This is a genomic window from Actinopolymorpha sp. B9G3 (assembly GCF_040120725.1).
Taxonomy (GTDB): Bacteria; Actinomycetota; Actinomycetes; order Propionibacteriales; family Actinopolymorphaceae; genus Thermasporomyces.
On sequence record NZ_JBEEAB010000004.1, the window covers coordinates 1 to 57,671 of the forward strand.

A 57,671-nucleotide genomic window follows, 5' to 3' on the forward strand; every position below is an offset into this window, starting at 1 on the left:
ACCTGATCACCAAGATCCGCCAATTCATCACCGGCTGGAACGACCGCTGCCACCCCTTCGTCTGGACCAAGACCGCCGACCAGATCCTCACCAAAACGAACCGTCAAAAGATCTCAACCACGGGGTAGTAGCGAGGGCTGGGCCGCCAACCGGGCTCAACTCACGGTCCGATTCGCTGACCTAGCGACCGGGATCACGACAACTTCGAGTTTCATATCCATCGGAAGCGCTTTCCCTTTCTCATCACCGGGGGCGGGCCGTCTCCTTCGGTTGGAAAGCGCTGGCGGCAAGGCTCGTCAAGGTGAGCAGCTGAGATCGCTATGGGGCGCCAGTCCTCATCGTAGTCAGGGTGATCGTCGTACAGCTCCGCGACAATTGCCACAACCAGGGCGTATGCACACCTTGCCTCCTGCCTGTTCACAGACGTTCGGTACAGGGTGACCAACTGGCGCCGGGCGTGGCATGTGCCGAGAGCCCGATCGAGATCGAGCTGGCTCAGACCTTTGTTGTAGTCGACCACAGCCCGCCGCTCGTGGTCAGCTACCCGCTTCAGCAGAAAGCCGTCGATGGTCTCCACGGTTCCTGAGCGTACGACTGACCGGGCTGCGCGCTTGGGTTCAAAGGGCCTGAGGCTGCTAGGCATCACGTCCGCCAATGCCGGGCCCTCGATGTCCGGCGACCGCCGAGGGCCCGGTCACACAGTGCCTTCCCAGAATCGTGGCTCCCGGGGTGCGACCAGCTGCTGCCGGAGCTCCACCCACGGCCTTCTCCGGCGGCCGACCGGGTGCTTCGCCGTCGCGGCGTCGAGATCCGCACCAACACCTCCGTCCGCGAGGCCCCAGACGCGAGCGTCAGGCTGTCCGACGGAGAATTCGTACCCACGCGATCATTGGTGTGGTTAGTAGGCGTCCGCCCGGGCCTCCTCATCGAACGACTCGGCCTGGCCATGAACAAAGGGGGGCTCATCGTTGACGAGTACCTCTCACTGCCTGACCACCACGGCGTCTTCGCCTGCGGAGACGCCGCAGCCTCCCCGGCCTCACCGAACAGATCCTCCGCCGCGGCGTCCACAAAAGCGTTGCAGCCCTGGAGAAAGAGGTGCGTGAGTGGATCAAAGTCTGGAACGAGGACCCCAAGCCGGCGTTCCACCTGGTTGATCCACGACGATCCGGTGGGGGATGGCCGGGGTCTTAGGTTATCTAATTGTTGTTTGTTCGAATCCCGTGATCGCGGTAGCCGGCCTCTGAGAGCGCGTCGCCAGCACGGCGCCGTAGGAGCTGGTTCCCTCGGCAGCGGCCCAGGACGCCGCCGAGGTCACCGCCACTGCGGCGTCCTATCCAGTCACGCGCGCCGCAGGCCGGCTGCGGTCGTCGGCAAGGTGGCCTGGTCGATCATGGCGCCGTTCGGGGCGGCGACGATGGCGTAGCTGTGGGTCGCGGCATGGGTGTAGACCCCGACCACGTTCCGGTAGGAGTCAGCCACGGTCGTTCGGCCCAGGGTGAGAAGTCACCACGAGGCAGGCCTGTAACGAGCCACGCCGCGGGACGGCAATCCCGCGGCGGACATGCTTCTGATTAAGCCCGGATGCACCCCGGCAACCGTTGCGCATCCGGGTTAAAACACCCGAAGAGATCCAGGACAGCGTAGGGAAGTAGCGCGCCAGCGAGGGCACCGAACCAGTGGCCGGCGTATTTGGCCGGGCCGGAGTAAGACCCGGAGGCAGACTTCCTTCTTACGGCCGCTGGCAGTCGGGTATGTCGTCGAGCAAGTCCTCCGGCACCGCCCATCCGGCGGCCTGCAACGCCGTCGCGTAGCGGATGCGGGCGACCCTCTCCCTGATCTGGCTGAGCCTGACGGTCCCCTGCAGGTCTACGTTCTGCGGACGTTGGAGCAGCGCGGCGACGGCTTTGCGGACATCAGACTCCGCGTGTTCTCTGGCCACCAGAGCCGCGTGAAGCTCACTCATCTCGAGGCAGTGGTCACTCGGGCGGCCGCACATCATTCGGGTGAGTGTCAATCCGCAGGCGTTGCAGATCAGCGCACGTCGCCTCCCAGGCGTTGCGTTGCGCGATGCCCGCATCAAAGCCCGCCAAGCCAGCAACCAGCATCCCCACCACCCGTCGAGCCGTTTCGACCAGCATCTGCTGCGCATCCGGCTGCAGCGTCGACCCGGACGTCGAAGCTGGCCAATCCTCCACTTCTTACCCCTGTTCCGAGTTGTGCCTGCGCCCGTACCGCTGACGGTCCTGTCCCATCCCCACGGGCGCCCCTTAATCGGACCTTCTGTGCCGGGCAGTTCGCGGCCCAGTACCAGGGACCGAGCTGGAGTGGGGCCACGGGAAACGTGCCGGCCCTGGAGTGCGGACCCAAGACCCATAGCAAGCCCGCCCAACGTCCTTGCCGGAGTCACTGCACGAGAACGCCGTGTGGCGATGACCAGTGATGTAATACGTTAACGGCCGTTTCGTCGAGCTGCAGCAACTCCCACCAGCTTGTCTAGGCATGAATGAAACTTCATGCTGGCGTGCCCGCGCTCGCCGATGCCATGGGTAGAGGCCCGCGACGCGGCTCGCCGCGGGGTTCCGCCTGGGCAACAGCGCGTCAGGAGGGAGGCAGGACACCAAGAAGCGACGGAGCGGCGTCGCCCCGGCGCATCGAGACGGTGGTGGGCTTGCTTCAGCCCGGTGGTGTGGTGTCTGGGGTCGACCCCGGATCAGTTGGGTCGGGTCCCGGCAGCGTCTTGGATCTCCGCAGCGTGCGGCAGTCTGGAGCGGGCACAGTGCGCGCCGCAGAAGAAGTGGCCGTCGACCTCGACGCCGTCCTTGGACAGGTGATGAGGCGGCGCCTCGGGCCGCCAGCGTGCTGAATCCGGACGGAGTACGCGCTCAACTTTTCCCGGCCAGGCGGCCATGTGCTGTTGCAGTACTACAACTCTGCGGCGGGGTCGGTGCGGCTTCGGGTGCGGGGCGCCTGCCGCAGGGTGGCGTCGTACCTGCCGACCTTGGGGGCGTTTCGAGGTGGTGGCCGCACCGAGTTGCTGGTGGTGGTCTGGCGGCTCGCGGACCACGACTGCCGGGGTTGGGATCTGTTCGACTTGTCCGACCGCCACCGGGAACGCGGCTGGCTGGTGCTGGCGTACCGCTACCCGAAGGGCACCATCGTGATGCGAATCGTCGTCCGGAATGGCGTCTCGCTCGATCTGGCGTCGTTGCTCCTCGACGACATCCGGGAGGCGGTGGGTTACTCGACCGGCTCGAGGTGCCGCCGCCGCGCGCGGATCGCGACACCGTGAGCTTCCTGACCGCGGAACGGCGGCGACCCGGACGGACCACTCGGGACGGACCAGCATACGGACCACCCGGACCGGGTGGTTTCGCTGTGGCGTTCCGCGGGGTTGCTCTCAGGCAGAGGTAGCGGTCTCGGCCGGGCGGCCTGGCAGCGCCTACGACGAGGAGGTGTGGTCGGTGTTCGGTCCGCTGTCGAGGTTGCTCCCGTCCTTACCGTCGTTGCGCTCCTTCCCGTCGCTGCCGCCGCTGCCCGCTCTGCCGGCACGCCGTAATCGGGACAGCCGCCGCTGGTGGGTGCGGCGCGGTCGCGCGCACATCGAAGTGCGCGGCCTGCACCGGATCGACGCCGAGGCTCTCGTCTCGGACCTCGAAACGGCGCTCCGGAAGGTGGCGGGAGTCGACTGGGCCGCCGTCAACGCGGTCCTCGGCCGGGTAGTGGTCGACCTCGCCGGCGGTGACGTACCGATAGAAGCCCTAGTCGCGACCATCGACGCCGTCGAGGACCGGCACCAGATGTCGGACGAGAGGTTCCTGGAGCGGCCCGAGCACCCCGGCGACGTCGAACCCCTGCAGCGTCAGCTGATCATGCTCGGCGCCGACCTGGCCGGTCTCAGCGTGAGCGTGGCAGGCAAGATCGCCCGGTCGGCGCGGCTGCCGCTCGAGATAGCGGCGCTCGTTCCGCTTGTCGAGCACACGCCTCGCCTGCGTAGCCAGGTCGAGTCACTGCTCGGCTGGACCTCTGCCGAAATGAGCCTCGCGCTCGTCAACGCGCTCGCGCAGGGACTTGCGCAGGGCCCGATCGGCCTGATCATCGACGCCGCGCACCGGATGGCACTGGTGGGTGAGGTCCAGGCTCGCCGCCGGGTCTGGAAGGAGCGCGAGGCCGAGCTCTGCTCGGGTCGGCAGCGCTGCGCGCCGATCCATCTGCCACCGCGCTCGGCGTCGTTGCCGCGCGGACCGGTGGAACGGTACGGCGACCATGCAGGCCTGGTCGGTCTGGCTGCCGGCGGTACGGCATTCGCCGCGACCGGCGACCTACGCCAGACGGCCGCATTCCTGGCCGCCAGCGCGCCCAAAGCGGCCCGGTTGACCCGCGAATGCTTCGCGGCCGAACTCACCCGCGTTCTCGGTGAGCGCGGGGTTCTCGTCGTCGACGGCGACGCGCTGCGCAGGCTCGACCGGATCGACACCGTGGTGATCGACGCTCGAGTCCTCCACACCGCCCAGTTCGTCGCGGGGCCGCTCGTCGCCCTGGACGGCGCGACCGAAACCGAAGGCCGGCTACGTCAAAGGGTCGGCGTCCTACTCGAACCGGAAGCACCACGGGTGCTACGGCGCAGTCGGGTCTGGGCACTCGGCCCGCTCGCCGCGGTCGCACCGGGCGTCCCGGCGGCGGCACAGACGGCAGCCCGGCGGGTACGCCGACCCGGTTCGGTCGTGCTCGGGCTCACCTGGCACGGCACCCTGCAGGCGATCCTCGCCGCCGAGCCCGGGGTGTCGCCGCTCGCGGGGGCCCTCCTCTCGGCCGCGCGGGCGGCAGGTGAGCTCCTCATCGCCGGCAACGGCGCCGGGGTGGTCAGGCGACTCTCTCCCGGGCGGATGATCTCGTCCGGAACCCGTCTGCCGGCGGAGATCCGGGAGCTCCAGGCCGAGGGACGGGTCGTGGCGCTGGTCTCGGACGGACCGGGAGCCGCGCTGGCCGCCGCGGACTGTGGCATCGGCATCCTGGCGGCTGACCGGACGCCTCCGTGGGGTGCGCATGTCCTCTGCGGCCCCGGCCTGGCCGAGGCCTGTTTCCTGCTCGACTCCATCGCCACCGCCGCGACGGTATCTCGGCGCGGTGTCCAGCTCGCCGCTTACGGATCCGTGACCGGTGCGCTGCTGGCGCTGGGTGGCCCGCGGGCGAGTGCGACCGAACGGGCCGTGCTCGGTGTCAACGGCGCGGCCGGCGTCGGCCTGGTATCAGGCATCTGGTCCGCCCGCGCCCTGGCCCGGCGACCGGCTCCGGTGGTGTCGGACACCGCAGGGCTTCTGACGGGGACCCCATAGGGCGCGGACGTTGGTACGGCCGAGGCTCTTGAGGGATTGGGGAACACGTCCACTGACGCTGAGGGCGAGCAGCTCCTCTCAAATCGGCCCCACAGTATGAGCCTGGAGAGGCGTAGCGCGAGGTCAGAGCGGGTCGTGCTGTTGGTCTGTAGAACCGTCGGCTCCGCCTATTCGCACGCGATCATTGCGCGTGCGTCCCAGAGGCGGCCAGGACACATCGCACGTCGGTTTCGACGGTCAGTGCAGACGTCTGAACAACATCAGCAAGGTTGTAACTCTGTCGATATGGCTGCGCGAGCCGATGTCCGTGCTCGCCACCAGATTCGAGGACCAACCCGGACGGGTCGATTCAGACGCCGGCCTACGACTCGAACCAGGCCGGCTGGTACACCGAAGGTCGGCGCCCGGAGGGGCCCAGCGATGATCGCGGACGCCCGTCGACTTGAAGTCCGGGCCAGACGTGTTCTGCTGGCTCCGCGAGTTCCGCGCCGGCGACGCCATCACCGTCACCGACCGGGCCGGCGCCAAGTACCGGTTCAGGGTTGTGCGGCTGGAACGGGTCGAACAAGGACGAGCTGCCGTACGACAAGATTCGGAAGGCGACCAACACGCGGGAGCTGCGGCTCGTCACCTGTGCCGGCACCTATGACCGGACGCCGCACCGCCGCATGGTGGTGGTTGTATCTTGATGTCCGTCAGTGGTGGAGCACTCCTGCCTCGGTGACCGGCTCGCTGGTGCGGGACCATTGCGCGATGGGGTGGCGGTCGTGGCCGGGGTTCGCGAATCTGATGACCCTGAAGCGGCCATCCACACGCGTCTCCGCCTGCCGCCGACGAGATCAGCGGCGACGGGAGGAGATCGGCTTCTCCTACTTCGTCTTCGGCGCCGACTTCGCCGAGGCGCTCGCGCCGGTCGTGGCTGAGCTGGCCGGACACTAGGCCTGTTGGGCGAGCCAACAGATAGCTGGACGGGCGGCAGCACGTCGGCGCCGGGCCGCAGCCCGCTCACCGGCCAAGACATCGCGTAGTAGATGATCGGTGATGACGACCGTGGCCACTCAGGTGGTGGCGAGCAAGTGACTTCGGCGGTGTCTTCGACGATGCATCTGTCCGCCGCGGATGGGGACCCCCGGAATCAAGGCATGCTCACGCTCACAACCGACGACGAATCCATCATCCTTTGGATCAGGCGACACGAGAACGCGACGAAGGCCATGGCCTGAGACTGAACATCGATGACCTGTCATCGGCATGGCAGCGCGGCTCTGATGGATCGGTCTACACGCCAGGACCGCATACGGGGCGACCGCGCAAAGAGCGCTCGGACGCTGGTCACAGTCGGCGAGCATCGCCGCGGTGCGACTCACCGGTTCTCGATCAGGTGACCGCCGATTCGGGTACGCGTTCAGCGGCCAACGGGCGCCTGGGCGCTGCGCGATACGTGCGACTCCGGCGGCGTGTCATATGCGGATCCCTTACCGGACGCGCTACGCGCCCTGATCGTCAGCCCTCCGGCCCGGCTGAAGACTGGAACCGGATCAGGTACCCATCCGGGTCCTGGACGAGAAATTGCACGACACCGGCCTCGGATTGGCCAGTCCGATACCACTTCGCTTCCGGCTCCATGAACAGCGGCCAGTCAGCCTCGCGCAGGGCCTCCACCAGCGGTTCGATCGAGGGGACGTACACCTGGAAGTTGACACCACGCCCAAGAGGTCGGTCCAAAGGTGCGGTGACCCAGTTGCGTCCGACGCCCTCCTGTTCAAGCATCACGTGCGCCATGCCCCGGGCGATGTAGGCAAACCCTTCATCGGGACGGTCGTACAGCACCGCGAACCCGCAAAGCCGGCACCAGAAGTCCAGACTTTCACCAAGAGAGCGGACCAGGAGTTCAGGGACAAGAACGGGATCTCGCACGGCGTGCGTAGCTGCCACGGGCTTCGATTGTGCCAGCACCCCTAACCATCGTCCGTTTGCCGAAGGGGTTTCGGACGGAAGGATTGCCGCGGGCGCTGATCAGGTGACGCGCCGGGCGATGTCGCGCTCGAGGTCGGGAAGCTGCTCGGCCCAATTCCTCTTGGCGAACCAGTCCCACAGCTCCAGGACGTGGTACAGATCATAGAGGGCTAGAAGCTCGTCGTCGACGCCGACACGAACACCGTAGCCGGCGCCGAAGGCGGCAAACCATGCGGACTTCGACCGGGTGCTGCGTGCAACGTCTAAGAGTGGATCGGCGACCACGGCCCTCTCGACGTCGACGACACCGCTGACCTGCCATCCGTGGCTGGTCTCGGTCACGTGAATGTTCCCGTCCACGTAGTCGTTGTGGCACAACACGCCACCTTGACTGGTTGTAAGTGCTGGATCGTGCTGTGCGACGAACCGTCGCATCGGGTCCCCAAGGTCGGCCGGACCACCGAGGGCGTCGAAATCCTGTAGCTGCTGCGCAAACATGCCGCGCATGTAGTCCGCGTTCGTGCCAGCCGCGATCAACTCGCCGCCGGAGATCTCGCCGCACTTGGCAAACCGGATCGTGTGGATGCGGCGCAGGATCTGCCCCATCTGACGGTAGATCGCCAGGCCTCTTCCTCGGCCAGCCTGTCGCGGACGTCCGCGAGCCGTATGCCATCGAGTCGTGTCATCAACAAGTAGGCCAGGGGCAGCACTGTGCCGGAGTCATCGCTGGCGACAACCTGTGGTGCCGGAACGCCGTCAACGCCGGCGAGCAACCCGTACACGTAAGCCTCGGTCCGCATGCGAGGCGACAGGTCCGCCGGATAGACCTTCAACACGAGAGGGTCAGCATCGCGGCGCCAGATCTCGTAGAGGGCACCCACCGCACCGGCACGGCAGCGGGGCAACCGCATCGACATCAGCTGTCTCCCCAGGTCTCGCTCAGCCGTGGATGGGGGTCCGGATGGCCCGTTCCATGCGCAGCCGGGCAGTGCAGGGTGCGTACATGTCTGGATTCGCGCACTGTCGGCGGACGGGTTTGGCTCCCAGCTCGGATGCTCCGGCGACCAGCGATCGACCTTCACGAGGCCAGGAGACAGAACGGATGGCCAGCTGGGTCGAGCACAACGACCAGCCGACTTGGGTCGCGGTCGTAGGGCTGGTACGGCGCGACCATCCCACCTGACTGGACCACAAGCGCGACCGCCGCCTCCATGTCGCTGACGCCGCACTCGAAGTGGATCATCTTCGTTCGCCCCGCCACGTTTTCTGGCCACACAGGTGGCACGTACCAGTCCTGGGCCTGAATGTTGATGAAAGTGCGGCGTGGATCGCAGAGCGAAGCCCAGTCCTCCTCGTGGTGGACCACCTCCGCCCCGAGCGCGGCAACGTAGAACGCGACCATGCTCTCAAACTGATCCGGTCCGCAGTCGATACAAACGCCACCGAACTCGATCACGTTGTCTGCGTGTACCTGTTCCACCGGGGTCGCTCCTCCCGAAGCCCGTAGCCGTGTGACTGGGCGCCATGATCCCGCTGCTTGACCTCCGCGAGCGGAAGAGCGCCATCAGATCTTGAGCCGCAGCACTTTCAAGACAACATCACCCGTACGCGCCGCTGCGGCTGCTGCTCTGCCATGAGCATTCTGAACGGTCCACGGATCGGCGATGTCACCGCGCTCCGTCCCCTCGACCGTCGAGCGCGCAACATCAACGAGATTGTGACGCATTCCGCAGTATGACGCACCGATTAGGACACCCTTTGGTCTGTTCGCGAAACTCAGTGGCCAGCCCGGATGCCCGTTTGCGAGGATCGCTCACCATGGCGATCTGGCGCGAGGACCACCGATGGTGATGGACTCGAGTGCCGAACAGCGTGAGAGATGGGACCGTATCGCGGCCGACTGGAGCCCGGATGAGGCAGTGGAGACCGCGGCGACCGCTCCCATGATTGACTTTCTCGCTGAGTTGGCGGGAGACGGTCCAGCCTTGGAGTTCGCTATCGGTACGGGGCGGATCGGGGTGCCGCTTGCTCGGCGCGGTGTTCCGGTCGCCGGTATCGATGTGTCGCCCGCGATGGTCGAGGTGCTCCATTCCGCGATGCCTGCCGCCGAGCTGCCCGTGACCGTGGGAAGCATGGCCACGGCCGACGCGCCCGGCCGCGACTACCAGCTCGTCTTCCTCATCGCCAACGCGATCACGTGCCTGCTGCACCAGGACGAGCAGATCGCCTGTTTCCAGAACGCTGCGCGGCATCTGCGGCCAGGCGGATACTTCGTGATCCAGGTCTGGGTTCCCCAGCTGCGTCAGCTCCCGCCAGGTCAGACCGTGGTACCCGCCACCGCCACGGACACCCAGCTCATCTTCGACAGCTACGACCTCGTAACCCAACGCCTACTGTGCCACCACTATGCCTTGGAGAACGGCGTGGTGGTCAGCCCAGGCACGAGTCACCACCGCTACGTCTGGCCCTCCGAGATGGATGTCATGGCCAAGCTGGCGGGCCTCGATCTGGTGAACCGCTACGCCGGATGGGACCAAGCAGAGTTCACCGGCGACAGCAACTCCAGCATCTCCATCTGGCAAAAACCAAACCGATCATGATGCCGATGCCCCGGCGGTCGACTCCCGGTCGTTAAGGATCCCCATACAACCCGGCCCCGGTCGGAACGCTGATCCTCTGTGCGTCATCGCGGTGTTCGGGCGCCGTTCCCCATACGGACATCGACGAGGGAGGTCGGCGTCCCTTGAGACGAGAGACCCGCACGTTCCGCGGCAGATGAGGGTGATTGGGCCTAGTGGTCACGGAGGTGGCGAGTCGGTCTTGTGGTCGGGCTTACGCGAATGCCGCCTGCAGGTCGCGGCGTGGTGAGTTCGGGTCAGTCGGGCCAGGCGGGCGCGCCGTCCACGAACGGCCATGTGATTCGTTCGGCGCGCAGGTCCTCCACCAGGCTCCGGACGTACGTCAGCTCGGCCGCCACCACCTGGCGCTGGTACTCGGATTCGACAGCGAACAGGCGCGGCAGGAACCTGGCGACGTGGGCGATCTCCCCGTCGAGCACGGTCAGTCGTTGCTCTAGCCGGCCGATGCGAGCGGTCAGCGCGGCGGTCGCATCCGAGGGAGAGAGGTTCGGCAGGTACGAGAGTGCGGCGGGGAACTCTGGGTACTCCGGCGCCGGTGTCGACAGCATGGTGCGCAGCCACTCGCTCATTGTCGTCCGGCCGGCGTCGGTGATCCGGTATGTGGTGCGTTCCGGTCGGTTCTCGGCGCGTTCGGTGGACGCGATCTCTACGAGGCCGTCGCGGACCAGCCGCTGGATGGTCTGGTAGACGCTGTTGCGCTGGCTCACGTTGACCACGTCGTCCTTGTGACGCTCCTTGATCAGCTGCTGCATCCGGTACGCGTGCATCGGCTCCTCGCTGAGCATCGACAGCATGGCCAGTGCAAGCACAGAGCGGCGCGGTGCGGACACCCATTGAGCGTAGCTGCTGCGAGGTCTATAGTCACAACATGACTAGTCCACTTATGGGTACTTCAGAGCTCCGCAATGAGATCCTCGACCGATCCGTTTCTCCGATGCGGTGGCTCGCACTCGGCGCCGTGGTCGGTCCGGCTCTCTTCACGGCGGCCTGGCTCGTCCTCGGCTCCGTGAGCAACGGCTACACCCTGTTCGACCACCGGTTCACCGATTACTCGCCGATCAGCCAGCCGATCAGCGGGCTGGGCATGGGCGCCACCGCCCCGTACATGAACGCGGCATTCATCCTCAGCGGTCTGATGCTGATCGCTGGCCTCATCGGCGTGTTCCGCACCACCAGCGCCGCGGAGTGGACCAACCTGCGCCGGACCGCCCTCATACTGCTGGCCTGCAGCGGCGTAGGTCAGGTGATGTGCGGCCTGTTCAACCTCGAAGCAATGATGCCGCACACGCTGGGTTTCCTCCTGGCGCTGGGCACCCCGATCGTCGGTTTCCTGATCGCTGGCCGCTACTTCCGCCGCGTCCCCGGCTGGCGGCGGTTCGGGACCTGGCTGCTGGTCGGCAGCCCGCTCACCCTGGCACTACTCGTCGCATTCTTCATCACGTTCCAACCCACCGCCGACGGCGCCGAACACGGCATCGCCGGCCTCGTGCAGCGAATCGGCGCGGTGCAGGTGCACGCGTGGTTCGTCACCATGGGATGGCTGGCGTACCGACGGCGCTAGACAGCGTCCCGAACGGGGTGGCGCGGCCACCGAGCGTGCAGCGCGGACGGGGCAGGCAACGCACTCATCTAGGCATGTCCGTGCGTTCACAACGTTCCCCCGACGGCCGGCGGGTGTCCGGTCGGGGATCGGCGGATTCTGGCGGTGGTCGCAACACGGCTGCCTTGTTGCGGTGTGAACGCCCCCGGGTCTGATGGAGGCTCTCAATCCATGGAGGATGAGAGTCATGGTTCTACCCAGGAAGTACCCCGACGAGCTGCGTGCGCGGGCGACCCGGATGGCGGTGGAGATGCCACGCCCCGTACTGAGACGCTATTCGGCAATCGGCCGAGTTCGCTGTTGTCCGATAGAGGAACCCGAGTCGGTCGGCCAGTGGCACGAGGGCGGCACGTTCCGATGATCAAGGTCGTCTCGTAGTACTCCCCTTCATCGGACGTGTTCACAGCCGTCCGGAATGGATCCGCGTCGGACAGGTCCGGGTCGAGTTGGTGTGAGGCACCAGATGAGTGGGTGCAGCTGGCTGATGTAGCGGCCGGCTTGGCCGTTGCCGACGCCGCGGTTTGGCAGAGAACCGTCGGCTCGGCCTTACCGTCGAGGGGTGCGTCATGGCTGCACTGCTGATCGGTGTCACGATCATCTGGCCAAATGAAACGACCTGGGCGTTTGCCCAGGTCAGAGCGGGTGCGCCGCCAGGGACTCGAACCCCGAACCCGCGGATTAAGAGTCCGCTGCTCTGCCAGTTGAGCTAGCGGCGCGTGAACCTCGGAGAGGATAGCAGCCCGACCCTCAGCCGCTCACATCGAGGACGGCCCTGGCGGCGTTGTGTCCGCCGATGCCGCTCACACCTCCGGCCCGCCGGGCTCCGGCGCCGCAGGTCAGCAGGCTGCGGACGTCCGTCTCCACCCCCCACCTACCGGACTCTTCGGGCGTCTCGGCCCAAGGCCAGGCAAGGTCGCCGTGGAAGATGTGGCCGCCCGGCATGCCCACATCGGCCTCGACGTCGAGCGGGCTCTTCACCTCCAGACAGGGCCGCCCGTCCACATCGCGGGCCAGGCAGTCCTCGATCGGCTCGGCGAGGTGGACGTTGAGCGCGGCGAGGCAGTTCCGCGCCGCCTGGTCGCGGGCACTGGCGTTGTCGTGGCCGAAGAGCCGGGCCGGGGTGTGCAGCGCGAACGCCGTCACGGTGTGCCACCCTCGGGCGGCCAACTCGGGGGAGAGGATCGACGGATCGGTCAGCGTGTGGCAGTACAGCTCGCTCGGCTGTGCGGTGGGCAACTGTCCCGCCACCGCATCGTCGTACGCCCGCTGCAGGTCGGCATAGCCCTCGCCCACGTGGAACGTTCCCGCGAACGCGTGTCGCGGGTCGGCGCCGGACCGCAGCCGTGGCAGCCGGGTCAGGAGCAGGTTGAGTTTGAGCTGGGCACCCTCAGGAGCCTCGGCCGGTGGCCGGCCCCGCAGCCGGTCGAGTGTGGCTGGCGCGACATTGGAGAGTACGAAGGACGCGGAGATCACGCGTTCCTCCCCGGCCACGACAGCCGCGACCTCGGCGCCGTCGTCGGAGGCGTCGACCCGGACCACCTCGACGCCAGTGCGAAGGTCGGCGCCGGCCGTGCGCGCCGCGGACTCCAGCGCGGCGGTCACCGCGCCCATCCCGCCGACCGGCACCTTCCATTCGCCGGTGCCGTTGCCGATGAGGTGGTACAGAAAGCATCGGTTCTGCAGCAGGGACGAGTCGTGGGCGTGGGTGAACGTGCCGATCAGCGCGTCGGTGAGGACCACGCCTCGGACGGCATCGTCGGCGAAGGACTCCTCGACCACCTCGCCGAGCGGCCGCTGGAGGAACCGCTCCCAGGCCTTCGTACCGACCAACTCTCGTACGTCTGCCGCCGACCGCAGTGGTTCCAGCATCGTGGGCGCGAGGCGGCGGGCCACCTCCGCGAGGTCGGCGTAGAAGCTCTGCCAGGCGTCGAACTCCTTGTCATCACCGGTGAGACGCCGGAACGAGTCGGCGGTCGCGGGACCAGGCTCGCGCTCGACCAGCAGGCCGGTGGGCGTGCCGTCACGGACGACCGGGGTGTACGACGCGACCGCGCGTGAGGCGAGACGTACGTCGAGCCCGAGATCGCTGGCGATCTGGTCCGGCAGCAGGCTGACCAGGTACGAGTAGCGCGACAGCCTGGCGTCGACGCCGGGGAAAGCTCGTTCGCTCACGGCGGCGCCGCCCAGGTGGTCCAGGCGTTCGAGGACCAGGACCGACCGGCCCGCCCGGGCAAGGTAGGCGGCGGCCACCAGGCCGTTGTGCCCGCCGCCGACCACGACGACATCGAAGTGCTCCACGGCCAGCAGCCTAGGCGGTGCCTGAGCGACGCGGTGTCGAGGCACCGTTCCATGATCATGAAGGAAAAGCGGACGATAAGCCCCAAAAACCCTCATGATCACGATCATGATCACGGGACGGAAGCGGGGCATCCGGGGCTGTTGGGGCTGACGGCCCAGGCCCCAGGCCCCAAGTTCAGGTGCTGCCGCCCAGGCCGGTGAGGACGAACGCGATCGCCACGCTCGCGGCCAGCGCGACGGCGCCGACGATCGCGAAGATCACGAAGACCGGCTCCGGCCCGTCGCCGCGAAGCAGCATCTTGCCGGGATCGGCGGGGTCGTACCGGACGACCACCTGTTGGCCCTGCTGCGCCCGCCGGGAGACAGTGCCGCGGAAGGACGGGACGTCCACCCATTGGCCGTCCGGCAGTACGTAGCGGACGACAGGGTGGTGGACGGCGATGCCGTCGCGGGTCCGACTCGTGGTCTCTCCCACGACGACGCCGGACGCCTCCACGCCGGAACGCTGGATCCGGACCACCCTGCGGACTCTGCCCCACCCGATCCCGCCGAAGACCAGCCCCACACCCAGCGGAGCAAGCACCGGCAGCAGTCCCACCACCGCCGCCCGACCCGACGCCGGCAGCACCGCGAGCGCCGCGGCCACCACCAGCGCGGTCACCCCGATCGCGAGGAAGATCCGGTAGATGCCGCGTTCGAAGCCCGCGACCACCGCGCGCTCCGGCGCCGCCGGGTCGTAGTGGACGACCACCGGCCGCCCCGGGATGTAGCTCGTGTGGGTCGCCTGCGCCGGAGGTCTCACCTGGACGACCTGGCCGGTCCGGGTGGTGAATCGCACGACCGGAGCGTGTACCAAGCCGCCGCTCGAGTCGGCCGACGAGGACTGGAAGCTCGCATCCTGCCCGACCACGACGCCGGTCGCCGTGACGCCCTGACGGCGCAACCGTTCCAGCGTGCGCAGTCGTACGAACGACACTCCCGCGAAGAGCACGCCGAGCACAAGGAGGACGAGGCTCGCGGCATACCAGGGCTTCATGGGTCCTCCGGCTGTGAAGGTGCTTGTCCTGCGTACATCCTCCTCACGAGGTCTTCCTCGGCACGCGGCCACTGTCTGCCAGGCTGCCAGCCGCTTGACCTGAACCGCGGTGGAGGTCCTAGGTTGACGGACGTGATCGACATCGCGGCGCTCGCGGCCAATCGGACCATCGACCTCACGACCTGGGGACGCCGGTCGGGTCGACCTGTGCGCATCGAAATCTGGTGGTTCCATGTGGACGGGCGGCTCGTCGTCACGGGTACACCGGGCCCTCGGCACTGGTACGCCAATGTGCTCGCGAACCCTGCGGTGATCGTCCACATCGAAGATCGGGATCTGCCTGGCACTGCGCGGCCGATCACTGATCGCCGACTGCGCCACCAGGTCTTCATCGACGTGCAGACCTCGTGGTATCTCAGCCAAGCCCCACTCGAGGAGCTTATTCAGAGTTCACCAATGATCGAAATCGAGCTTGGGTGACGCGACATCTTTGCTCTACTCCACGCGACAGGGCGGCCGATCCGGAGATCGGCCGCCCTGTCTGCTGGGGTGAGTGACGGGGATCGAACCCGCGACAACTGGGACCACAACCCGTCTGCGGAGGTGGGTCCAATCACCCTGGGACCGCCCGGTTGGGCTCCCTACGGCGCACCTAGCGGGCGGCGCCGGGGCGCCGTCCTCGTGCGGGCACGGCCGAGCGACGTTCGACTTTGCACCCAGGTCAGCAGATCACGCAGAACTTGAGCCCGTTGGGGTCTTCTAGGACGACGATGCCGTCACGGTGGGGCCACTCGACGCGCCTGGCCCCGAGCCCGAGGAGTCGAGCTACGTCAGCGTCGCGCTCCTCGGTGTCGCCGTCCGGTCCCAGCGTGTTGAGGTCGAAGTGCGTTTGATCATTGGCATTGAACGTCAGCCCTACGCCACCAGGACCTGATGGCTGGAATGCCACTGAGTTGGCGGTACGCCAAGCGAGCCGCAGATTGTCAGTGGGCTCAAGGGCCTTGCTCCAGAACTCGGCCGCCCGGTCGACGTCTGGCACGTTGAGTATGACTGTGCTGAGCCGGTACATCGTCACCACCACCTGATCAGTTGGAGGCGCGGCACTCTACGCCGACTCGGCACGGCCAGGCCACCACGAGCCGACCCTGCCGGGGTCCCGTCCTCCTCGTTCGCCAGTCTTCGGGCTCCACTACGTGCGTCAGGACGTGTGGTCCGCGACCAACCAGTTCGGCACGCCGAAGCCCCATCACAGGCGGGCACAGATACCTGCCGCGAAGGGTCGGTCTGACGCAAACCGGCAAGGCTGGAGAAGCGCGAACGCCCGGCCCTGAGTGGGTTCCCGCTCAAGATCACCCCCATCTTCGCCCCCAAAACCGGCCAGCAGGCTCCCCCTCAGCACCCCATAACACCGGAAAGCCCAGGTCATCATGGCTCTGACCTGGGCTTTCCTCTGGGGTGAGTGACGGGGATCGAACCCGCGACAACTGGGACCACAACCCAGTGCTCTACCAACTGAGCTACACCCACCACGGCCGTATGCACACCGATCAGCAGCACCGAACCGGGGTCCGTACGGACGACTGCCGCGAAGCAGCGCTTCGCGACCCGCCAAGTGTAGCCGGGCGCCCGCCGGCTCCCGCACCGAGATCAGGTGCCCTCGGCGCGTGTCTCCGGACCAGGAGAGTCCGGCCGCGCCGGGGTCGCCGTGGACGGCTCGTCCGGCGCCTCGGCGGGCACGGGTTCGGTCGCGGCGGACACCGGCGGCGCGGGCTGGGTACCGCCGGTCGGCTTGCCGAGGATCTCCTCGGCGATCGTCTTGGCCGCGGCGGAGTCGGGGCCAGGCGCTGGGACGAAGACCGCCGCGCGGTAGTAGCGCAGCTCGTCGATCGACTCGCGGATGTCGGCGAGCGCCCGGTGGTTTCCCGTCTTGTCGGGGCTGGCGAAGTAGACCCGCGGATACCAACGGCGGACAAGTTCCTTGATCGAGGAGACGTCGACGATCCGGTAGTGCAGATGGCTCTCCAGTGCCGGCATGTCCCGGGCGAGAAACGCCCGGTCGGTGGCGACCGTGTTGCCCGCGAGGGGAGCTTTGTTGGATTCCGGCGCGTACGTACGGACATAGGACAGGACGCGCTCCTCGGCCTCCGCGAGCGAGACCCCGCCCGCGAGCTCGTCGAGCAGGCCGGACGCTGTGTGCATCGTGCGTACGATGTCGCGCATCTGGTCGACCGCCTGCTGTGGCGGCTTGACCACCAGGTCGACACCCTCACCCAGTACGTTGAGGTTGCCGTCGGTGACCAGCGCGGCCACCTCGACGAGAGCGTCGGCCCGCAAGTCGAGCCCGGTCATCTCGCAGTCGATCCACACCAGACGGTCATACATAGCGCTCCACCCTATGCGGTGGCCCCGGCGTGTCGAGCCGGCAGTCAGGCCAGCGCGCAGTCAGGCCAGCGCGCAGTCAGGCCAGCGCGCAGTCAGGCCAGCGCGCAGTCAGGCCGACCGGCGGAAGCCGCGGCGGGCCCGGAGGTAGTCGGCCACCACGAAGTCGCCGAGCCGGTCGAGGTCGGGGGTGAAGACTCGGCCACCGTTGCGCCGGGCCACCGCGTCGACGAAGCGCGCCAGCCCCGGGTCCTCGCCGAGCATGAAGAAGTTCAGCGTCGCGCCGTAGCGGGTGACCGCGTCGACCTCGTTGATCGTCGCCCGCAGCGTCTCGTGCGTGGTCGGCCAGGAGAAGAACGGTTCGCCGTCAGCCAGCAGGTGCGCGGTGGGTTCGCCGTCGGTGACGACGAGGATGACGGGCTCGGCGTCGGGGTGCCGGCGTACGTGGCGGCCGGCGAGCATCAACGCATGCTGGAGGTTCGTGCCCTGGATCCAGTCCGGCTCGATCTCGGCGAGCTGGACGGGAGACAGCCGCCGCGCCACCCGGTCGAAGCCGATGATCTCCAGCGCGTCCTGCCGGAACCGCGTCGCGACGAGATGCGACAGCGCGAGCGCGGTCTGCTTCATCGGACCCCAGCGGCCCTCCTGGACCATGGAATACGACAGGTCGACGCAGAGCGCGACGGCCGCGGACGAACGGCGTTCGGTCTCGGCGATCGCGAAGTCCTCGACACTCAGGTGCACCGGTGGTCCCGAGCGGGTGCCGGCCGAACGCAGCACGGCGTTGTGGACCGTACGTGTCGCGTCGATGGGATGCTCGTCGCCGAACCGCCACTCGCGGCTGGTCCCGACCGGCTCGTCGGCGGCACCGGTGCGGTGGTCGTCGTGGTCGCCGCGGCCGGTGGACTCGAGCTGCTGGAACACCCGGCTGAGAGCGGCCTCACCGAGCCGGCGCAGCGCCTTCGGGGTGAGGCGCAGGCCGTCGGGTCCGCGGGCGACGTAGCCCTGGCGTTCCAGCTCCTGCTCAAGCTGCCGCAACGCCCGCATGTCGACCGTGGCTCCCGGGCCGAGCTGGCGTTCGAGCGCCTCGACGTCGACGTCGTCCAGGGTCGCACCGGGGTGTTCCTGGGCGAGCTGCTCGATCAGGGCCTCGACGTCGGCGAGGTCGGCGACGGCCTCGACCGCCTCGCCGTAACCAAGCGGTTCCTGCCCGCGCATCCTGGCGCGTGCGTCCCACTCGAGTCCGGGACGCAGGGCGCGAAGGTTGTCGCGGAGCTGTCCCAGCTGCGAGGCCAGGTTGGGATCACCCAGCGCTTCCTGCATGAGCCGGGCCAGTTCGTCGCGTTGCTGCGGCGACAGCGACCGCATCATGCGTTCGGCAGCGGCCGCCCGGCGGGCGAGCAGGTCGATGAGCTCGTCGGTGTTGCGCGGGTTCTCCGGGAAGAACTCGCCGTGCTTGTCCATGAACTCGGCGAACTTGTCGGTCGTGTCCTCGCCCCGCGCGTGCGCCGCGAGCAGGTGGTTGAGGTCGGCCAGCATGTCGCGGACGGCCTCGCTGACTGCCGGGTCCTGGCCGGAGAGCGCCTGCTTCATCCCGGCGAACTGGGCGTCGAGGACGTCCCTGCGCAGCATCTGCTGTATCTGTTCGTACGTCTGCCGCGCCTCGTCGGACTGCCAGTCGTACGACGAGAGCTCCCGCACCGCCCGCGCCGTGTCGTCGGGGAGTGTGTCGAGCTCCATCTCGTGCATCCGGGCGTCGTCACCCGGGTCACGGGCGAGGGTGTCCTTCTCGGCGGCGAGGGCCTGGTCGAGCATCTGGCGTACGCGGTCGAGGGTGCCAGCGAGGTCACCGCGTCGGCGTACCTCCTCGCGGCGCTGGCGCGCACGGGCGAGCAGGTCGTCGAGACCGCGTCGACCTTCCGGCCCACGGCGGAGCAGTTCGCGCAGCGCCTCGCGCAGGCTTGCGCCGGAGAGCACCTCGCGGCCGAGCTCGTCGAGCGCCTCGCGGACGTCGTACGGCGAGGTCAGCGGATCCGGCCCGCCGTCCCACGGCCCGTAACGGAACCTCCGGTCAGGCATCATCAAGCTCCATGCTCGATGGTCGCGTTCGGGTTCCTCGTTCGCTGCGCGGACGGCGTCGCTCGTACCTCGCTGGGCCGACCACTTCGCTCAGTCGTCACTTCACGCTCCATACACCGTCATGCCGTCGACGGTCTCCTTCGCAAGCCGGCGGGTGAGGTGCAGGCCCTCGAGGACGAACTCCACTGCCGACGCGACCTCACCCGGTGACGCGGCGTCGCCGAGTCCGAGCCGGTCCAGGACCTTCGCCAGGCCGGGGACGGTACCCATCTGGTCGAGCAGCTCGTCGCCACGGGTCAGCTCGCCGGTCTCGACCGTCGTACCCTCCTCGAACCGCGCCGTGAAGCCCGCGAGATCGAGGCCACGCAGCCGGTCGCGGAAGGTTTCGGCCGTGGCGACACGCAGCTGATGAGCGAAGATCTCGTGCTCGCGTCCCTCCTCACCCATCTCGAACTCCACCTTGCCGTGCAGGGTGGGGAGTACGCCGGGCAGGTCGCAGATCCGGGCGATCGCCGTGGACTCACCGGTGAGAGCCGAACGCCGCAACGCGGAAGCGGCGACGGTCTCGGCAGCGGTGATGGCGAAGCGTGCGGAGACACCCGACCGCTGGTCGATCGACGGAGACTCGCGCAGTCCGCGGGCGAGCCGCGCCACGACCTCGATCAGGTGCTCCGGAACCGGCGCGGCGAGGTGGGCCTCCTGGGCGATGAGGCCGATCTCCTCGTCCACCTCGAGCGGGTAGTGCGTACGGATCTCCGCGCCGAACCGGTCCTTCAAAGGCGTGATGATCCTGCCCCGGTTGGTGTAGTCCTCGGGGTTGGCCGACGCGACCAGCAGCAGGTCGAGCGGCAGCCGCAGCGTGTAGCCACGGACCTGGATGTCGCGCTCCTCCAGGACGTTGAAGAGCGCGACCTGGATCCGTTCGGCGAGGTCGGGCAGCTCGTTGAGGGCGAAGATGCCGCGGTTGGTGCGCGGGACGAGTCCGTAGTGGATCGTCTCCGGGTCACCGAGTGTGCGACCCTCCGCCACGCGTACCGGGTCGACGTCACCCACCAGGTCGCCGACGCTGGTGTCGGGCGTCGCCAGCTTTTCGCCGTACCTGTCCTCGCGGTGCTTCCAGGCCAACGGCAGGTCGTCACCGGCTTCCGCGGTGAGCCGGCGGCACCGGACACAGCTGGGGGAGTACGGATGGTCGTTGATCTCGCAGCCGTCGATCACCGGTGTCCACTCGTCGAGCAGGCCGACGAGCGTGCGCATCAGCCGGGTCTTGCCCTGGCCGCGTTCGCCGAGGAGCACGAGGTCGTGTCCGGCGAGCAGGGCCCGCTCCAGCTGCGGCAACACCGTGTCGTCGAACCCGACGATGCCGGGGAACGCATTGCTCCCGTCCGCGAGCGCGGCGGTGAGATTGGCGCGGATCTCTTCCTTGACAGTGCGCTGAACGTGGTCGGTGGCACGGAGTCCACCGAGCGTCGAGGGTCGAGTCACGCCATCGACCGTACGTCGGAGGAGGCGGTTTGGGGGAGCCTTGTCATGTAAACCATTTCCGGGCGCGGGAATTCGCGACCGTCGGAACGGGTCGGACAGGTGTGCGACCGCCGCTCTCGGCCACCGATGATCAGCAGCGTCAGGAGGTCCGGCCGTCGTACTGCGCCTGGCGTGGTGGTGGTGTCTGCCCCTGCTGGTGGTTCTGCCACTCCGGCGGGTGCGCGTTTCCCTGCTGGTGAGGTGCAGGTTGTGGGTCGGAGCCGGGCGGGCGCAGTGGTTGACCGTGGGGTGACCGTCCTGGTGGTGCGCCCGGCGACGGATCCCCTGCCGGGTGGTGAGTGCTGTGCGGTGGCACCGGGTGACCGCTGTGCGGTGGCGCCGGGTAGGCCGCCGGTGAGCCCCAGACGGGTCCGTTCGGTGGGACCTGCTGTGGCCCGGAGGACGAGTGCCCGGAGAACGAGCCCTGCGGCGCGCCGGGTCCCGGCGAAGCCTGTGGCGGCCCCGGCGGCCGGCCGGTGGGAGGGCCCTGGGGTTGGCCCCCTCGTGGGCCCCAGCCTGGACCGCCCTGGGGTTGGCCGGGAGGTGGGCCGATGGGAGGGCTCGGCGATTGGCCCAGTGGTTGGCTGGGAGGCGGGCCCCAGCCAAGCGTCCCCTTGGGCGTGGTGTGCCCGGCCGGTGAGGGACCTGGATGGGCGGGCGCTGGTGCGCCCCAAGCGTTGCTCTGGGGTGGTCCTTGCGAGAACCCCCAGCCGGGCGGCCGGACGGGTTGTCCGTAGTTCCACGTCACCGCCGATGACCCGGACGCCTGCTTGCGCTTGCTGATGATCAGCACAATCCCACCGATGAGCGCCGCGACGACCAGGGCGACGATCACGGCGACGACGAATGCGAGGGCCAACTCTGCTCCTGAAGGCACGACATGCCGGTGGAAAGGTACGCGGGGTGCCTCAAGTCGGACGTAGGAGTCTTTCTGCGACAAAACGGCAGCCACGCGGGCGCCACCCTACTCACCCGCGCCCGGCCGACGCCATGGGTCGCGAGGACAAGATTCGAGGACTGGGCCTACGGCTCGTCAGGCAGCGGGTGAGCGCGGATCTCGACGCGGTTCTTCCCCTGGCGTTTGGCGCGCAGCAACGCCTCGTCGGCGGCCGCCAGCAGTTGTGTCCGGGTGGCGCCGTGCCACGACTGGGCGAGCCCCGCCGTGATCCTGATCCGTCGCCCGGCGGGCAGGCAGTTCCACACCCGTTGTTCGATCCGCTGGCGCAGGCCGTCGATCAGGTCGTACGCCTGCCTGGCGGTGCGGTTGGGCAGCACGACCACGAACTCCTCGCCACCGAAGCGGGCGATGGCGTCGTCGGAGGACAGCGTGGACCGCATCTCCTGGGAGAGCTCACGCAGCAGATCGTCGCCCACGAGATGGGAAAGCTCGTCGTTCACGCTCTTGAAGTCGTCGATGTCGACGAATGCCACCGCGAGCGGTCGACCCGTCGCCGCCGACTCCACCAGGAGTTCGGGAAGCCGGATCTCGATCAGCCGGCGGTTGCCGAGGCCGGTCAGCGGATCACTGAGGTACGCCGCGGCCCGGCGACGCAGCTCGTCGCGGGTCCGTTCGGAGTCGAGGCGTTCGGAGAACGACTGCATCCGCGCCCGACGTTCCTCCCAGCGGTCGTGCACGAGGCGCCAGGTCAGCTGGGCGAACGCGTCGACGGTGGGTGTCGTGCCGTCGCGGGAGCGGAGCAGGTGGGCGTACTCCCAGTAGGCACGGGCGGCCATCACCTGCAGCCGGGGGAGGGTGTCGCCGACCGCGCAGGCCATCTCCGCCTGCTCGAGTGCCTGCCGCGAGTCGCCTTCGTTGGCGTACGCCCGCGCCATCGCGAGATAGCCGATCAGCATCGCTTCCTGGCGCTGCGTGGCGGCGACCGCGCCGATGTTGGCGCGGAGCTCCGGGAGGACAGACTCGCCTTCGCCGAGCATCGCCCGCGCTGCGCAGGCCTGGACGATGACCTCACGAGGCCAGTACGAACGTTCGATGACGTCGACGCCCGCCGGTGCCGCTTCGAAAGCCGTCAAGGTCCTCCGGTAGTGCTCGCGCGCCTCGTCGAGCTGGCCGATGAGTTCGAGCTCGGCTGCCCAGTTGAGCTGGAGCCAGCCGGAGTTGTAGGCGTACAACGTCTGGAGTACGGCGTCGGAGAGCGCTGTCGCCACGTCGTGCAGTCGTTCGAGCCACTGGGTGGCCAGTTCGTAGAGGTCGAGGCGGACCAGGACGAGGACGACCGCGTTGATGGCGTGTCCGACCGCGTAGCTCGGCGTCGTCAGCTCTTCGAGGAGAACAACCGAGCGGGCGAGTTCGTCGTAGGCCGGCTCGAAGCTGCCGCGGAGCAGCAGCGCCATCGCCCGGAGTCCGTGGCCGAACGACTCCCAGATCCGGTCGTCGAACGGTTCGGCGAGCCGGATCATCTCGACCGCCACCTCGTCGGCGCGGTCGTAGCGGCGCAGCTCGTGGAACGCCGCGAACCGGACGAATCTCAGCCACTGGGCGCGGTCGTGGGCATGCTGGACCTGGGCCTGCCCGAGGAGGACCTCGAGGTCGTCCAGGACCTGGCTGGCTTCTCCGGACTGGGCCCGGATCAGCAGTTCGGATATGTCGGAAAGCGCGGAAGGGCGCGGCTTCATCGGCCCCGACACGTTCCGCTCCCTGTCCAGCGGCGTGCGTGTCGGATCAGGCGCCCCGTGGTTCCCCCGGCCGGAACCATGAGTTCGGGTTCTCCCTCCATTGCCACCATCTGCGTAAGACCCGAGGACAGGCTATAGAGCAACCCTGGGGCGGGCGACGCGGGCAGCGGTCCCGGACCCTGCGTACCCGAACGGCGCGCCGTCGCCCCAGGTGTCGGGCACCTGTCTGGCCGCCCTCGCTGCCGTCTGACCGGCCGACGGATCGGCGTCTGACCCGCGGTCACAGCCAGCGTCGACCATCGTCCGGCGCTGCTGTCAAGGCTAGCTTGACAGCAGTGACCAACGGTGCGTTTCGCCCGTCCTGGTTGAAGGTTCGCGACCACCGACCCACTCTTCCTGGTGTTGTCATCGGGGTGCGCGGGTAGGGGTACGGGCAGCGTGCGAGGGGAGGTCATGATGCACTCCCGTCGATCGTCTCCCGCGGCGCCCGACCGATTTCCGCTCGCGCTGGCGGGCCGACTGTCGGGCAGCGTGGCAGGCAAGGTCGTCACCTCGTTTCTCCAGCCGCTGCTGGTCGACCTGATCGCCCTGTGTTGTATGGCAAGCAGGCACAGTGGCACCTCCACGGCCGGCATGTGCCCGCGATCCGGGAACCTCTGGAGCGGCTCATTGCCGATATACGGGTGCGAAGCGACGACGTGGCGCTGCGCATGGTCGTGTTCGGCGCCTGCGTGGACGTGCGCCCTGCGACGGTGGCGACGACGACAGGCCTTCCGGACTTCCCGCCCGGTTTCGTCGGCGAGGACAAGACCATGGGTGCGCTCATCGACCAGATCGACGCCGCCATCGCACGAGCCCGTAACGCACTGGGGCCGCTCGCAGCGATCGACCCGGTGAGCCAGACCATCGTCCTCGGCGTACTCACGAGCTTGGAGAAGTCGCGCTGGGAGTTCGCCGCGCAGGTACCGGCCGAGCCGCGACACTTGCCGTCTGACGAAACCCCCGACCAGCCGCACTCGCCGGAATGATCATGCATGCGTGATCAGTGACATCGGGCGCTGTCTACCGGCGGACGCCGGTTGGGTGAGGGCCACCTTCATCCCAACGCCAGCGCCCGCGCAGGATCGGACCGTCCGGCTCCGTCAGCGGACTTCTGCCTCCAGCGTGACGGGCGCGTCAAAAGCGGCGCGGCGAGCCGCACGACGAAGCGACACGAGCAGTGGCCGCGCGGCCACCAGCACCAGCAGGACGTTGAGGACAGCGCGAGCGGCGTCCCAGCCGAGCGACGTCGTCGCGTAGAACACGGCGTAGTGGCTGAGGTTGGTGAGGATCGCCCCGCCGGGTACGAACGACGCGCCGGCCGGCAGGAAGCTCGCGACCGGCCAGAACCACAGGTTGAGCAGGGCGCCGTAGCCGAACCCGCACACGCCGGCGTACGCCATGAGCAGCCAGCGCTCGGCCCATCCCGACGCCCGCGGCAGGCAGCCGGCGCCCAACCCCACCCACGCGAGCCCGAACATCTGGAACGGCATCCATGGACCGACGCCACCGGTGATGAGCGCGGTCGCCAGCATGACCACGACCCCCAGCGCGAAACCGAACCCCGGCCCGAACACCCGTCCGGCGAGGATCAGGAGGAAGAACGCCGGATCGAACCCACCCGCCCCGGGATTGAGGGTCTGCAGGGCGGCGCCCACGGCGGCGAGAACCCCGAGCATCGCCACCGCCTTGACGTCCATCCCACCGTCGGCGAGTTCGGCGTAGACGATCGCGACGACCAGCAGGAGTACGCCGATGAACAGGTACGGCGCATCGTCGCTGTGCTCACCCATGGCACTGGAGGCGTCGACCACGAACGGCCAGCCGAAGCCGATGAGCCCGACCACGCTCGCCAGTGCGAGAGCCAGGACCGAGCGCGGACGCAGGGTGATGACAGCCGTGCTGTTTCGGGTCGTCATCTATCGGCCTCCTGCGCTCAGAGCGATCGTGAGGAGTACGGCGACGGAGGCGAGTTCGACGATCGAGCCGAAGACGTCGCCGGTGACGCCGCCGATCCGGCGTACGACGCGGTGCCGCCACACCTCCGCGACGGCGAGCCCGACGGCGGCCCCGGCCAGCAGGCGGAGGGATGTCGCGGGCGCACCCCACACGAGCGGGACAGCGGCGAGCAGCGCGGTCGTCACGGCGACACCGAGGAGCGCCGTGCGGTCGGCTGATCCGGCAACGAGGGCGCCGAAGCCGGAGGGTCTGGCCGAGGGAACACCGGTGCGGGCGGCCAGGACGACAGCGACTCGTCCGGAGTGCTCGGCGGCGACCAGGGCGAGTACGCCGACACCCGCCCCGTACGCCGTCGAGACCGTGGCAAGTGCCGCCACCTTGATCAGGACGACCAGGACGATGGCCAGGACACCGAACGCGCCGATGTCCGGCTTCCGCATGATCGCCAGCGCCTGCGCCGGCGGAGCCGCACTGCCGAGTCCGTCCACGGTGTCGGCGAGACCGTCGAGGTGAAGGCCACGGGTGGCGAGCGCCAGGACAGCGACGGCGAGTGCGGACCCCAGGACCGCCCCGGTTGCGTACGGGGCGAGGACCGTGCTCGCGAACAGGGGTACGCCGGCGACCAGGCCGAGCCCCGCGCCGACGACAGGCAGCCAGCGGAGCGCCCGTGCGGCCAGCTGCCGGTCAAGGTGCCGCGCCGCATGTCGGGGAACTGGAATGGCCGTGAACAGGCCGACCGCGGTGGGAAAACCCCAGCCATCCCGCCGTTCAGACTGGTCCCTGGGTGCGCCGGCCGTTGGTTGGTCAGTGGGTGTACCGCCCGCTGGCTGGTCGACGGTCATCGCAGCCGCTGGGGAATGCCGGCCGTCACCAGCCACACCTCGTCGGACTCTGCCGCGATCCTGGAGTTGAGCAGGCCGAGCTGGTCGCGGAACAACCGGCCCGAACGGGTCGCCGGGACGATCCCCGACCCGACCTCGTTGCTGATCGCGACGGCCGTCCGGGAGGTGCTGCGCCAGGCCTCGACCAGGGCATCGACCTCTGCCGTCACCTTGGCCGCGGCATCGTCGGCGGCCATGTCCGCCGCACCGTCGGCCGCGGCCGCGGCCGTGTCCGGGTCGGAGTCAGCACTGTCATCTCGCCACATGTCGTGGTCATCCATCGTGGCGGCGAGCCAGGTGCCCAGGCAGTCGACGACGAGCGGTTCGTTCGTACGGGTGGCCAGCAATCCCACCAGGTCACGGGTTTCGACCGTCGTCCAGTGGGCCGGCCGGCGGTCGCGGTGGAGCTGGACGCGTTCCCGCCATTCCGGGTCGTCCGCTGAGGGCGCCGGTCCGGTGGCGACGTAGGTGACCGCGGCAGCCGACTCCACCATGCGTTCGGCGGTCGCCGACTTGCCTGAGCGCGCGCCGCCCAGGACGAGGATCCGACGCCGGATGCCGGGCGCCACGGAGTCGGCGCCGCCCTGCAGGTCCGCCAGCGTCGCGACCTCGTGCAGTACCCGGGCCGAGGCCTGGACGACCGGCAGCGCGAGAACCGCACCGGATCCCTCACCCAGGCGCATCTCCAGATCGAGGACGGCTTTTAGCCCCAGCGTCGACAGGGCAAGGCGGGCGCCAGGCTCGGCCGAGACGTGGCCCGCGACGAATGCCCCCGTCACCTCAGGAGCGAACGCCGCAGCCGCCAAGGCCGCCGCTCCCGCGACGACCCCGTCGAGAACGACCGGAACGCGTGCCGCCGCGGCGCCCAGCAGGAACCCGACTGTCGCCGCGTGCTCGAACCCGCCCACGGCCGCCAGGACCCCCAGCGGGTCGGCGGGATCAAGGCGGTGCCGGTCAAGTGCACGGCGTACGACATCGACCTTGACTGCCCAGGTGGCATCGTCGATTCCGGTCCCGCGTCCGGTCACGTCCTCGGGCGCAGCTCCGGTGAAGGCCGCGATCAGCGCTGCGGCCGGAGTGGTGTTGGCGATGCCCATGTCGCCGGTGAGCAGGCAGCGGCACCCTTCGGCGACGAGATCGGTCGCGGTGTGGATGCCGACCTCGATCGCCTGGGAGGCTTCGCCCCGAGTCATCGCGGGCCCGGTGGTGAGGTCGTGCGTACCGGCGCGGATCCGGCGTTGCGCCAACCCGGGCGCCGGGGGAAGGTCAGTCGCGATACCGACGTCGACGACCTGGACGCGGACGCCGGCCTGGCGCGCGAGCGTGTTGACGACGGCGCGCCCGGACAGGAACGTCGACACCATCGCTGCGGTGATGTCCTGCGGCCATGGCGACACGCCTTGGGCATGGACGCCGTGGTCGCCGGCGAAGAGTGCGAGCCCGGCGGGTTTGGGCACAGGCGGCGGACACTGGCCGGCGAGACCGGCGAGCTGACGGCCGAGCTGTTCGAGGTCGCCGAGCGCACCACGGGGTTTGACGAGCCCGTCCTGGCGGATGTGTGCGGCGGCCATGGCGTCACCGTCGAGCGGGCGGATCGCCTCGACGGTGCGGTCGAGCAGCGTCATTCGTCCGGGCATCGGGGTCTGGCGTCCTCTCCACAGGAACGGCCACCAGCATGGCACGAGTGACGTGATCATGAAGACCCCGCCGACCCCCCCGCGGGCCGCCGTGGCCCTGCTGGTCGGGATGTCAGGTAGATGGAGCGAAGCGCAGCGCATCGGCGGTAGACCTCTTCGCAGGGTGCGCCGCGTCGGCGAGCGCGTGCGACGCAGAGTTCGAGGCTCTGGCCGAGGCGGTCGGCTGCCGAGCCTCGCAACGATGAGATGTCTGCCCAGCGGGAGATGTGTTGCAGGAATGCCGATCCGTCGTCCCGGTGGCGGATCAGTTGTTTGACCGCCGCGATCCACATCTTGAAGATCTGGGGCCAGTGATAGTGCTGCGCGATGTCCGCGCCGGGTTCATGGTTCGAGCTCTCACAACCGATGTCGATGTGCCAGAAGAGCGGGTAGCTCTCCAGGTAGAGGGTCCGGACGTAGGTGTCGGGAAGCCTGTCGAGTCCCCACCCTGCGATCAAAGGGCGTCCGAGCGGGATGAGTAGATCGGGAAGTTTCGTGGCGAAGGCACGGTCCGACAGACCGTTGACGACAGCGACGAGATCGATGTCGGAGTACCGGTCCGAATGGTCGCTGCCGGCTCCGAGACTTCCGTACGGACGCACCTCAACCACGTGTGGCGACTGGAGTAGCAGGTCGCGGACAGCCCTGGCCAGAGCTGTTCGTCGGTCGAGGTCGTCGACGTGCTCTGATCCCACGGCTCGAGGCTAGCGTCCCAACCACGGTCAGTTCGCTCGCGACCTTGTGCAGGGGTACGTGACGAGAGAGCGTCACTGTTCCCTGTTCGGCGTCGCGTGCCCTATCGTGGCTGCGCGGCCGATCACGCTGGCCGGACTCCGAGCCGCACCCCACCCACGCTGGGTTGCGGTGACGAGGACAAGGGTCACCGACTCGCGTGCTGCGCGCCGCATGGGATTGTCTCCGTCATCTGAGCCGGTGGGCGTGGGTCATCGGCTGAACAGGATGACGTCATGACACAGGACAAGGCCCGCAAGAAGGCGATCCGCGCCCGCGTCGCCGTGACCGGCGAGTCCTACACCAGGGCCCGTAGGAAGATTGCCGGTTTCCCGGGCAAGACTCCCCAACCACGTCGCGTCGCGGTCTTTGGCGCGGGTTACGTCGGTCTGGTAGCAGGGGCCTGCTTCGCGGAGCTGGGTCACCGGGTCGTCTTGTGTGACATCCAGCCAGACAGGATCCGGCTGTTGCAGGCCGGTGAAGTTCCGATCTTCGAGCCTGGCTTGGGCGACCTCCTTGCCGGCAACAAGGAGCGGCTGTCGTTCACGCTGGAGGCTCAGGAGGCGGTACGTGACGCCGAGGTCGTGTACGTCTGCGTCGACACGCCTCCGACGGCGTCCGGTGATGCGGACCTGTCCCACCTCTGGGCGGTCATCGACGCGCTCAAGGAGGTGCGCTCGGATCACCTGGCCGCGCTGGTCATGAAGAGCACGGTGCCGGTCGGCACGGGGGAGCGCGTCCGCGCCGTGCTGCACGATGCCGGGCTTGCCCACGTCGGTTACGCGGCGAACCCGGAGTTCACCGCTGAGGGCCGGGCCGTGAGCACCTTCCTGCATCCGGACCGGGTGGTGATCGGCGCGGCGGACGATAGGACAGCCCGACTCGTGACGGCTCTGCATGAGGGCGTGGACGGGCCGGTGGAAGTGATGGACATCCCGTCCGCCGAGATGGTCAAGCTGGCCTCGAACGCGCTCCTGGCGACGAAGATCACCTTCATCAATGAGATCGCGACCGTGTGTGAGGCGACCGGTGCCGATGTCGAGACTGTGGCCAAGGGAATCGGCATGGACCCCCGTCTCGGTCCGCACTTTTTGAAGGCGGGGCTCGGGTACGGAGGCTCGTGCTTTCCGAAGGACTCCCGCGCGCTGCGCGCGATGGCCAGCAACACCGGCCATCCATTCCAGCTGCTCAGCGCGGTCATCGAGGTCAACGAACTGCAGCCGCGGCGCGCCATCCAGCGGCTGAAGAACGAGCTGGGCACCCTCAAGGGCCGCCGGATCTGCCTGCTGGGCATGACGTTCAAGGCAGGCACCGACGACATGCGCGAGGCGCCCTCCACCGTCGTCGCCTCGCGGCTGCTTGCGGAGGGTGCCGACGTCCAATGCTGGGACCCGCTGGCCCGCCCTGCCGAGGTCGAACCGTGGACGTCGACGACCCGGCACGCAAACCCGGCCGAGGCGATGGCTGGAGCCGACGCGGTAATCGTGGTCACCGAGTGGCCGCAGCTCAACGACGTCGACTGGGCGGCGGCGCGGGTCACGATGCGCAACCCGCTGATCTTCGACGGCCGGAACCTCCTCGACCCGAAGCGAATGCGGGACACCGGCTTCACGTACATGAGCGTGGGTCGGCCATAGGGACCGCGCAGCGGTCCGTCCGGACGCCGGCGCACGTGGAGGTTCGCCGCCCTGATTGACCAGCGACGGCCTGCCGGCCTTGGCCGGACGCGAGGGCGGTAGGCCAGGATGGCGGTGTGATCGATCGAGGAGCTGCCAGCCGATTTCGTCGTGATCGGCCGTACCGACCGCGCCATGAACGCGTGTCCGAGACGTCTGCGCGACACCGAAGCGATCGTCAACCACATCCACCAGCTCGCCACCGGTCGGACCTGGGACCTGATGTTCGCTGTCCGTGCGATGTCGCCCGAAGCCGCCTCGGTCGTGGTCGAGCATGGCAGCGAAGACTCGATTGCCAATGACGTGGAATGGCCTCTGATCGTCGAGCAGGGTGGTCTGGGCGTCGCTTATCGCGAGGCGGACGGGCTTTCGTACCGCATCCGGCAGGACTTCGATGCCGATGCCGACGACCACGACGCTGACCCGATCCAGTGGGTGGCTCGGGTCGAGATCGCGAACCTGCACGCTCAGACTCTCAAGAGAATCCTCGACGCATGGCAGCCGGGCCGTCACGGTTGACATCAGCGGTGAACCGGCCGCCTGCCAGCTACTACGGCATGCTGCGCCTGCCCGTGGCCGAGTCGGCGGCCGGCCCACCGTCGTCGACGATCAGGCAGGGGTGGCCTCGCCGCCGGCGCAGGTGGTGGACTGCCTCTTCGACACCGAACCGATCAACCTCCCGCTTTTCCAGGGTGGCTGGTGAGGTAGCCACCCATGGTGCGGAAGTAGTCCGTCGCCGGGAGTTCGTCGCCGTCGTCCGTACGTACGCGCCGAAGAACCAACCCGTGGTGGTGACCGCGCCGGGCGTCCGCACCCGCGACGATCACGACGCCATCACCCTCGCGGATGAAGATCCTGCCCGGAGTACCGCCGTACCGCCCCTCGGACACTGAAGCCTCCACTACCCGCAGCCGATTGCCGCGGTGGAACGTAAACGCGTTCGGATAGGGATCGGACTGCGCGCGTACGAGCCGGTCGAGGTCCTCGGCGGGCCAGGCCCAGTCGATCCGGCTGTCCTCGATCGAGCGCTTATGGAAGAAGCTCGCCTTCGAGCGGTCCTGTCGCACCCAGTCGGTACGCCCGGACGCGATGAGCGCGAGGCCGTCGACAGTGATCGGCCCGAACAGCTCCAGAGTCTTGTGGAACAGGTCGGTGGATGTGTCCCGCGGCCCCACCGGTACGGCCCGCTGGAGCACGATGTCGCCCGCGTCGAGGTCGTCGTCCATCATGTGCGCGGTGACGCCCACCTCCTCCTCGCCGTTGATGAGCGCCCACAGCAGAGGGGCGAAGCCGGCGTAGGCGGGCAGCAGCGAGTCGTGGACGTTGAGCGTGCCGTGTCGGGGGAGGGCGAAGATCTCCGGCGGTATCCAGGTGCGCCAGTTGGTGGCCACGATCACGTCGGGACCGGCGTCCTTGAGTGCGGCCAGGAGCTCGTCGTCGCCGGGACGGCTGCGGATGAGCACGGGCACGTCGTGTCGTCCGGCCAGGTCGGCCACCGAGTCGTTCCAGATCTTCTCGTACGCGTGGTCGCTCGGCGGATGGGTGACCGCGAGGACGACCTCGTGCTCCGAGTCGAGCAGGGCCTGCAGGGTGCGATGGCCCCAGGTCTGGTAGCCGAACATGACGACTCGCATGAGGGACTTCTCCTTGCATCGCGGACATGAACTCGCCATAGTTAAGCAAGGCTTACCTAAGTCGCGAATGCCGGGGTTGCCAAGAACGGGGCGTTCGCACGGCTTTCCGATGAAAAGAGGGAAATGGTCGAGCGTACGGGTTCGTCACAGGGGAGTGGAGCTCAGACCGTGTGCGGCCAGCCGTCGGTTTACGACATCGTGGGCGTCGGTTTCGGCCCGTCGAACCTGGCGCTCGCCATCGCCCTGGCCGAACACAACGCCAGCACCCCACCGGACGACGCCACCACGCGGGTCTTCCTCGAACGCCAGCCCCACTTCGGCTGGCACCGCGGCATGCTGCTCGACGACGCCACGATGCAGGTGTCCTTCCTGAAGGACCTCGTGACGATGCGCAATCCCACCAGTGAGTTCAGCTTCCTGTGCTACCTGCAGGCGAAGGAACGGCTGGTCGACTTCATCAACTACAAGAACCTCTTCCCCCTGCGGGTGGAGTTCCACGACTACCTGGAGTGGGCCGCCGCGAAGGTCGACGACGTGGTGACGTACGGACACGAGGTCGTCGGCGTACGCCCGGTGTGGGAAGGCGGGGCGCTGACGGCGTTCGACGTGCGCGTCCGCCGCGCGTCGGGTCCGCGCGATGCCCAGGGTTCGGAAGAGGTGTCGCAGGGTGCCGTCTACCGCGCTCGGAACCTCGTCCTTGGCACCGGTCTACGGCCGTACCTCCCCGAGGGTGCCACCTCGTCACGGCGGATCTGGCACAGCAGTGAACTGCTCGACAAGGTGGACAACCTGGCTGCCGCCACGCCGTCTCCCGAGCGGTTCGTCGTCGTCGGTTCGGGGCAGAGCGCGGCGGAGGTCACGGCGTACCTCCACGGGCGGTTCCCGTCCGCCGAGGTCTGCGGGGTCTTCTCCCGGTACGGCTACAGTCCCGCCGACGACAGCGCCTTTGCCAACCGGATCTTCGATCCCGGTGCGGTCGACGAGTTCTTCGGCGCGCCTGAGGACGTCAAGCGGAAGCTGCTCGACTACCACGCCAACACGAACTACTCCGTCGTCGACATCGACCTGATCGACGAGCTCTACCGCCGCGTCTACCAGGAGCGGGTCCTCGGCAACCAGCGCCTGCGGGTGTGCAACGCCTCCCGGGTGGCCGAGGTGGTCGAGAACCCTTCCGGTGTACGCACGGTCGTCGAGTCCCTGACGACGGGGGACAAGGAGGTGCTCGACGCCGACGTTGTGGTCTACGCGACCGGCTACCAGCCGGCCGATCCGGCGGGTCTGCTGGGAGATGTCGCCCGCCATCTCCGCAGGGACTCGGCCGAGCGACTGAGCGTCGGGCGCGACTACCGGGTGGTGACGGCGCCCGAGGTGAGAGCCGGGATCTACCTGCAGGGCGGTACGGAACACACGCACGGCATCACGTCCTCACTCCTGTCCAACACCGCCGTGCGGGCAGGAGAGATCCTCGCGTCGGTCGCGGCGACCGGGCGCGCGGAACGGTCCGAGCAGTCCGCGGAGCGGTCGGTCCGACCGGGGGAGCGGTCAAGCGGCGGGCAACCGGCCACCCGCGAGTACGCCGTCAGCGCGGCATCGGCCTCCTCTGCGTCATGACGGCGGCTTCGGACGCGCCGCCCCAGGTGGATGAGGGGTGGATGCAGGGACGCTGCCGGGTCGTGGCGGACGTGACGCTGGCGGAGCTCTTCGCCGAGCAGGTACGCCGGACGCCCGACGCGACGGCGGTCAGGTTCGAGGGCTCCCTTTGCACCTACGCCGAGCTGGACGAACGGGCTGGGCACGTGGCCCGCACACTGGTCCGCTACGGCGCCGGACCTGAACGCATCGTCGGGGTGGCGGTCCCGCGTTCGGTGGAGCTGGTCGTCGCGTTGCTGGCGGTGCACAAGGCCGGCGCGGCGTACCTCCCACTGGACCCGGACTATCCCGCAGAGCGGCTGGAGTTCATGGTCGGCGACGCGGCCCCGGCCGCGGTGCTGACAAGCGTCGAGGTCGCGGACTCCCTCACAGCCGACAGCGTGCCCGTGCTCGACGTGGGCGCTGCGTCGCTCGAACCAGCCGCAGCGTTGCCCGCGGTGGAAGCGGCGTCACGTGCCGCAGGACGTGTCAGCGAGGCGGTAGGCCCCGCTCCGGATTTGGGACCCGAGAACCGCGCGCGGCCCGACCATCCGGCGTACGTCATCTACACCTCCGGATCCACCGGTCGCCCCAAGGGCGTGGTCGTCACCCATCGGGCGATCGTCAACCGGTTGGCGTGGATGCAGGGGGAGTACCACCTGGCACCGGAGGACAGGGTCCTGCAGAAGACGTCGGCGAGTTTCGACGTGTCGGTCTGGGAGTTCTTCTGGCCGCTCATCACGGGCGCGACGCTCGTCGTGGCGAAACCGGGCGGCCATCAGGATCCCGGTTACCTCGCCGAGCTCATCGAGGCCGAGCAGGTGACGACTCTGCACTTCGTTCCGTCGATGTTGCGGGTGTTCCTCGCCGAGCCCGACGTCGCATCGCGGTGCCGGTCGCTGCGCCGCGTCGTGTGTAGCGGGGAGGCGCTGCCCGCCGACCTGCGGGACCGGTACTTCTCCGTGTTCGGTTCCGTCGCGGACGTGGCCCCGGCGCTGCGCAACCTGTACGGGCCGACCGAGGCCGCGGTCGACGTGACCGCGTGGGCGTGTAGGCCGGACGCCCCGGGACCCGTCCCGATCGGGCGCCCGGTCTGGAACACTGGCGTCCGCGTACTCGACGACGCTCTGCGGCCGGTCGACATCGGTGAGACGGGCGAGCTGTATCTCGGCGGCGTCCAGCTCGCGCGCTGCTACCTGGACCGACCGGGGCTCTCGGCGGAGCGTTTCGTCGCCGATCCGTACGGTGCTCCGAGCGCGCGGATGTACCGCACCGGCGACCTCGCGCGCTGGCGGGCCGACGGAGCACTGGACTACGCCGGACGCGCCGACCACCAGGTCAAGCTGCGTGGTCACCGGGTCGAGCTGGGCGAGGTCGAGGCAGCGTTGGCCGGCTGCTCCGGCGTCGCGGCGGCAGCGGTGCTGGCACGCGACGACCGGCTGGTCGCCTACTACGTCGCCGAACCCGGTAGTGCCGAACCTGGTAGTGCCGAACCTGGTAGTGCCGAACCCGGTAGTGCCGAACCTGGTAGTGCCGAACCTGGTAGTGCCGAACCCGGTAGTGCCGAACCTGGTAGTGCCGAACCTGGTAGTGCCGAACCTGGTAGTGCCGAAGCGGGAGCAGCCTCGCTTGCTCTGCCCCACCCCGAGGTCCTGCGCGAGCGACTCGCCGCGCGGTTGCCGGACGTCATGGTGCCGGCTGCGTACGTCCGGCTGGACGCGATGCCACTCACCGCCAACGGCAAGCTGGATCGCGCGGCCCTCCCGGCTCCGGACTTCGCCGCGCTGGTAGGTGCCGCCGCACCCACGACCCCGCATGAACAGCGGCTGTGCCGGCTCTTCGCGGAGCAGCTGGACCTGCCTCAGGTCGGTGTGCGGGACAGTTTCTTCGCCCTGGGCGGAGACAGCATCCAGGCCATGCTGCTGGTCGCTCGACTTCGTACGTCAGGACTCGTGTGTACCCCGGCCGACGTCTTCACCCACCCCACGCCCGCGCGGTTGGCGACCGTCCTGCGTACGGGCGGTGATCCGAGCTCGGCAGCCGCACCCCCGGGCGGATCGACTCCTGGACAGCCGACCGACCTGGCGACACCCGAACTCGTCACCGGGCTTGCGGGTCCTGCCGACGAGGTTCTGCCGGTCGGCCCCATGGCAGAAGGCCTGCTCTACCACGCCGCGCTCGACCCTTCCGGTCAGGCGTACGTCATCCAGATGCTCGTCGACCTCGCCGGCGACATCGACGCCGACCGCCTGCGTACCGCCGCCCAGTCCCTGTTACGCCGCCACGCGAGCCTGCGGGCGGGATTTCACCACGCCGTGGACGGTACGCCCGTCCAGGTGATCGCGGCCGAGGCCGAGGTTCCGTGGCGCACCGTCGACGCGGCCGCGACGGGCAGCCCGGCCGCACCAGGTGAGGCGGACCGGATCGCCGACGAGGACCGGTGCTGGCCGTTCGACCTGGCGACACCGCCGCTGCTGCGGATGTCGTTGCTCCGCAGGGATTCCGCCCGCGCGCGGCTCGTCCTCACGGTGCACCACCTGGTGGTCGACGGGTGGTCGCTGCCGATGCTGGTCCGCGACCTGCTCCTGCTGTACGACGATCCGGACGGCACCACGCTCGCCCCCGCACCCTCGCTCCACCCGCGCGACCACCTTGCCTGGCTCGCCACCCAGGACCGGCAGGCGGCCGTCGACGCGTGGCGGCGGGACCTCTCCGGGGTGACCGACCCGACCACGATCGCCCCCGCCGAGGTGCCACCAGTGGAGTCCGTCCGCCCGCCGGACGTGATCGACCACCGGGTCGACGTCGAGACGTCCGCCGCGTTGACCACGCTCGCCCGGGCCTACGGGCTGACCCTCAACACCGTTCTCCAGGGCGCCTGGGCGTCGGTGCTGTCCGCGCTCACCGGCCACGACGACGTGGTCTTCGGGACGACGGTCGCCGGACGCCCGCCGGAGCTGCCCGGCTCCGCGACGACGGTGGGGTTGTTCATCAATACGGTCCCCGTTCGCGTGCGCGTGAACCCTGCGGTACGGGTTTGTTCTTTCCTGGAAGGGATCCAGGACGCGCAGGTCCGGCTGCTCGCTCACCAGCACCTGCCCCTGGCCGAGATCCAGCGTGCCGGCGGATGGCACGGAGCGGCGAGGCAGGACGGTCGGGGAAGGCAGGGCGAGCTCTTCGACACGTTGCTGGCGTACGAGAACTATCCCCAGGCAGACATTCCGGCAGTCGACCAACTGGCCGTGACCGGGATCGAACGCCGGGACGCCACGCACTATCCGCTGGCCGTGACCGTCGTCCCGCGTGGGCGGGAGCTGTCCGTACGACTTGCGTACCAGCCCTCGGTGATCGGGCCCGATCGCGCGGCGCGGATCGTCCGCGCGCTGGACGCTGTGCTGGTGGACATCGCGGCCGACCCGCGGCGGCCCGTAGGGGACCTCGAGCCACTCGCCCACGGAGCGCGACGGCGCACCCGCGCACGGCCCGACCCTGACACCGGCGCCGACCCCCGCGCCGACACCCACGCTGGTGTCGACCCCCACGCCGACGGCGACCGTGAACGGGATGACGCGCGGGTGCCGGCAACCCACGAGCGCACCGCACTCGGGCCGGTCGAGCAGCTGCTGTGCGAGCTGTTCGCCGAGATTCTCGACCTGCCGCGGGTCGGTGTCGACGACGACTTCTTCGTCCTGGGTGGGCACTCGTTGCTGGGCATCATGCTGGTGAGCCGGATCCGGCGGATGCTCGACACCGAGGTCCCGATCCGGGCGCTCTTCGACGCGCCCACCGTCGCGAGCCTGGCGGCGTGGTTGGAGCGGAGCCGGGGCGGTCCGGTGCGGCCACCGGTGGAGCCTGTCGCGCCAACCGCACGGCCCGACCCCTTGCCGGTGTCGTACGCCCAACAGCGGTTGTGGTTTCTCGACCAGTTCGACGGGCCGGGCCCGGTCTACAACATTCCGGTCGCGGTGCGGCTGACCGCCGACTTCGACACCGGGGCGCTGCGATCGGCCCTGGCCGACGTGGTGGCGCGGCACGAGAGCCTGCGGACGGTCTTCGTCGAGGCCGACGGCCATGCGTACCAGCGTGTCCTGCCCGAAGCCGAGGCGCGCGCGCTCGTGCAGCTGCGTACGGTCGACGACGCCACCTCGGCAGGGGAGTCGCTGCCGGACGCATGGACCGATCGGCTGCGGGAGGCGGCGCGGTACGCGTTCGACCTGGCGCACGAGCTGCCGATCAGGGCATGGCTGTTTTGGGCGGGGCCGGACACGCAGGTGCTGCTGCTGCTTGTCCACCACATCGCCGCCGACGAGTGGTCGGCCCGTCCACTGTTGCGTGACCTCGCCACCGCGTACGAGGCGCGCAGCCAGCGGCGCCCACCCGGGTGGTCACGGTTGCCGGTGCAGTACGCCGACTACACCCTCTGGCAGCGTCGTCTCCTGGGCTTCGAGGATGGCCGCGCACCGGCCGGGACGATCGGCGGCGACCAGCTCGGCTACTGGACCGAGACGCTGCGCGACCTGCCGGAGGAGCTGGACCTTCCGACGGACCGGCCGCGCCCGGCGGTGGCGTCGTACCGTGGTGCCCGGGTGCCCGTCGACGTGCCGCCCGCCCTGCACGCGCACATCCGGGCGGTCGCCCGCCGGCACGGTGTCACGTCCTTCATGGTCCTGCATGCGGCGTTGGCCGTCCTGCTGACCAGGCTCGGCGCGGGGACGGACGTTCCGATCGGTACGCCGGTCGCGGGGAGGCCCGACGCCGCTCTGGACGAGCTGGTCGGGTTCTTCGTCAACACGCTGGTGCTGCGTACCGACACCTCCGGCGACCCCACCTTCGTCGAGCTGATGGGCCGGGTCCGGCGCTGCGACGTGGCGGCGTTCGACAACCAGGACGTGCCGTTCGAGCGGGTCGTCGACGCGCTCAACCCGGTCCGGTCTGCGGCACGGCACCCGTTGTTCCAGGTGCTGCTCGTGCACCAGCAGCACGCCGGTGGCGACCTCGCCCTGCCCGGCGTTGGCAGCGAACCCGTTCCAGTCGATGTCGGTGTCGCGAAGGTCGACCTCACGCTGTACCTGTCCGAGCGGGCCGGCAGAGGTGGTGTGTACGGCGCGCTCGAGTACAGCACCGACCTGTTCGACGAGGCGACCGCCCGAGCCCTCGTGGAGCGGCTGCTGCGGGTCCTCGAGTCCGTGACCGCACGTCCGGACGATCCGATCGGTACGTCCGACCTGCTGCTGCCGGCTGAGCGGACGCGGCTCGCGACAGCGGCGGCCGCGACCACGGTGCGGGTCCCGGACGCCACGCTGCCGGAGCTGCTCGCGGGGCAGGCTCGGCGGACGCCGACCGCGACAGCCGTGACCTGCGGCGGCGTCGACCTCAGCTATGCGGACCTGGACGCCCGGTCGAGCTGGCTGGCGCGGGTGCTTGCCTCGCATGGCGCCGGTCCCGAACGCATCGTGGCGGTGGCGCTGCCGCGGGGGATCGACCTCGTGGTGGGGCTGCTCGCCGTCCTGAAGTCGGGTGCGGCGTACCTCCCACTGGATCAGGACCTACCAGGCGAGCGGATTGCCACGATGCTGGCGGACGCGGCGCCGGTCTGCGTGCTGACGAGTACGACATCGACCGTCCGGTTGCCCGACACCATGCCGATCCGCCCCCTCCTCATCGACCAGGCGCCGCTCGACCGTGTGGCGGGCGCGGACATTGACGCCGACGAAGGACACATTGACGCCGACGACGGACACGCTGACGCCGACGGCGGACACGCTGACGCCGACGGCGGACACGCTGACGCCGGGGACCGTGACGGCGACCCGGTGCGGGCGTCAGGTGCCAACGCCGCGTACGTCATCTACACGTCCGGATCCACTGGCAAGCCCAAGGGTGTCGTGGTCTCGCACGCGGCCCTCGTCAACTTCCTGCTGTCGATGCGGGAACGCTTCGCCCTCGACGGCAGCGACCGGCTCCTGGCGGTGACCACGGTCGGTTTCGACATCGCGGGTCTCGAGCTCTATCTCCCGTTGCTCGTCGGGGCCGCCGTGGTCATCGCGGAGCCGGCGACGGTCCGGGATCCTGCCGCGCTGTGGGACCTGGCCGACCGGTCCGGGGCGACGGTCATGCAGGCCACACCGACGCTGTGGCGGGCGTTTCTCGCCGACCGCCCGGAGGGGCGGGTGCCGGTGGTCGGGGGTCCGGCACCGGAATCGGGTGCGGTGCCGCGCCTGCGGATTCTCGTCGGAGGTGAAGCACTGCCCGCCTCGCTCGCAACGGAGTTGGTGAAGTGCGGCCGCCGGGTGACGAACCTGTACGGGCCGACGGAGACGACGATCTGGTCGACCGCAGCAGACCTCACCCCTGTCGACAGCCCGGGCGACAACTCTGTCGACAGCCCGGGCGACACCACCGCGGAGGTCCTTCGCGAGGCACCCGCGATCGGGCATCCGATCTGGAACACCCAGGCGCACGTCCTCGACCGCGGACTGCGCGAGGTCCCGGACGGGGTGACGGGCGAGTTGTATCTCGGTGGTGCGGGGCTCGCGCGTGGATACCTCCACCGCCCTGGTCTGAGCGCGGAACGGTTCGTGGCGAACCCGTTCGGCCCACCGGGTACGCGGATGTACCGCACCGGCGACCTCGTCCGCCGCCGCGCCGACGGTGCCCTTGACTACCTCGGGCGTACGGACGACCAGGTGAAGGTGCGCGGCCACCGGATCGAGCTGGGCGAGGTCGAGTCCGCCCTTGCCGCGCACCCGGGAGTCGGAGAAGCCCGGGTCGTCGTGCGTGAGGACCGGCCCGGGCAGCGTCACCTCGTCGGCTACGTGGTGCCCCGCCGTCCTGGCGCGGTGTCGCTAAAGGACCTCCGCGCGGGCGTAGCGGCGCGGCTGCCCGATGCCATGGTGCCGGCGGCGTTCGTCCTGCTGGACGCTCTGCCGCTTACCGCGGGCGGCAAGCTCGACCGGAACGCGTTGCCCGCGCCGGACTTCGGTGCGATCGCCGAGCGTGGGTCGGCGCGGCGGGCGGCGACGACAGACACCGAACGGACTCTCGCGGCGATCTTCGCCGACGTCCTGGGGTTGGCCGAGGTGGGTGCCGACGACGGCTTCTTCGAACTCGGCGGCGACAGCATCACGTCGATCCAGGTGGTGAGCCGCGCGCGGAAGGCGGGACTGTCGCTCAGCGCACGGGACGTGTTCGAACACCGCACCGTCGCGGCCCTCGCCCGACACGCCACACCGCACCAGGAGGTAGTGGCGTCCGCACCGCCGGCCATCGCGCTCGCACCCGACGAGCTGGCCGAGTTCGAGGACGATCTCGCCTGGGAGGGGCCATGACCGCGAGTCGACAGGGTCGGATCGAGGCGGTCCTTCCGCTCGGCCCTTTGCAGGAAGGGTTGCTCTTCCACGCCACGCTCGAGGAGAACGCGGCCGGACACTACGTCGTCCAGCTGTTGATCGACCTCGACGGTGAGCTGCGGCCCGACATCCTTCGTTCCGCGGTCATCAGCGTCGTCGATCGGCACGAGTCGTTGCGCGCGGCGTTCCGCCAGCGGCGGTCGGGCCAGCCGGTCCAGACCATCTTGCGTACGGTCGAGGTCCCTTGGCGCGCCGTGCCGGCGACAGACGGAGCGCAGACAGACGGGGCGGCGACTGAAGGGGCGGCGACTGAAGGGGCGGCGACTGAAGGGGAAGGGGCGACGGATGAGGCAGGGTCGGAACGCATCGCCGACGCGGACCGCGCCGCTCCCTTCGATCTGACTCGGCCGCCCCTGATGCGGTGCGCGTTGGTCCGGCTCGGCCCCCGCCGGCATCGGCTGATCCTCACCTTCCACCATCTGGTGGTCGACGGGTGGTCCTTGCCGGTGTTGGTGCGTGAACTGATGGCGGCGTACGCCGAGGGTGGCCAGGCGCACGGACTCCCGGCCGCCGTGCCGTACCGCGACTACCTCGCCTGGGTGGCGGGGCGCGACCGCGCCGCATCCCGCGCCCGTTGGCAGCGATCCCTTGCCGGCTTGGCCGGAGCAACCCGGCTGTCGACGGTCGGGAACCTGACCTCCGCGACCGAACCACCCAGGCGGCTCGTGACGAACGTTCCGGCGGGACTGCAGGCGGAGATCACGGCGTTCTCGCGCAAGCACGGCTTGACACAGAACACGGTCCTGCAGGGCGCGTGGGGTCTACTGCTCGGGCGGCTGACCGGACGCGACGACGTGGTCTTCGGGGCCACCGTGTCGGGCCGGCCGGCCGAGCTTGCGGGCGCGGAAGAGATCGTCGGGCTTCTCATCACCACGATTCCCGTACGGGTGCGGACTGGTCGTACGACGTCGGTCAGGGACTTCCTGTCGGCTCTGCAGTCCGAACAGGCCGAGCTGATCGAGCATCATCATGTGCCGTTGGCCGATATCCATGCGGCAGCTGGCGGTGTCGACTCAGGTGGCGGGGACCTGTTCGACACGTTGCTGGTCGTCGAGAACTATCCGTACGATCCGGCCGCATTCCCTTCCACGCCTGACCTTCGGGTGTCCAGGGTGTCGGGCCGGGACGCGACGCACTATCCCCTCACCCTCGTCGCCTTTCCCCGCGACGGCGAGCTGAGGCTGGAGTTCGTCTTCCGTACGGATGCCTTCGACGAGGACCGGGTGGAACGTATCGCCACGCAGTTGCTGTGCGTACTCGCCGGCATGGTCGAGGAGCCGGATCGTCCGGTGTCGACTCTGGAACTGATGTCGCCGCCTGAACGGCAACGGGTGCTGGTGGGGTGGAACGCGACCGAGGTTGGTGTGCGGTCCGCGACGCTGGCCGAGTTGTTCGAGTGTCAGGTGTGTCGGGATCCGGGTGCGTTGGCGGTGTTGGATGCTGGGGGTGGACTGTCGTTCGGGGAGGTGGATGGGCGGGCGAATCGGCTTGCGCGGTTGTTGATTCGGCGTGGTGTGGGTCCGGAGTCGGTGGTGGGGGTGTTGTTGCCGCGGTCGGCGTCGTGGTTGGTGGGGTTGCTGGCGGTGGTGAAGGCGGGTGGTGTGTATCTGCCGTTGGATCCGTCGTATCCGGTGGAGCGGTTGGCGTTTGTGGTGGGTGATGCGGTTCCGTTGGTGGTGGTGACGGATGCGGAGACGTTTGGGCGGTGGGGTTCTGAGTTGGCCGGTGTGGAGTGGGTGGTGGGCGACGACGAGCAGACCGTTGTCGAGTTGGGTGGTCTGTCGTCGGTTCGGGTGGATGACGTGGAGCGGGTGTCGCCGTCGCGGTTGGGGAATGCGGCGTGGGTGATCTATACGTCGGGTTCGTCGGGGCGTCCGAAGGGTGTGGTGGTGTCGCACGCTGGGGTCGCCTCGCTGGTGGCGACGTTCAATCGGGTGGTGCCGTCTGGTTCTGGGGATCGGGTGTTGCAGTTCGCTTCGCCTGGTTTCGACGTGACGTTTGCTGAGCTCAGCCTCGCGATCCTGTCGGGTGCGGGGTTGGTGGTGGCGCCTGAGGATGCGCGTGCGGGGGTGGCTCTCGCGGAGTTTGCTGTCAAGCACGGGTTGACGCATCTGGTGGTGCCGCCGAGTGTGTTGGCGACGGTTCCTGAGGGTGTGGAGTTTCCGGGGTCGGCGTCTTTGGTGGTGGGGACGGAGGAGGTGCCTGCGGGGTTGGCGGGGCGGTGGGCGGCGGGTCGGGTGATGGTGAATGCGTACGGTCCGACTGAGGTGACGGTGAACTCGACGTTGTGGCGGTGCGATCCGTCATGGTCGGGGTCTCGGTTGCCGATCGGGTCTCCGGATGCCAACACCCGTGCGTACGTGCTGGATCCGGGCTTGCGGCCGGTGCCTGTCGGGGTGGCGGGTGAGTTGTATCTGGCGGGGGACGGGTTGGCGCGGGGTTATCTGGGCAGGCCGGGGTTGACGGCGGAACGGTTCGTCGCCTGCCCCTTTGGGGGTCCGGGTGAGCGGATGTATCGGACCGGGGATCTGGTGGCGTGGCAGGCGGACGGTTCCCTGGACTTCCTCGGCCGGGTCGATGATCAGGTGAAGGTGCGTGGGTTCCGGATCGAGCCGGGCGAGATCGAAGCCGTGCTGTTGCGGCATCCCGCGATTGCTCGGGCCGCTGTCGTGGTGCGTGAGACGTCCACCGACGGCGGTGTGATGGCCGACCGGCGGCTGGTTGCCTATCTCGTGCCGTCCGACGATGACGTTCCGGACACCGCCAGGCTGCGCGCGCATCTGGCGGCGGACCTGCCGGACTACATGGTGCCGTCCGCGTTCGTCATCCTCGACGAGCTACCGCTACTGCCGAACGGGAAACTCGACCGGCCAGCCCTGCGCGCCCTGCCCGCGCCCGAGGCATCGACGACCACCGGCGGTGGACGGTCACCACGGAATCCGCGCGAAGAGCTCCTCGCCGACCTGTTCGCCGACGTCCTCGACCTGCCCACCCTCGGCATCGACGACAACTTCTTCCACCACGGCGGCCACTCGTTGCTGCTCGTCGTACTCCAGAACCGGATCAGGAAGGCCCTCGGCCGCAGGGTGCCGATCCCCGATCTCTTCGCCCACCCGACCGTCGCCCTGCTCGCGGAGTACCTCGATCAGGCGGCCCTCGTCGACGCGACGGGCCGCTCGGCGCCGGCGCTGCGGACTCTGCTGCCTCTGCGTGAATCCGCCAGCCCGACGGTTCCGCCGCTCTTCTGCGTTCACGCACTCTTCGGACTGGCCTGGCCGTTCGCCGGCCTGCTCCGCCACCTCGACGACGAACGACCGGTCTTCGGCCTGCAGGCCCGTGGCCTCGCCGATCCCGGCACCGTCATGCCGGCCACGATCGACGAGATGGCAGCGGACTATGTCGGCCTGATCCGCACCGTCCAGCCGGAGGGTCCGTACCATCTGCTCGGTTGGTCGTTCGGCGGGCTCGTCGCCCACACGATGGCCACCCAGCTTCGCACCCAGGGTGCGGACGTCGCCTTCCTCGGGCTCGTCGACGCGTATCCGCTCGAGGAGGCCGAGCGGGCGGCAGGGGATCTCGACGCCGAACAGGACGCCCTTGCATTCCTGTCCCGCCTTGCTGGATTGGCGAGCGACGGTCCGCTCGACAGGACGACCGTGCTCCGCAGCCTCACAGCGGTGGACAGCGACGGAACAGCCTCGGGACCGGCGGCAGCGCTCGACTCCACCATCCTTTCCGCCGTCGTCGACGTCGCCACCCACGCGTCAACGCTGATGCGCAAGGCCACGCATGAGGTCGTCGACGGCGACATCCTGTTCGTCGCCGCAACCGCGGACAAGGCAGGTACGACGTTGACCCCCCGGCGTTGGGAGGCGTACGTCTCCGGCCGGATCGATACCTACGACGTCGCCTGCCTGCATACCGAGCTCACCGACCCCGGACCCCTTGCCGCGTGGGCGCCGATCGTCGACGCGAGACTCCGCGACAGCGCCGAACGGCGCGCCGCGGGCGGCCAGCAGAACCACACCACGTAAAGGAGAAGGCAGGACCCATGACGAACCCGTTCGATGATCCCGACGGTACCTTCCACGTCCTTGTCAACGACGAGGGTCAGCATTCCCTGTGGCCCTCGTTCGTGGACATTCCCGCGGGCTGGACGCCGGTGGTCCAGGACGAGTCCCGCCAGACCTGTCTCGACTACGTGGAGGAGCACTGGACCGACATGCGGCCGGCCTCACTGATCGAGGCGATGAACGCCGACCAGAAGGGTCGATGAGCAGCGACCAGAAAGGGCGATGACGGTCGAGCAGAAGTAGTTCGCATGCGCTTAGGTACGCTCGCGATGGACCTGCGTCCGTTGCGTTCCAGTCGTGACTTCCGCCTGATGTTCTGGGCGCGGGTGATCGCGCTTCTCGGCATCAGCCTCACCCTGGTGGGCCTGTCGGTCCAGGTCTATCAGCTCACCCACTCCTCCCTGGCTGTCGCGATGGTGAATGCCGCCGCCGGCGCGACCCTGCTCGCCGGGACACTGGCCGGCGGCATCCTGGCCGACCGGTACGAACGCCGCCAGCTGTTGGTCCTGTCGCGTTCGGCCGCGGCGGTGGTGTTCGCGGCCCTTGCGCTCAACGCGTTCGCCGACGAACCGAGGCTGTGGGTCGTCTATCTGTGTGCCGCGGCGATCGGTGTCATCGACGGCATCAGCGAGACGGCGCTGCTGGCGATCACGCCCAACCTCGTCACCCCGGACCAGCTGGCGGCCGCTGGCGCGCTCACCGCGATCACCACACAGTTGGGCACGATGGTCGGCCCGTCGGTTGGCGGCATGATCATCGCGGGACCCGGTGTCGCGTTCTGTTACAGCATCACCTGCGTGGCCACGGTGGTCCAGGTAGCACTCACCGTCCGGGTTCGCCGTCGCCCGCCGACGGCGGTCGAGCATCTGCACCCGATCCGGGCGATGCGGGAGGGACTTTCGTTCGTACGCCGGAATCGCGTCATCGGCGGGTTGCTCCTCATGGACGTGGCGGGCGGACTGTTCGCGTTGCCGTACGCGGTCTTTCCCGAGATCGGCGAACGGGTCCTGCACGGCGACCCACGCACGATCGGCCTGCTCTACTCGGCTCCTGCGGTCGGCGCGTTCCTGGGCGCGGCGTTCAGCGGATGGGTGGGTCGGGTCCGCCTGCCCGGCCGGGCGTTGACCGGGACGATGGCACTGTGGGGACTGGGCATGGCGGCATTCGGATTCAGCCGGCATCTTCCACTGGCGTTGGTGTTCCTGGGTGTCGCGGGGCTGGGGATGATCCTGTCGGAGATCCTGCAGCGCTCGTTGTTGCAGCGTCATACGCCTGACCACCTGATGGGCCGGGTGAGCAGTTTCTGGCTTGCGCAGGCAACGGTGGGTCCGGCCGCGGGGAGCGTGGTGGCAGGGGGTGCCGCCAGTGTGGTGGGGCCGAGCGCCGCGGTGGTGGTGGGTGGCCTGCTCTGCGCGTGTGTCGTGGTGCTCGTCGCGGTGGCGTTGCCCGGATTCCGCAGGGTGACGTCTGCCGGTGTGGTGGAGGAGGAGAGCGGCGACGGGACAGCCGAGGATGTGCTTGTAAGGTAAGGCTAACCATGCTTAGATGGCTTGCGGAGCCGCCGCGCAGGGTCGCCGGAGGCACGGGTGACTGGGTCACCCGTGCTCCGGACGAGGAATGTGGCCGGGGTGCACCAGGTGAGCTCACCGCAGGTGCGAGGAGTACGGCCGGGCAGCGGCACGTCGCTCAACATGAGGGAATGGTGGGTTCACCGATGGCGTATGCCGAATCGAAGTCGCTCGGCCGGCGGGGACTGGTGCTCGGTGCGTTGGGAGGTGCCGCCGCGTTCGGGCTTTCGGCGTGCGGACCTGACGACGACTCCACAGGTCGTACGCCGCAACGGTCGCGGCAGCCGACCACCCGCGAGTTCAAGACCGCCGGTGGGACCACGGTCGAGATTCCGGTGCGACCGCGACGCGTCGTGTGCACGAGCTACCAGATGGCCGCACCGCTTCTCGACGTCGGATACACGCCGGCCGCGGCGGCGGAGATCCCGAACCTGGAGACCTTCATCTCAGGCGACGTCCTGACGAAGTACCAGGCGTTGCCCTCGATCGGGTCCTGGGTCGAGATCAACATCGAGAAGGTCCTTGCGGCAAAGCCGGATCTCATCCTCGTCAACGGCGTGCCGGGTTACACCGACCCCTTGATGAAGGAGTACCCGAAGATCGCGCCGGCCCTTGTCCTCATGGCCGAGAAGACGTCGGACTGGACGAAGGTCGCGATCCAGGCCGCCGATGCGGTGGGGCGCAAGGCCGAGGCGGAGAAGCTTCGTACGCAATACACCGAGCGCGCTGCCGGACTCGAACGCGACTACGCCGACGTCCTCGAGCGGACGAAGTGGAGCATGCTCTATGAGGTCTCCTACGGCGAAGGTCAATGGTCACTTCTCTACCCGGACGGTTGGATCGGCGTCATCCTGCAGGACATCGGGGTGCGCTTCGGCCACGCGACCATCGGCAAGACCGGCACCGGCAAGGCGTACTCCCTCGAACAGCTCACGCTGATCGACGACTCCGACGTCATCGTCGCGCAGGCCGACAACACCGGTGCGCTGGTCAAGCCGATGCGTGCGCTCACGGGCAAGCCTGGCTGGGAGAACCTCCAGGCCGTCAAGGAGGAGGCGGTGTTCCCGATGCCGAACTTCTACACCGTGAGCTACAGCAGCGCGCTCGCCGTGCTCGACACCCTCGAAGGCATCCTCACGAAGCTGCGCTCCCGGGCCTCCTGATCCGGAGCGGCTTCGCGTGAGCCCTCATCCGATCCGGTGGCGGGAGGCCGCGGGGATCACCAACGGGGTACCGGTCTCGGGGTCGTCGATCACCCGGCAGGCGAGGCCGAACACCTCCTCCACCAGGTGCGCGTCCACGATCTCCCGCGGATCTCCTTGTGCCACAAGAGATCCGCCCCGCATGGCGACGAGATGCGTGGCGTACCGGCAGGCCTGGTTGAGATCATGGAGGACGGCGACGAGCGTCCGACCATCCCGGTGCAATCCGGCGCACAGGTCCAGAACCTCCACCTGGTGGGCGATGTCGAGGTAGGTCGTCGGTTCGTCAAGGAGCAGGATCGGCGTCTGCTGGGCCAGCACCATCGCGAGCCATACCCGCTGCCGCTGGCCACCGGAGAGCTCGTCGACGAGCCGGTCCGCGAGGTCGTCGACGCGGGTGTCAACCATGGCTTGCGCGACGACGCGTTCGTCGTCGGCGGACCACTGGCGCAGCAACCGCTGGTGCGGATAGCGGCCGCGCGCGACCAGGTCGGCCACCGTGATGCCGTCCGGCGCGTGAGATCCCTGCGGCAGCAGCCCGAGCCGGCGCGCAACCTCCTTCGAACGCAGGGACTGGATCGACCGCCCGTCCAGGTAGACAGTTCCGTGGCGCGGAGCCAGGAGCCGGGCCAAGCCACGCAACAGGGTCGACTTTCCGCAGGCGTTCGGGCCGACGATCACCGTGAACGAACCTTCCGGGATCGACACCGTCAGGTCATCGGTGACGAGCCGGTTGTCGTAGCCGAGGCTGACGGCTTCGGCCCGCAGACGATCTCTGGCCGGCTGGAGCGGTTCGGTCATCGCGGTCCCTCCAAGGCTGTCAGCCCTTCGTACGCATGCTTTCCCACGCCTTCTCACCACCGACCGGATCGCCACTGGGTCGCCAACAGAAGGCCGAGGTAGACGCCGCCCACTGCACCGGTCGCGATGCCGACGGGAAGCTGCGTGGGCGCGAACAGTCGCTGTGCCGCGAGGTCACTGATCGCCAGCAGCAGCGCTCCCGTCAGCGCGGACGTCACCACGATCGGCCCGGTCGCCCGGGTCAACCGCTTCGCGATCTGCGGCGCGGCCAGCGCCAGGAAGATCACCGGCCCCGCGGCGGCTGTCGCCACCGAAGCGAGCGCCGTGGAGAGGACGAGAAGGCCAGCGCGCACCCGCCCGGTACGTACGCCGAACGCGCGGGCGGCCTCATCGCCCAGGTCGAGCAGGCGAAGCGCCCGGGTGAGGACCAGCACCAGGGGCAGCAGGACCGCGAGGGCGAGCGCCAACGGTCCGGCGTACTCCCACCCGCGCGCGTTGAGGCTGCCGATCAGCCACGCCTGGGCGACCTGGGCACGCTCCAGGTTGGCGCGGGCGAGCAGGAAGTTGTTGACCGCGAGCAGCATGGCGGCGAGCCCGATCCCGACGAGCACGAGCCGGTAGCCGTGCAGGCCGCGACGCCAGGACACCACGAGGACGAACGCCGCCGTTGCGAGACCGCCCGCGACAGCTCCGAAGGCCAGCTGCGTGAAGCCGCCACCGGTGACGAGGATGACCAGCAGGGCACCGGTGGCGGCTCCCTGCGTACATCCGATGACATCCGGACTGCCGAGCGGATTGCGGGTGAGGTGCTGGAAGACGGCGCCGCTGGCCGCGAGCGCCGCTCCCACCAGCACGGCGGTCACGAACCTCGGCAGGCGCAGGTCGCGGACGGCGTAGTCGTACGCGGGAACCAGGCTGGTTCCGTTGAGGCTGCGGACGACGTCGGCGAGGGGCACATGGAAGTCGCCGACGGCGAGGGCGACCGCTCCGATGCCGGTCAGGGCAGCGACGAGCACCGCCACGACGGCGAGCGTGCGGACGTGCACGCGCACCGACACCTGGGGACGCTTGCTGCGCAGCACCAGCGTGCCTGACGACGTGCGTACGACGGTCACAGCGCCGCGATCCTTCGCCGGCTCACCAGTGCGATGAACACCGGACCGCCCACGAACGCGGTGACGATGCCGACCTGCACCTCGCTGGGACTCACCACGACCCGACCGATGATGTCGGAGACCAGCAGCAGGAGGGGTGCCAGAACCATGGCGTACGGAAGGATCCAGCGGTGGTCGGCACCGACCAGGCGCCGGGCGGCGTGTGGGACTGCGAGGCCGAGAAACGCGATCGGTCCGACCGCCGCCGTCGCCGCTCCGCAGAGCAGCACGATCGCCACCGCCGAGATCGCGCGGGTGCGGATGACGTGGGCGCCGAGGGCCCGGCCGGTGTCCTCGCCGAGAGCGAGCGCGTTGAGCGCCCGCGCCAGGCCCAACGCCAGCAGCGCGCCCAGTGCGAGAAAGGGCAGGAGCGGGACCAGCGTCCCGGCGTCCCGGCCGGCGAGCGAGCCGACGATCCAGAACCGGAACTCGTTGAACGCCTCGGGATCCAGCGTGATCACCGCCTGCGTCACGGCGACGCAGGCGAAGGCCACGGCGGTGCCGGCCAGAGCGAGGCGGACCGGGTTGACGCCTCCCTGGCCGGCCGAGCCCAGGGCGTACACGACGACGGCCGCGAGGGCCGCTCCGGCGAACGCGAACCAGACATAGCCGGAGAACGCCGAGACGCCGAAGACCGAGATCACCGCGACGACGGCCGCAGCCGCGCCGGCGTTGATGCCGAGAATCCCTGGATCGGCGAGCGGGTTGCGGGTCAGCGCCTGCATCAGGGTGCCGGCGAGCCCGAGCGCGGCGCCCGCGGCGAGGCCGAGCAGGGTACGTGGAATGCGCAGTCCCCGGACGATCTGGTGGTCGGTCGAGGAGTTCGCGTGGTGGAGCGCGTCGAAGACCACGGCGGGGGAGATCGGCTTCGCTCCCACCATCAGGCTGAGCTGAACAGCGAGCAGCAGCAGGACGAGAAGGGCGAGAAGGCCGGCGACCCGGGCGGTACGCGAGTGCGCCGCACGCCGGACCCTGGTCACCAGGTAAGGCTAGCCTAAGCCGCAGGGCGGCATTGTTGACGCTTCACCTGGTCGGGTGTTCCACCTGCGCAGGAGCGGGTCGGCGTCGTGGAGGCGGACGTCCAAGGGCCGACGCCCGCTCGCGAGGACCGCGACGGACGCCACGTAGCCTTCCGGCAGGCAGAGATCGGCGAGGGCGAACACCTCCGCCGGATGATCCGGATCGGTCGACGACAGCACCCGCGGCGGCTGGTCGGGCGCGGAGACCTCGATACGTCGGAGGTCGTGCGCGAGCCCGCGTCCGGTGGCCTTGACGAGCGCTTCCTTCCGCGTCCAGTAGCGCAGGAACGCGGCGTGCTGGCGCCGCGCCGGGAGCTGCCACAGGTGGGCACGCTCGCCGGGGGTCAGCACGTATGCGGCGAGGTCCGAGACATCGCGTCCGGCGGTGCTACTGCTGCCGCTGCCACCGCCGCCGCTGCCGCTGCCACCGCCGCCGCTGCCGCCGCTGCCGCCGCCGCTGCCGCCTGGCGACTCGACGTCGATGCCCACGGATCCCGCGGTACTCACTGCGACGAGTACGCGGTCACCCGCGTGCGTGATCGACACGCCCGGCGCCCCCACGTGCAGGAGGCGCGGCTTGCCATGGGGCTCGCCGCAAGTTGCACAGGTGCTGTCCAGCCGTACGCCGGCCGCAGGGATCCGCAGCGCACCGCCGACGACGATCCGGACCAACGCACGTCCGAGCGTGAAACGGTCCGCGTCAGCGCGCTGTCGGTAGGCCGTACGCCGGGTGCGCTCGACCGGATCGAGGAGCACGGTATGCCGACGTTCGAGGGATGCGAGGGTGGCGCACCAGACGTCACAGCCGTCACCGGCCCGGCCGGCTGCCCTCCGCGCCGGTGTCAGCTCAGGTCCCTGCTCCGTCGGCTCCACCATCGTCGGTCCTCGATGGTCAGAGGACCGCACCACGGGGCGTCACTTCGATGGAGGCCACACCACGGCCGTACAACACGACGAGGCGGTCACCATGGCGGGTACGCAGCACACCGGTGTCCTGGGCGAGCCGGGAGATGACGTGCTCGACGACCTGCTCCGAGTCGGTGACCTCAGGTTCCTCGTAGGTGAGATCCAGCTGCGCGCCGCTGAGCAGTCGCACCCGCAGAACAATCGATGCCATGTCTCAGCACTCTAGAGTGGCCGGCGAGGTATGTCGCCAGGCTCACCGACCTTGCCGACCAGTCAGGAGAGTGCCCGCTGGGGCGCGCGGAGGCTGGCTCCGGTCTCGTGCAGGTAGGCGAGGATCTCGCGGTAGGAGCGGATCAGTCCGGTGTCGTGGTAGGCGATGCCGCGTTCACGGCAGAACGCTTCGACCAGGGGTTTGGCGCGGCGCAGGTTCGGCATCGGCATGCTGGGAAACAGGTGGTGCTCGATCTGGTAGTTCAGCCCACCGAGGGCGTGGTCGACGAACCATCCGCCGCGCACGTTGCGGGAGGTGAGGACCTGCTTGCGCACGAAGTCGAGTCGTTCCTCCAGCAGCGGCATGCCCTTGTGGTTCGGCGCGAACGAACAGCCCATGTAGAACCCGAAGACGGCCTGGTTCACGGCGAAGAAGGCGAGCGCCTTGCCGGGCGAGAGCACCAGGAACAGTGCCGAGAGGCAGCCGATCGCGTGCACCGAGAGCAGGAACATCTCGACTCCCGGGCGCTTGACCTCACCGCGCCACAGAGCGCGGATGCCGGAGCCGAACAGGGCGAGTCCTTCCAGCAACAGCAACGGGAAGAACAGGAACGCCTGCCAGCTGGCGAAGGTCCTGGAGGCGATGCCGCGTCGCTGGCTGGCCTGGTGTTTGGTCCAGGCGATCCCGCCGACGCCGATGTCAGGATCATCATCGACGTGATTGGGGTTGGCGTGGTGGCGGGTGTGCTTGCCGATCCACCAGCCGTAGCTCAACCCGATCCCGAGGTTGCCCAGGGCGAGCCCGACCAGCCGGGCGCGGCGCTTGGACGCGAACACCTGCTGGTGCCCGACATCGTGGGCCAGGAACGCGATCTGGGCGAACACCACCGCGAGTCCCGCCGCGACAAGCAGCTGCCACCACGAGTCGCCCACCGCGAAGAACGCCAACCCCGCCGCCGCGAACAGCCCAAGTGTCACCGCGAACCTCACCGCATAGTGTCCAGGACGCCGATCAAGCAGCCCTGCCCCACGAATCCGGCGTGTCAACGCGGCGTAGTCACTACCGCCTCCCGTGGATCTGTCCGCTGGTTCGCCGCGTCGTGGTAGTGCGGTCGCCCCGCCCGGTCCGGCCGACGCCGCGCTCATGCCTCACCGCCATCCGCCGGGTCTGCTGCATCCCGGGCGACGACTGCCGCGGCTTCGGCGAGGATCTTCGGTGCGGGCGTGGTGTTCGCGGCCTGTGTGGCGAGGTTCATCGCCGCCTCGGCGACGGCGGGGCTGGTGGCCGAAGGAATCACCAGCAGGTCGACCCGGTACTTCTCGGCGCACATCACCGTCAGGAGTGCGTCCGGTTGGGTCGTGAACCAGCTGAGTCGGATGGTGCGGTCCGCGACGCGTATCTGGCGCGGTCGGCTGTCCCAGCCGTGGATGCCGAGCATCACACTCGTCACCGCGAGGAGACGATCGTCGACGGCGAGGATCAGCCCCGGCAGTTCGGCGTACGGATCGATGGATCTGGGCCACCAGCCACCGTGGACCAGCGACTGACGTGACAGGGTGGGTGACCACTGCACGCGTGGTGCCGGCGGGGCGGGCGAGGCAGCCGCGGGATGCTGGCCGCCACGCTTCTGGCCACCATGCTTGTAGCCACCATGGATGAACGTCACCGCGGTCCACCTTTCCGAGGCCGAGAGGCCTCTGGTGCAGGCGTCGCCCGCGGCCACAGGCTGAGTCTGTACGTACGGATATCACGAGACTACGCGGCAAGGCTTCCGAGAACCACCATTCTCGGAAGTAGAATCCGCGGCGTGAATGCTGTAAGGGGACCTCGGTACGCCGTGGCCGGACGCCGCCGGCGCGGACCCGTGCCGCTCCCGGCCGCCCTGGAGTCTGCCCACGCGATCTACGTCGCCGAGCTCGCCCAGGCGCCGCTGTCGCCGGAGTCCCGGCGGACTTATGCCTCCAAGGTCCGCCAGTACCTCGTGTGGCTGGACTCCTGGCTGCATGCTACGGATGCCGGCGGCGACCCGCTCTCCGACCCGGCCGTCAGGGACCGTGCCGTCCGGGAATGGCGTACCCACCTGGTGACCGTGGCCGGCCTCGCTCCGGCATCGATCAACAACGCGCTGAGTGCCGTCGACGATCTCTACATCCGGCGCGGTATGGGGCGGGCGGCCGCTCAGCGGGTCGACGTGACGGCACCTCCGCCCCGCGCACTCGACGAGCAGGCTCAGCTGTGCTGGCTACGCGCCGTCGAGGCTCATCCGTCTGCGCGGGACCGGGCCCTTGCAGCCGTACCCTTCTATGCCGGTGCCCGGATCGCCGAGACCGTCCGGCTCGACATCGGCGACGTCGAGATCAGGGGCACGGCGGGTCTTCTCCGGATCCGTAACCACGGCGGCTCCGTCGGCACAAGGATCCGCGAGGTCCCCGTTCACCCCAAGCTGCGCGACGACCTTCGGCGCTGGCTCACCGAACGCGCGGACTGGCCGGGTGCCCGCAGCACTCCGGCTCTGTTCCTCAACCACCGCGGAAGCCGGCTCACGGTACGCGGAGCGCGCGACATCATCGCCCGCATCGCCGCGGCGGCGGGCCAGAGCGACGCGGTCACCGCGCACGTCCTGCGGCACACCTTCGGCACCAACCTCGTCCGCGGAGGTACCGACCTCGTCCTCGTCGCGGAGTTGCTCGGCCATGCCCGGTTGGAGACGACCCGCAGCTACACCGAGCCGTCGGCGACCGACCGGACCGAGGCACTGAGGCTGCTCCCGGAGCCGGGCGGCACCAGTCGGCGCGGGGCACGGGATCGACGGGCGTGAACGCGGAACCTCCGTCGAGAATCGCTCAACGGTTCGCCATGGACCGGCGTACGGCAGGTTCGACCTCGGCGGCGAACAGCCGCATCGACCGCAGCGCCTGTTCGTGGGTATGGCCGGGAAGCCTTGCCCAGAAGGCGAACTGGTCGAACGCAACCTGGCGGTGGAGCTCGACCAGCGCGGCGGCGACGGTGGCGGGGTCGCCGACCAGGTAGTCCGCGCGCCGCAGCCGGCTACCCGTGGGCGCGGGCACCGGCCGATCCGGGGGCGCCTCCAGCAGTGAGCGCCATGGGCGACCGCTGGCGGAATTCGTGGCAGAGCCCGAAGGCCGGAGTCGGCCTGCCTGCGTCGTCCACGCCATGTCCTCCCTGTGGCCAGTCTGGAAGATGTTACCTCAGAATGATTGACATTGTGAAAACCAACGATTTACTAACTGCCATGACTGACGAGCGTAGACGAACAATTCTGGCAGAGTTGGCTCGAGGCAATCTGACGACGGACGAGGCCGAACTTCACCTCGCCGCCCTCGACGACACCGAACCCACGGTCGCCGAACCCACGATTCCGCTACGCACGGTCGCCCAGCCCGCCGATGCTCAGCCCGCCGATGCCCAGCCCACCCACGCCTCATCCGCGCATGTCCCATCCGCGGAGGGCAGCCAAGATGAGTGGCCGGCGCTCACTGTCCGGGGTCAGCTGTCCGGTGGGGGCATGGTCGAAGTCGCCGGCGACACCACGGCCTCCGAGGCTCGCATGGAGGGTCCGAACAACTGCACCCTGCGCCACAACGGCAGTCTGACCGAGGTCTCCGGACAGGTGGGCGATGAGGGACTTCTCGTCGTGCCCGCGAACGCCGATCTCGACATCGAGGTCAACAGCGGCGAGGCGCGGCTCATTGGGCTTCGCGGTGTCCTGCGCACTCGTCTCAATGTCGGCGACGCCGTCGTCAAGTGCGCCCTCACCCGCGGCCACTCGACCATCGACGCCAACGCCGGTGACCTGCGGATCGTGCTTTTCCCCGAGTCCGACGTACGCGTGGTGGTGCGGTGTGCCGCGGACGTCGGCGTCGACCAACGCCTGCACAAGGTCGGACGCGGCGAGTGGACCCTCGGCGAGGGCACCGCGCGGCTGGAGGTCACCGGCAACCTCGGCTCGGTCGCGATCGGTACGGAACGCTGATGGCGAAGGCACGCACCTACCCACCGCCGCAGAGCTGTCCGACCTGCCAGCAACCGCTGTCGGTGGCCGGCCTCAGGTGTGAGCATTGCGAGACGGAGGTGCGCGGACACTTCCGTCACTGCGACTTCTGTTCGCTGGACGACGCGCAGCGCGACCTGCTCCGCGTCTTCCTCGCGGCGAGAGGCAACACCAAGGAGCTCGAACGCCACCTCGGTGTCAGCTACCCCACCGCCCGGGCGCGGCTGGAGGACCTCCTCGCCGCTCTCGGGATAACACCCCGCCCACCGGACCGGCCGACCGACCGGCGTCAGCTCCTCGACGCCGTCGCCCGTGGCGAGCTCGACGTGGACGTCGCCCTCGACGAGCTCAGCCCGCGCCGGAGTCGATAGGTCGTACGCAGATTCCTTGTACGAAGCGGCCGGTGGCACCTGCGTACGCGGAATTCGGCGTGGCGTCCGGGCGCCGGCATGTCGGTGTCGGTGAGCACGGCTCTGAACCAGCTCGAGCGGGAGCCCGGTGAGGCCATTGTCGATCCGTGGGTCAGAGAACGCACGACCCTGGTCGCCTACCAGCGCGAGCGCCTGGTCGCGGCGGCCCATCTGCTCCGCTACGCCGACGATGACCGGGTGAACGTGGGCTACCGCGACGCCGGTGAGACCCGCTGGATGCCTACCTCGGCGAGGAAAGTGTGGGCTACATCGAGGTCGAGAACCTCGCTGACGCCGGGCCCGTCGCCTGCAACGACGGCTGGGCCGACATCGGCAATCTCCACATCCTGGAGGCCTACCAACGGCAGGGGATCGCGACGTGGCTGTTCGGGCTCGTGGCCGAGTCGCTGGATCTCGCCTGGGTCGACCGGCTGCTGGAGTACGCCAACCCTGAGCAGGTGGCCGAGTTGACACTCTTCCACCGGCTGGGCTTCGTCGAGCTGGCGAGAACCGCTCGCGGGTTCGACGTGAAGGACGACTGAGCGGACGCCGGGTTGCTAGCGCATGACCTTGACCTGGTTCCGGAGCGGATCGAGGCCCGGGTTGGATCGCGGCCGGGATGGCACAGCTGTATTGACACGGACCTGCACCGGTCATAATCTCGCCGGCAATCGATTACTCGGTTTGGAGCGGGTCAGCATCCTCACCGCACCGTTGTGGGCCGCGATGTCGGCAACCACCGACCGGCTGGTCCGCGGCGACGCCGGGTCCCTGCAGGCGTTCGCCGTCGCTGTCCGCCGGAACGCAGGACTGGAGCTTCGCCTGGGACTCGCCGCTGGCACAGCTGCCACGGCGTTCCTCGGAACCGCCACGATTCTGCCCGATCACCAGTGGCTGCTCGTTCCCCTCGCCGCCGACGGTGCCGTCATGGTGCTGCTCCTGCTGGCCGGGCTCTCGGCGTTTTCCCTGACGTCCGGTGGGTTGCGCGGTTGGCCTCTCGTCCGGGCCGCGTCGGAAGCCGGGGCCACCAACCGGACGATGACGGCTACGGCGCGAAACGCGGATCGGCACGACACGGGGGGACAGACCGGCGATGGTTGAGAAGGGGCGAGCGGGCAGTCGCCGCGTACGCATGAGGGATGTCGCGACCCGAGCGGGCGTCTCCGCGGCCACCGTGTCGCGGGCGCTCAACAACCGGC

The 57,671-nt window shown here is 69.0% G+C and carries 50 protein-coding genes, 2 tRNA genes and 2 pseudogenes (1 of these 54 running past the window's edge); 23 read left to right on the forward strand and 31 right to left on the reverse strand.

All coding sequences use genetic code 11. The features are described 5' to 3' along the window. Positions 1-128 (forward strand): annotated as a pseudogene (locus ABNF93_RS34865) (IS630 family transposase); the annotation flags it as partial. An 83-nt stretch (positions 129-211) separates the two neighbouring features. Here the strand turns inward: ABNF93_RS34865 and ABNF93_RS08885 are convergent. Then, the gene (locus ABNF93_RS08885; protein ID WP_349327338.1) at positions 212-577 is read right to left on the reverse strand and encodes a DUF6221 family protein; all 366 of its coding nucleotides are present in this window, start codon (positions 575-577) and stop codon (positions 212-214) included. A gap of 165 nt (positions 578-742) precedes the next feature. Between ABNF93_RS08885 and ABNF93_RS34870 the strand changes: the two are divergent. Further along, positions 743-1,027, forward strand: a pseudogene (locus ABNF93_RS34870) (FAD-dependent oxidoreductase); the annotation flags it as partial. A gap of 314 nt (positions 1,028-1,341) precedes the next feature. On the opposite strand, the gene ABNF93_RS08890 reads toward ABNF93_RS34870, so the two are convergent. The 3 genes from ABNF93_RS08890 to ABNF93_RS08900 form a co-directional block, all read right to left on the reverse strand. After that, positions 1,342-1,482, reverse strand: a complete 141-nt coding sequence (locus ABNF93_RS08890; RefSeq protein ID WP_349327340.1) for a hypothetical protein — start codon at positions 1,480-1,482, stop codon at positions 1,342-1,344. 250 nt (positions 1,483-1,732) lie between these two features. Further along, entirely contained in the window at positions 1,733-1,966 is a 234-nt protein-coding gene (locus ABNF93_RS08895; protein ID WP_349327341.1) for a hypothetical protein, read from the reverse strand. Between the two features lie 13 nt (positions 1,967-1,979). Next, entirely contained in the window at positions 1,980-2,198 is a 219-nt protein-coding gene (locus ABNF93_RS08900; protein WP_349327343.1) for a hypothetical protein, read from the reverse strand. Between the two features lie 713 nt (positions 2,199-2,911). Between ABNF93_RS08900 and ABNF93_RS08905 the strand changes: the two genes are divergently transcribed. From ABNF93_RS08905 to ABNF93_RS08915, 3 genes are all read left to right on the forward strand, one after another. Then, complete coding sequence (locus ABNF93_RS08905; RefSeq protein ID WP_349327344.1) at positions 2,912-3,292, forward strand: PLP-dependent aminotransferase family protein; 381 nt, start codon at positions 2,912-2,914, stop codon at positions 3,290-3,292. 172 nt (positions 3,293-3,464) lie between these two features. Next, positions 3,465-5,336, forward strand: a complete 1,872-nt coding sequence (locus tag ABNF93_RS08910; RefSeq protein WP_349327345.1) for a hypothetical protein — start codon at positions 3,465-3,467, stop codon at positions 5,334-5,336. A 789-nt stretch (positions 5,337-6,125) separates the two neighbouring features. Beyond that, positions 6,126-6,275: a hypothetical protein gene (locus ABNF93_RS08915; RefSeq protein WP_349327347.1), complete on the forward strand. Its 150-nt coding sequence runs from the start codon at positions 6,126-6,128 to the stop codon at positions 6,273-6,275. A 564-nt stretch (positions 6,276-6,839) separates the two neighbouring features. Here ABNF93_RS08915 and ABNF93_RS08920 read toward each other — a convergent pair. The 4 genes from ABNF93_RS08920 to ABNF93_RS08930 all read right to left on the reverse strand — a co-directional run bounded on the left by ABNF93_RS08920 (position 6,840) and on the right by ABNF93_RS08930 (position 8,748). Beyond that, positions 6,840-7,271 carry a bleomycin resistance protein gene (locus ABNF93_RS08920; RefSeq protein ID WP_349327348.1) on the reverse strand — a complete coding sequence of 144 codons (432 nt, stop codon included), beginning with the start codon at positions 7,269-7,271 and terminating at the stop codon, positions 6,840-6,842. An 81-nt stretch (positions 7,272-7,352) separates the two neighbouring features. Continuing rightward, a complete protein-coding gene (locus ABNF93_RS08925) occupies positions 7,353-7,916 on the reverse strand; it encodes a phosphotransferase family protein (protein ID WP_349327756.1) in 564 nt (187 codons plus the stop codon). After that, entirely contained in the window at positions 7,826-8,209 is a 384-nt protein-coding gene (locus ABNF93_RS34875; RefSeq protein ID WP_502877561.1) for a phosphotransferase, read from the reverse strand. The genes ABNF93_RS08925 and ABNF93_RS34875 overlap by 91 nt, the downstream gene beginning before the upstream one ends. A 161-nt stretch (positions 8,210-8,370) precedes the next feature. Continuing rightward, entirely contained in the window at positions 8,371-8,748 is a 378-nt protein-coding gene (locus ABNF93_RS08930; RefSeq protein ID WP_349327349.1) for a VOC family protein, read from the reverse strand. 388 nt (positions 8,749-9,136) lie between these two features. On the opposite strand from ABNF93_RS08930, the gene ABNF93_RS08935 reads away from it, so the two are divergent. Further along, positions 9,137-9,892: a class I SAM-dependent DNA methyltransferase gene (locus tag ABNF93_RS08935; protein WP_349327351.1), complete on the forward strand. Its 756-nt coding sequence runs from the start codon at positions 9,137-9,139 to the stop codon at positions 9,890-9,892. 275 nt (positions 9,893-10,167) lie between these two features. Here ABNF93_RS08935 and ABNF93_RS08940 read toward each other — a convergent pair whose 3' ends face one another. Beyond that, positions 10,168-10,761: a PadR family transcriptional regulator gene (locus tag ABNF93_RS08940; protein WP_349327352.1), complete on the reverse strand. Its 594-nt coding sequence runs from the start codon at positions 10,759-10,761 to the stop codon at positions 10,168-10,170. 38 nt (positions 10,762-10,799) lie between these two features. Here ABNF93_RS08940 and ABNF93_RS08945 point away from each other — a divergent pair, with 38 nt between their 5' ends. Continuing rightward, a complete protein-coding gene (locus ABNF93_RS08945; protein WP_349327353.1) occupies positions 10,800-11,492 on the forward strand; it encodes a DUF998 domain-containing protein in 693 nt (230 codons plus the stop codon). Between the two features lie 682 nt (positions 11,493-12,174). On the opposite strand, the gene ABNF93_RS08950 is transcribed toward ABNF93_RS08945, so the two are convergent. The 3 genes from ABNF93_RS08950 to ABNF93_RS08960 all read right to left on the reverse strand — a co-directional run bounded on the left by ABNF93_RS08950 (position 12,175) and on the right by ABNF93_RS08960 (position 14,865). After that, positions 12,175-12,247, reverse strand: a tRNA-Lys gene (locus ABNF93_RS08950). A 31-nt stretch (positions 12,248-12,278) separates the two neighbouring features. Continuing rightward, on the reverse strand, positions 12,279-13,829 hold the full coding sequence (locus ABNF93_RS08955; RefSeq protein ID WP_349327354.1) for a phytoene desaturase family protein: 1,551 nt from the start codon (positions 13,827-13,829) through the stop codon (positions 12,279-12,281). 175 nt (positions 13,830-14,004) lie between these two features. Then, positions 14,005-14,865 (reverse strand): DUF3592 domain-containing protein, encoded by an 861-nt coding sequence (locus ABNF93_RS08960; protein WP_349327355.1) that lies wholly within the window; start codon positions 14,863-14,865, stop codon positions 14,005-14,007. A gap of 132 nt (positions 14,866-14,997) precedes the next feature. Between ABNF93_RS08960 and ABNF93_RS08965 the strand changes: the two genes are divergently transcribed. Continuing rightward, positions 14,998-15,345 (forward strand): nitroreductase family deazaflavin-dependent oxidoreductase, encoded by a 348-nt coding sequence (locus tag ABNF93_RS08965; RefSeq protein ID WP_349327356.1) that lies wholly within the window; start codon positions 14,998-15,000, stop codon positions 15,343-15,345. Between the two features lie 241 nt (positions 15,346-15,586). Here ABNF93_RS08965 and ABNF93_RS08970 read toward each other — a convergent pair whose 3' ends face one another. The 6 genes from ABNF93_RS08970 to ABNF93_RS08995 form a co-directional block, all read right to left on the reverse strand. Next, the gene (locus ABNF93_RS08970) at positions 15,587-15,946 is read right to left on the reverse strand and encodes a VOC family protein (protein WP_349327358.1); all 360 of its coding nucleotides are present in this window, start codon (positions 15,944-15,946) and stop codon (positions 15,587-15,589) included. A 370-nt stretch (positions 15,947-16,316) separates the two neighbouring features. Further along, positions 16,317-16,392: transfer RNA gene (locus ABNF93_RS08975), tRNA-His, on the reverse strand. Positions 16,393-16,512: 120 nt separating this feature from the next. Further along, positions 16,513-17,247 carry an oligoribonuclease gene (orn, locus tag ABNF93_RS08980; RefSeq protein WP_349327360.1) on the reverse strand — a complete coding sequence of 245 codons (735 nt, stop codon included), beginning with the start codon at positions 17,245-17,247 and terminating at the stop codon, positions 16,513-16,515. Positions 17,248-17,355: 108 nt separating this feature from the next. Next, positions 17,356-19,323 (reverse strand): vWA domain-containing protein, encoded by a 1,968-nt coding sequence (locus ABNF93_RS08985; protein ID WP_349327361.1) that lies wholly within the window; start codon positions 19,321-19,323, stop codon positions 17,356-17,358. Positions 19,324-19,425: 102 nt separating this feature from the next. After that, positions 19,426-20,808, reverse strand: a complete 1,383-nt coding sequence (locus tag ABNF93_RS08990; RefSeq protein WP_349327363.1) for a sigma 54-interacting transcriptional regulator — start codon at positions 20,806-20,808, stop codon at positions 19,426-19,428. 1,062 nt (positions 20,809-21,870) lie between these two features. Further along, the gene (locus ABNF93_RS08995; RefSeq protein WP_349327364.1) at positions 21,871-23,493 is read right to left on the reverse strand and encodes a GGDEF domain-containing protein; all 1,623 of its coding nucleotides are present in this window, start codon (positions 23,491-23,493) and stop codon (positions 21,871-21,873) included. Between the two features lie 578 nt (positions 23,494-24,071). Here ABNF93_RS08995 and ABNF93_RS09000 point away from each other — a divergent pair. Beyond that, positions 24,072-24,509: a ferritin family protein gene (locus tag ABNF93_RS09000; protein ID WP_349327365.1), complete on the forward strand. Its 438-nt coding sequence runs from the start codon at positions 24,072-24,074 to the stop codon at positions 24,507-24,509. A 114-nt stretch (positions 24,510-24,623) separates the two neighbouring features. Here ABNF93_RS09000 and ABNF93_RS09005 read toward each other — a convergent pair whose 3' ends face one another. From ABNF93_RS09005 to ABNF93_RS09020, 4 genes are read right to left on the reverse strand one after another with little or no spacing between them, the layout of a single operon-like run. Continuing rightward, positions 24,624-25,439, reverse strand: coding sequence for an ECF transporter S component (locus ABNF93_RS09005; protein WP_349327367.1), 816 nt, complete (start codon positions 25,437-25,439; stop codon positions 24,624-24,626). Further along, complete coding sequence (locus ABNF93_RS09010) at positions 25,440-26,321, reverse strand: adenosylcobinamide-GDP ribazoletransferase (protein WP_349327369.1); 882 nt, start codon at positions 26,319-26,321, stop codon at positions 25,440-25,442. It abuts the gene before it with no gap. Next, positions 26,318-27,997: a nicotinate-nucleotide--dimethylbenzimidazole phosphoribosyltransferase gene (gene cobT, locus ABNF93_RS09015; RefSeq protein WP_349327371.1), complete on the reverse strand. Its 1,680-nt coding sequence runs from the start codon at positions 27,995-27,997 to the stop codon at positions 26,318-26,320. Before cobT ends, ABNF93_RS09010 begins: the two co-directional genes overlap by 4 nt. Positions 27,998-28,053: 56 nt before the next feature. Beyond that, positions 28,054-28,731 carry a hypothetical protein gene (locus ABNF93_RS09020; RefSeq protein ID WP_349327373.1) on the reverse strand — a complete coding sequence of 226 codons (678 nt, stop codon included), beginning with the start codon at positions 28,729-28,731 and terminating at the stop codon, positions 28,054-28,056. A 273-nt stretch (positions 28,732-29,004) separates the two neighbouring features. Here ABNF93_RS09020 and ABNF93_RS09025 point away from each other — a divergent pair, with 273 nt between their 5' ends. After that, complete coding sequence (locus tag ABNF93_RS09025; protein ID WP_349327375.1) at positions 29,005-30,405, forward strand: UDP-glucose dehydrogenase family protein; 1,401 nt, start codon at positions 29,005-29,007, stop codon at positions 30,403-30,405. A gap of 174 nt (positions 30,406-30,579) precedes the next feature. After that, positions 30,580-30,963: a hypothetical protein gene (locus ABNF93_RS09030; protein WP_349327376.1), complete on the forward strand. Its 384-nt coding sequence runs from the start codon at positions 30,580-30,582 to the stop codon at positions 30,961-30,963. 152 nt (positions 30,964-31,115) lie between these two features. On the opposite strand, the gene ABNF93_RS09035 is transcribed toward ABNF93_RS09030, so the two are convergent. Further along, positions 31,116-32,078 carry a methionyl-tRNA formyltransferase gene (locus tag ABNF93_RS09035; RefSeq protein ID WP_349327377.1) on the reverse strand — a complete coding sequence of 321 codons (963 nt, stop codon included), beginning with the start codon at positions 32,076-32,078 and terminating at the stop codon, positions 31,116-31,118. 168 nt (positions 32,079-32,246) lie between these two features. Here ABNF93_RS09035 and ABNF93_RS09040 point away from each other — a divergent pair, with 168 nt between their 5' ends. From ABNF93_RS09040 to ABNF93_RS09065, 6 genes are all read left to right on the forward strand, one after another. After that, positions 32,247-33,689, forward strand: coding sequence for a lysine N(6)-hydroxylase/L-ornithine N(5)-oxygenase family protein (locus tag ABNF93_RS09040; protein ID WP_349327378.1), 1,443 nt, complete (start codon positions 32,247-32,249; stop codon positions 33,687-33,689). After that, positions 33,686-41,035 (forward strand): non-ribosomal peptide synthetase, encoded by a 7,350-nt coding sequence (locus tag ABNF93_RS09045; RefSeq protein WP_349327379.1) that lies wholly within the window; start codon positions 33,686-33,688, stop codon positions 41,033-41,035. Before ABNF93_RS09040 ends, ABNF93_RS09045 begins: the two co-directional genes overlap by 4 nt. Beyond that, a complete protein-coding gene (locus ABNF93_RS09050; protein WP_349327380.1) occupies positions 41,032-45,150 on the forward strand; it encodes a non-ribosomal peptide synthetase in 4,119 nt (1,372 codons plus the stop codon). Before ABNF93_RS09045 ends, ABNF93_RS09050 begins: the two co-directional genes overlap by 4 nt. Before the next feature lie 17 nt (positions 45,151-45,167). Beyond that, complete coding sequence (locus ABNF93_RS09055; protein ID WP_349327381.1) at positions 45,168-45,392, forward strand: MbtH family protein; 225 nt, start codon at positions 45,168-45,170, stop codon at positions 45,390-45,392. A 45-nt stretch (positions 45,393-45,437) separates the two neighbouring features. Continuing rightward, positions 45,438-46,718, forward strand: a complete 1,281-nt coding sequence (entS, locus tag ABNF93_RS09060; RefSeq protein WP_349327383.1) for an enterobactin transporter EntS — start codon at positions 45,438-45,440, stop codon at positions 46,716-46,718. A gap of 185 nt (positions 46,719-46,903) precedes the next feature. Continuing rightward, positions 46,904-47,920: an ABC transporter substrate-binding protein gene (locus ABNF93_RS09065; RefSeq protein ID WP_349327385.1), complete on the forward strand. Its 1,017-nt coding sequence runs from the start codon at positions 46,904-46,906 to the stop codon at positions 47,918-47,920. Positions 47,921-47,944: 24 nt separating this feature from the next. Here ABNF93_RS09065 and ABNF93_RS09070 read toward each other — a convergent pair whose 3' ends face one another. The 7 genes from ABNF93_RS09070 to ABNF93_RS09100 form a co-directional block, all read right to left on the reverse strand. Beyond that, complete coding sequence (locus tag ABNF93_RS09070) at positions 47,945-48,760, reverse strand: ABC transporter ATP-binding protein (RefSeq protein WP_349327386.1); 816 nt, start codon at positions 48,758-48,760, stop codon at positions 47,945-47,947. Between the two features lie 53 nt (positions 48,761-48,813). Next, positions 48,814-49,875 carry a FecCD family ABC transporter permease gene (locus tag ABNF93_RS09075; RefSeq protein ID WP_349327387.1) on the reverse strand — a complete coding sequence of 354 codons (1,062 nt, stop codon included), beginning with the start codon at positions 49,873-49,875 and terminating at the stop codon, positions 48,814-48,816. Further along, positions 49,872-50,894, reverse strand: coding sequence for an iron chelate uptake ABC transporter family permease subunit (locus ABNF93_RS09080; protein ID WP_349327389.1), 1,023 nt, complete (start codon positions 50,892-50,894; stop codon positions 49,872-49,874). The genes ABNF93_RS09075 and ABNF93_RS09080 overlap by 4 nt, the downstream gene beginning before the upstream one ends. A 9-nt stretch (positions 50,895-50,903) precedes the next feature. Continuing rightward, positions 50,904-51,809, reverse strand: a complete 906-nt coding sequence (locus ABNF93_RS09085) for a 4'-phosphopantetheinyl transferase family protein (RefSeq protein WP_349327391.1) — start codon at positions 51,807-51,809, stop codon at positions 50,904-50,906. Between the two features lie 16 nt (positions 51,810-51,825). Next, the gene (locus tag ABNF93_RS09090) at positions 51,826-52,050 is read right to left on the reverse strand and encodes a hypothetical protein (protein ID WP_349327392.1); all 225 of its coding nucleotides are present in this window, start codon (positions 52,048-52,050) and stop codon (positions 51,826-51,828) included. Positions 52,051-52,112: 62 nt separating this feature from the next. Beyond that, positions 52,113-53,027, reverse strand: a complete 915-nt coding sequence (locus ABNF93_RS09095; RefSeq protein ID WP_349327393.1) for a fatty acid desaturase family protein — start codon at positions 53,025-53,027, stop codon at positions 52,113-52,115. Positions 53,028-53,191: 164 nt separating this feature from the next. After that, on the reverse strand, positions 53,192-53,716 hold the full coding sequence (locus ABNF93_RS09100; RefSeq protein WP_349327394.1) for a DUF5994 family protein: 525 nt from the start codon (positions 53,714-53,716) through the stop codon (positions 53,192-53,194). A 141-nt stretch (positions 53,717-53,857) separates the two neighbouring features. Here ABNF93_RS09100 and ABNF93_RS09105 point away from each other — a divergent pair, with 141 nt between their 5' ends. Continuing rightward, a complete protein-coding gene (locus ABNF93_RS09105) occupies positions 53,858-54,868 on the forward strand; it encodes a tyrosine-type recombinase/integrase (RefSeq protein WP_349327395.1) in 1,011 nt (336 codons plus the stop codon). A gap of 25 nt (positions 54,869-54,893) precedes the next feature. On the opposite strand, the gene ABNF93_RS09110 is transcribed toward ABNF93_RS09105, so the two are convergent. Then, a complete protein-coding gene (locus tag ABNF93_RS09110) occupies positions 54,894-55,118 on the reverse strand; it encodes a hypothetical protein (protein WP_349327396.1) in 225 nt (74 codons plus the stop codon). Positions 55,119-55,303: 185 nt separating this feature from the next. On the opposite strand from ABNF93_RS09110, the gene ABNF93_RS09115 reads away from it, so the two are divergent. The 5 genes from ABNF93_RS09115 to ABNF93_RS09135 form a co-directional block, all read left to right on the forward strand. Then, the gene (locus tag ABNF93_RS09115; protein WP_349327397.1) at positions 55,304-56,044 is read left to right on the forward strand and encodes a hypothetical protein; all 741 of its coding nucleotides are present in this window, start codon (positions 55,304-55,306) and stop codon (positions 56,042-56,044) included. Next, entirely contained in the window at positions 56,044-56,433 is a 390-nt protein-coding gene (locus tag ABNF93_RS09120; RefSeq protein WP_349327398.1) for a DUF2089 domain-containing protein, read from the forward strand. Before ABNF93_RS09115 ends, ABNF93_RS09120 begins: the two co-directional genes overlap by 1 nt. 299 nt (positions 56,434-56,732) lie before the next feature. Beyond that, complete coding sequence (locus ABNF93_RS09125; RefSeq protein WP_349327399.1) at positions 56,733-57,014, forward strand: N-acetyltransferase; 282 nt, start codon at positions 56,733-56,735, stop codon at positions 57,012-57,014. Between the two features lie 142 nt (positions 57,015-57,156). Further along, the gene (locus ABNF93_RS09130) at positions 57,157-57,573 is read left to right on the forward strand and encodes a hypothetical protein (RefSeq protein WP_349327400.1); all 417 of its coding nucleotides are present in this window, start codon (positions 57,157-57,159) and stop codon (positions 57,571-57,573) included. Beyond that, positions 57,566-57,671, forward strand: partial view of a LacI family DNA-binding transcriptional regulator gene (locus ABNF93_RS09135; RefSeq protein WP_349327402.1) — the 5' portion only. It continues 926 nt past the right edge of the window; 106 of the gene's 1,032 nt are visible here — the first part of the coding sequence; it begins with the start codon at positions 57,566-57,568; its stop codon lies beyond the right edge, outside the window. The genes ABNF93_RS09130 and ABNF93_RS09135 overlap by 8 nt, the downstream gene beginning before the upstream one ends.

Coding starts and splice junctions, on each gene's coding strand:
- ABNF93_RS09065 (WP_349327385.1), top strand. CDS start 46,904: ATGGCGTATGCCGAATCGAAGTCGCTCGGCCGGCGGGGACTGGTGCTC.
- ABNF93_RS09115 (WP_349327397.1), top strand. CDS start 55,304: ATGACTGACGAGCGTAGACGAACAATTCTGGCAGAGTTGGCTCGAGGC.
- ABNF93_RS08945 (WP_349327353.1), top strand. CDS start 10,800: ATGACTAGTCCACTTATGGGTACTTCAGAGCTCCGCAATGAGATCCTC.
- ABNF93_RS09045 (WP_349327379.1), top strand. CDS start 33,686: ATGACGGCGGCTTCGGACGCGCCGCCCCAGGTGGATGAGGGGTGGATG.
- ABNF93_RS08935 (WP_349327351.1), top strand. CDS start 9,137: ATGGTGATGGACTCGAGTGCCGAACAGCGTGAGAGATGGGACCGTATC.
- ABNF93_RS09090 (WP_349327392.1), bottom strand. CDS start 52,050: ATGGCATCGATTGTTCTGCGGGTGCGACTGCTCAGCGGCGCGCAGCTG.
- ABNF93_RS09055 (WP_349327381.1), top strand. CDS start 45,168: ATGACGAACCCGTTCGATGATCCCGACGGTACCTTCCACGTCCTTGTC.
- ABNF93_RS09035 (WP_349327377.1), bottom strand. CDS start 32,078: ATGCGAGTCGTCATGTTCGGCTACCAGACCTGGGGCCATCGCACCCTG.
- ABNF93_RS09025 (WP_349327375.1), top strand. CDS start 29,005: ATGACACAGGACAAGGCCCGCAAGAAGGCGATCCGCGCCCGCGTCGCC.
- entS (WP_349327383.1), top strand. CDS start 45,438: ATGCGCTTAGGTACGCTCGCGATGGACCTGCGTCCGTTGCGTTCCAGT.
- ABNF93_RS09050 (WP_349327380.1), top strand. CDS start 41,032: ATGACCGCGAGTCGACAGGGTCGGATCGAGGCGGTCCTTCCGCTCGGC.
- cobT (WP_349327371.1), bottom strand. CDS start 27,997: ATGCCCGGACGAATGACGCTGCTCGACCGCACCGTCGAGGCGATCCGC.
- ABNF93_RS09085 (WP_349327391.1), bottom strand. CDS start 51,809: ATGGTGGAGCCGACGGAGCAGGGACCTGAGCTGACACCGGCGCGGAGG.
- ABNF93_RS08915 (WP_349327347.1), top strand. CDS start 6,126: ATGACCCTGAAGCGGCCATCCACACGCGTCTCCGCCTGCCGCCGACGA.
- ABNF93_RS09070 (WP_349327386.1), bottom strand. CDS start 48,760: ATGACCGAACCGCTCCAGCCGGCCAGAGATCGTCTGCGGGCCGAAGCC.
- ABNF93_RS09010 (WP_349327369.1), bottom strand. CDS start 26,321: ATGACCGTCGACCAGCCAGCGGGCGGTACACCCACTGACCAACCAACG.
- ABNF93_RS08960 (WP_349327355.1), bottom strand. CDS start 14,865: ATGAAGCCCTGGTATGCCGCGAGCCTCGTCCTCCTTGTGCTCGGCGTG.
- ABNF93_RS09005 (WP_349327367.1), bottom strand. CDS start 25,439: ATGACGACCCGAAACAGCACGGCTGTCATCACCCTGCGTCCGCGCTCG.
- ABNF93_RS09030 (WP_349327376.1), top strand. CDS start 30,580: ATGAACGCGTGTCCGAGACGTCTGCGCGACACCGAAGCGATCGTCAAC.
- ABNF93_RS34875 (WP_502877561.1), bottom strand. CDS start 8,209: ATGTCGATGCGGTTGCCCCGCTGCCGTGCCGGTGCGGTGGGTGCCCTC.
- orn (WP_349327360.1), bottom strand. CDS start 17,247: ATGTATGACCGTCTGGTGTGGATCGACTGCGAGATGACCGGGCTCGAC.
- ABNF93_RS08895 (WP_349327341.1), bottom strand. CDS start 1,966: ATGAGTGAGCTTCACGCGGCTCTGGTGGCCAGAGAACACGCGGAGTCT.
- ABNF93_RS08985 (WP_349327361.1), bottom strand. CDS start 19,323: ATGCCTGACCGGAGGTTCCGTTACGGGCCGTGGGACGGCGGGCCGGAT.
- ABNF93_RS09120 (WP_349327398.1), top strand. CDS start 56,044: ATGGCGAAGGCACGCACCTACCCACCGCCGCAGAGCTGTCCGACCTGC.